Here is a 57,671-nt window from a genome sequence, read left to right on the forward strand (position 1 = left end):
TCCCTTGATACCGCATTTTGTGAGGATAACTCTCGTATTAGAGCGGACGATCGAGCAGAGGCTTTTGCTAGGATCAGGCAGATGAGTTTGAACCTATTAAAGAGTGAGACCACGTTTAAAGGTGGCATTAAACGTAAACGGATGAACTGTGCAATGGAGGAAAACTACCTAAGTAAGGTTCTTGTAAGCCTTACGTAGCGGGGATGTTCATGCGGTTTCCGTGCGCAATGGATGAAAACTACCTAAGTAAGGTTCTCGTAAGCCTTACGTAACGGTGATGTTCATGCGGTTTCCGTGGATCAAGAGGAAGCAGAAGAAAGCAAATCGAAGTAACGCTTATCTTTCTCAAGTCCTTGCAGGGCAAGGGGCTTCGTAATCTTGCCCTGAATCTCATCATCACTGACATTAATTATATACCCTGTTTTTATGCTAGCAGGGTAGTAAAAGTATTATTCACAATTTATAGAAGAACAATTATGTTTATACCCGTCATTATGGCTGGTGGCTCAGGCTCTCGACTATGGCCACTATCACGCTCGGCTTTTCCTAAGCAGTTTTTAGCATTAGGTAATCAAGACTCCCTGACAATGTTGCAGTCAACATTAGACCGAATTAGTGGAATGTCGACATCTGAAGCGATCATTATTTCTAATGAAGATCACCGCTTTGTTGTGGCGGAGCAGCTTCGTACTTTTGGGCAGAAAGCTAGGATTATATTAGAACCTGCTGGGCGAAATACCGCACCTGCTATCGCACTTGCAGCAATGCAGGCCATAGCGCATGGTGATGATCCTGTGATGTTGGTATTAGCAGCAGATCATGTTGTAAAAGATACTCCCGCTTTCCAAGAGTCAATTCGTAAAGCCCAAGTTGTTGCAGATGCTGGTAAGCTAGCGACTTTTGGTATTGTTCCAACAGCACCAGAAACTGGGTACGGCTATATTAAACGGGGCACTCAGGAAGGCGAAGCGGGTTATGTTGTTGATCAGTTTGTTGAAAAGCCTCAACTAGACGTCGCTGAGCAATACGTTGCGAGTGGTGAATATTATTGGAACAGTGGCTGCTTTATGTTTAAAGCCAGTGTCTTCCTAGGAGAGCTTAAAAACTACTCCCCAGAAATTTATGAATGCTGCTTGAAAGCCACCAATGGCACGACAGAGGATATGGATTTTATCCGTGTTGATAAAAGCGAATTCTTAAAGTGTCCGGATGATTCTGTTGATTACGCCGTTATGGAACGCACTGATAAAGCGGTTGTCGTGCCAATGGACGCAGGGTGGAGTGATGTAGGCTCGTGGTCTGCGTTGTGGGAAGTGTCAGAAAAAGACGGTGCGGGCAATGTAATTCATGGAGATGCAATAACAGAAGACACTGAAGGGTGCTATATCTATGCACCGAATAAGCTCGTTGCCTCTGTTGGTGTGAAAGATATTGTGGTTGTAGAAACCAAAGATGCGGTTTTGGTCGCTCATAAAGACAATGTTCAACAGGTTAAGAAAATAGTTGAGCATCTAAAAGCAGAAAACCGAGCAGAGTTCAGAGAGCACAGAGAAGTGTACCGCCCTTGGGGTAAATCAGACGCTATCGATGGCGGTGAGCGTTATAAAGTAAACAGAATCACAGTGCAGCCAGGTAAGAAACAGTCACTTCAAATGCACTATCATCGTGCAGAGCACTGGGTGGTGGTTTCTGGTACCGCAAAAGTGAGCAGCAATGACAAACAGCAGATTATCACAGAAAATCAATCGCTATACATACCAGTAGGCGTAAGCCACATGGTGGAAAACCCAGGCCAAATGCCGTTAGAGCTTATTGAAATACAATCAGGTTCATACCTAAACGAAGATGATGTAGTACGTTTAGAGGAAAGTAAATAATGACTAATTTAACATGTTTTAAAGCTTATGATATCCGTGGCCAGCTAGGTTCAGAGCTAGATAATGATATCGCATACCGAATTGGTCGCGCTTACGGTCAGTTTTTAAAAAGTGAAAGTGCCGAAGAAAAAACCATAGTGGTCGGTGGTGATGTTCGACTAACCAGTGAAGAGCTTAAGCTTTCTTTGGCGAACGGCATCATGGATGCAGGAGTACATGTCTTAGATATTGGTCTGTCGGGCACTGAAGAGATCTACTTTGCCACGTTTCATTTAGGGGTTGATGGTGGCGTAGAAGTAACGGCCAGTCACAACCCGATGGATTACAACGGTATGAAATTGGTTCGTGAAGGCGCTAAGCCAATTAGCGGTGATACTGGCTTGAGAGATATTCAGACTCTTGCAGAAGAGAACGTGTTTGTTAATGTCGTAGAAAAAGGCACGTACAAGAAGATAGATATACTGAATGATTATACTGACCATTTAATGGGATACATTAACCCAGAAAACATCAAACCGATGAAGTTAGTGATCAACTCGGGTAACGGTGCTGCAGGTCATGTCATTGACTCTTTGGGAGAGCGCTTCAAAGCACTTAATATTCCACTGGAAATCGTTAAAGTTCACCATGAAGAAGATGGTAATTTCCCGAATGGTATCCCCAATCCATTATTACCTGAGTGTCGTGAAGATACGGCAAACGCAGTGAAAGAACATAAAGCGGATATGGGTATTGCATTCGATGGTGACTTTGACCGCTGTTTCCTGTTTGATGAAAATGGCGACTTTATTGAAGGCTACTACATTGTAGGTCTACTGGCAGAAGCCTTCTTGCAAAAAGAAAAAGGTGCAAAGATCATTCATGATCCGCGATTGTCTTGGAACACAATTGACGTCGTTACTCAAGCGGGCGGTGTACCGGTTATGTCAAAAACAGGCCACGCCTTCATCAAAGAGCGTATGCGCAAAGAAGATGCGATTTATGGCGGCGAGATGAGTGCCCACCATTACTTCCGTGACTTTGCATATTGTGACTCGGGTATGATTCCTTGGCTACTGGTGACAGAATTGCTGTCTGTTAAAGGCATGAAGTTATCTGCAACTGTCAAAGAACGCATTGCTGCGTATCCTTCATCAGGTGAAATCAACTCAAAGCTAGAGAATCCAAAAGAATCTATTCAGCGCGTTCTCGACGCCTACAAATCAGATGCGCTTGAATTTGATGAAACCGATGGTATTAGCTTAGAATTCGCAGATTGGCGTTTTAACTTGCGCTCATCTAATACTGAGCCAGTGGTTCGTTTGAACGTTGAAAGTAAAGGGAGTGTAGCTCAGATGTCTACAAAAACTCAGGATATTTTGAATATTCTAAGGAGTGCTAAATGAAAATATTGATAACTGGTGGTGCGGGTTTTATCGGCTCGGCAGTTGTTCGTCATATAATCAACGACACCAAAGACTCAGTGGTAAACATTGATTCACTGACTTATGCAGGTAACTTAGAGTCACTTGAAGAGATTGACTCAAATGAGCGTTACGCATTTGAGCAAGTAGACATTTGTGACCGCGCAGCACTAGATCGTGTGTTTGCAGAGCACAAACCCGATGCGGTCATGCATTTGGCGGCAGAGTCTCATGTTGATCGATCGATCGATGGTCCTGCTGCTTTTATTGAAACAAATATTGTCGGTACCTACAATTTACTTGAGGCTGCTCGAGCATATTGGATTAATCTTGATAAAGATAAACAGCGAGCATTCCGTTTCCATCACATTTCTACTGATGAAGTATATGGTGACCTCGAAGGTACCGATGACCTGTTTACCGAAGAAACATCTTATGAGCCTTCTTCTCCTTACTCGGCTTCAAAAGCGTCTAGCGACCACTTGGTTAGGGCATGGCTGAGAACTTATGGCCTTCCTACAATCGTGACCAACTGCTCCAACAACTATGGCCCTTATCACTTCCCTGAAAAGCTCATTCCTTTGATGATTTTGAATGCTTTAGACGGTAAATCCTTGCCGGTTTACGGTGATGGCATGCAGATCCGTGATTGGTTGTTTGTAGAAGATCACGCTAGAGCACTATATAAAGTAGTGACAGAAGGCGTTATAGGAGAAACCTATAATATTGGAGGCCATAATGAGAAAGCGAACATCGAAGTTGTTAAGACTATTTGTGCATTGCTAGAAGAGTTGGTTCCGAATAAACCTGAAGGTGTAAAGTCCTATGAAGAGCTGATCACGTACGTGACAGATCGCCCAGGCCACGATGTACGCTATGCGATTGACGCGTCTAAGATTGAGCGAGAATTGGAGTGGAGACCGGAAGAGACCTTCGAATCAGGTATTCGAAAAACCGTCGAGTGGTATTTGAACAACAAACCTTGGTGGAGTCGTGTGCTTGATGGCTCATACAGTTTAGAGCGTTTGGGGGCAGAAAAGTAATATGAAAGGTATTGTATTGGCTGGTGGGTCTGGTACTCGCTTATATCCGCTGACTCGCGGTACTTCAAAACAGCTACTTCCAATCTATGATAAGCCAATGGTTTATTACCCGATCTCTACGCTGATGCTAGCGGGTATTCGCGATATTTTGATCATTACAACACCTGAAGATCAGGCTGGTTTCAAGCGACTTCTGGGTGATGGTAGTGATTATGGCATTAACCTAGAGTATGCCATTCAACCTAGCCCGGATGGACTTACTCAGGCATTCATCATTGGTGAAGAATTCATTGGAGATGACTCAGTTTGTCTTGTTCTTGGTGACAACATCTTTTATGGCCAGGCGTTCAGTAAACAGCTACAGAGTGCTCGAGAATTAACAGAGCAAGGCTTAGCTACAGTATTTGGTTACAAAGTAAAAGACCCGGAGCGATTTGGTGTGGTCGAGTTTGATGCGGACATGAAAGTACTCTCTATCGAAGAGAAACCAAAAGAGCCAAGATCTGATTATGCGGTCACTGGGCTGTATTTCTATGATAATAAAGTTGTGGAACTGGCCAAACAGGTTAAACCATCAGAACGTGGTGAACTAGAGATCACTACACTAAACGAAATGTATCTAAATAATGGTTCTTTGAATGTAGAGTTACTTGGGCGAGGTTTTGCATGGTTGGATACAGGTACACATGAGAGCCTTCATGAAGCATCTTCGTTCGTTCAAACGATTGAGCACGTACAGGGGCTCAAGGTGGCATGTTTAGAGGAGATAGCCTGGCAAAACCAATGGCTGTCTGATGAAGTTTTGAGTGAAATAGCCGGGCCAATGCTTAAAAACGGCTATGGTCAGTATTTGATGAGGCTAATTGAAGACAAGCGCAAAAGAGTGAATAAATAATGAAAGTATTGATTACAGGCTGTCACGGACAAGTTGGTTACTGCCTGGTAGAACGTTTAAATAAGCGTGACGATGTAAAAGTTGTTGCTTATGATCGTGACGCGCTTGATATCACGAGTAAAGAACAAGTTCAGGCTGTAATTGCTCGGTTAATGCCAAACGTTGTGATTAATGCTGCTGCGCATACGGCCGTTGATAAAGCCGAAAGTGATGTCGAACCTAGTTTCGCTATCAATCGTGATGGCCCAATGAACCTTGCGATTGCCGCAGAGAGTGTAGGCGCGTTATTACTGCATATATCAACAGACTATGTTTTTGATGGGAGTAAATCTGAGCCATATTTAGAGTGTGACACAACAGGGCCAAAAGGTGTGTACGGTAAGAGTAAGTTAGCGGGTGAGTTAGCGGTTCAGGAGCATTGCTCGAAATATGCCATCTTGCGCACTGCATGGGTATTTGGTGAGCATGGAAACAACTTTGTGAAAACGATGCTGAGGTTAGGTGCCGACAGACCAGAGCTGGGGATCATCGCAGATCAGCTCGGCGGTCCGAGTTATGCTGGCGACATCGCTGACGCGCTTATCACAATGATGGATAAATTTGCTGTCGCTGATAATGATCTTTCGGGGGTCTATCACTATTCTGGTGCTCCTCATGTGAGTTGGTATGAGTTCGCTAAAGAAATATTCCTAGCTGCTGACAAATATAGTGTTTTGAAAAGTATACCTTTAGTTAATGAAATTACTGCAGATCAGTACCCACTACCAGCGCCTAGGCCAGCTAACTCAAGATTAAATTGCAGCAAAATCGAATCTGTATTTGGAATTGTTCCAAGTGATTGGAAGTTAGCATTGAACAATATTGCGGAATACAAATAATGAAAGTAATTGATACCAAAATCCCAGACGTAAAAATCATTGAACCACAAGTTTTTGGCGATGAACGTGGTTTCTTCATGGAAACTTGGCAGCAAAAGAAGTTTGAAGAGCTGGTTACTGGTGGCAAGCCGACGACATTTGTTCAAGACAATCACTCTAAATCGAAGAAAGGTATTCTGCGAGGTCTACATTATCAGACGGAAAACACTCAAGGTAAATTAGTTCGAGTTGTATCTGGTGAAGTTTTTGATGTGGCTGTGGACGTTCGTAAGGATTCTCCAACATTTGGTCAGTGGATTGGCGTATATCTTTCTGCAGAAAATAAACGACAACTATGGGTGCCAGAAGGCTTTGCCCATGGTTTTTATGTGACGACTGAAGAAGCGGAGTTTGTGTACAAGTGTACAGATTATTATCGTCCTGATGCGGAACACTCGATCCTTTGGAATGACAAAGAGCTTGACATTCAGTGGCCAATTGAAGAAGGTATTGTACCGACACTGTCCTCAAAAGATCTTGACGCTAATTGTTTACGTGAGGCTGTTTATTTGTGATGAAGCTACAGGACTACTTTCTATCTTCAATTAAAAATAGAGACATGTTATTTGCCTTGTCTTCTAGGGAGGTTCAATCTCGCTATAGAGGCTCTCTGTTAGCGAGCGGATGGTTACTATTAACACCTTTTTTTATGTTATTAGTATATTTGTTTGTATTTGGTACAGTGCTGCAATCGAGGTGGAGTACGGGAGAGGAGAGTCAAAGTGAGTTTGCTTTGATACTCTTTCTGGGATTGATATTATTTAATTTTTTCTCAGAGAGTCTAAATCGCTCGACGTCTTTGATAGTATCGAATGAAAATTATGTCAAAAAAGTAGTTTTCCCATTAGAAATAATTCCTCTCTCTTTGATTGTATGTAACATTATTCAACTGATAATTAGTTTAGTAGTTTGGTATATTGGCTATTATCTTGTTTTTGATACTGTTCAGTCAACTTCGCTATATGTTATTCCGATAGTTCTACCGTTCGTAATTATGGTCTTAGCTATTACTTATATTCTATCAGCGCTAGGTGTGTATGTTCGAGATATTTCCCAAATGATTGCGTTGATCACTACCGGGTTGATGTTCTTGTCACCATTATTTTTTCCATTGGAAAAAATACCCGAAGGGTTTAGATTTATTGTAAATTTCAATCCTATTACGATTCCTATAAATAATCTTCGTCAAGCACTTTATTGGGGGGGGGAACCTAATTGGAATCAGTTGGCACTCTACAGTCTGATTGCTTTGCTACTTTTGGTTCTTTCAATTTGGTTCTTTGATAAACTTAGGGATGGTTTTGCAGATGTCTTGTGATTATTCAGTAGAAATCAATGATATAAGTAAAGTTTATGATGTTTATGAAAAACCAATAGATAGACTAAAACAAATGTTCTTAGGTCGCTTTGGTACTTTCAAAACAGAGTTTACAGCCGTTGATAACATCTCATTTAATATAAAAAAAGGCGATGTCGTTGGTATACTCGGTAGAAATGGTTCAGGTAAATCTACTCTACTACAAATGATTTGCTCTACGCTCAGTCCATCAGCAGGTAAATGTAAAGTGCATGGTAGAGTTGCAGCTTTGTTAGAGCTCGGTTCAGGTTTCAATCCGGACTTCACGGGTAAAGAAAATGTATACTTAAACGCAACGTTACTAGGGTTGAGTAGAAAGGAAGTTGATGATAAGTATGAGAGTATCATTGAGTTTTCTGGTGTGCCCCCAGAATTTATTTCTCAACCAATCAGAAACTATTCTAGTGGTATGGTTGTAAGACTAGCATTTTCTGTAATTGCGCATGTTGATGCGGACATTTTGGTTGTTGATGAAGCTCTAAGTGTTGGAGATGCATATTTTGTCCAAAAATGCATGAGGTTTCTTCGAAGCTTTATGGAGAATGGCACTATTATTTTTGTTAGCCATGATACGAGTGCTATATTAAGTTTGTGCAATCGAGCTATTTTGTTAGATTCAGGATCTCTAGTTTTAGATGATAGTCCCAAAAAAGTAGTTGAAACATACTTAGCTCAACTTTATGGCAATGTTAACGAAGATACTGTGAAAAAACACAAAGTCAATGATGACACAGATTACATTGATCAGAGAATGAAATTCATAAATAACAGTAATCTTCGTAATGACATAGATATTTCGATATTTAACGAAGAGAGTTCGGGTTTTGGTGTTGGTGGAGTTGAAGTAACCAAAGTCAAAATACTGGACGATAATAACCAACCTCTTTCGTGGTTGGTCGGTGGAGAATTTGTGTCTATTTGCGTCGAGTGTGAAACGTCGATCGCTTTAGATAGTCCCATTATTGGATTCCAGCTTAAAGACAAGTTGGGGCAAACAATTCTCGCGGATAATAGTTATATTGAGTTTATGAATAAATCGTTGTGCTTTTCTCCTGGCGATAGGTTTGAAACTAAATTTGCATTTCGTTTCCCAACTCTACCTGTTGGTGAGTATTCTCTAGGCATTGCTGTTGCTAATGGAAGTCAGGAAAACCATATTCAACATCAGTGGATACATGATGCATTGATTTTGACCATTAGCTCATCATCTACAGTTCATGGCCTGATAGGTATACCCATGAAAAATATTACTATTGAGAGGTTAACTAGTTAATGTTATATCCAGAGCAATGCCCTGTGTGTGGTGCGCTTGAATTCGAATATATTCCGGTTCTGTGGGCTGAACTTGTGGATGAATGGGAGTTGAATGAAAACCAAAAAAACTATATGAACAAGCAACAAGGCTTAGGTTGCAAAGGTTGTGGAAATAACCTTAGGGTTATGGCAATAGCACATTCATTAATAAGAGAGTACTCTCCAGAAAGCAGATATCTAGATGTTATGATAGACTCAGGTGTGTTTAATGATTTGAGAGTATTAGAAGTCAATTCTGTAGGTAATTTGTCCAGTCATTTACAGAGAATAAAAAATCACAAACATATCGCATATCCAGAGTATGACTTTCAAGCTTTGAGTCTTGAAGACGATACATATGACATAGTGTTGCACTCCGATACCTTAGAACATATCCCAAACTTCAAACTAGCACTGTCGGAAACTCATAGAATATTGAATGTTGGTGGTGTGTGTATATTTACTATACCTTTGATAGTTGAGCGTCTCACTCGTTCAAGGAAAGGTCTACCAGCATCTTTTCATGGAATAGAAGGCAATCGAACCCCCGATTATTTTGTCCATACTGAGTTCGGTGCGGACTTTTGGACATTTGCTCTAGAAGTAGGTTTTTCCGAGCTAACTATTTGTAATTTCGAGTACCCATCAGGGTTAGCAATAAAAATGAGAAAATAAATGGAATACACAGGCGAGAGATATGTTCCTAATGTAGTTAAATCGATGGTGATTACATTGGAGCACTGGCACCGATATATAATGGCGTCTAATTTTATTAAAGGTAAAAAGGTTCTTGATGTAGCGTGTGGAACCGGGTATGGCAGTAATATGTTAAGTCGAACAGCAGACAGTGTTGTTGGTGGAGATATAAGTCGAGACAATATTAATTATTGTAATGAAATATATGATGCTGAAAATCTAACCTTCCAGGTGGAAGATATCGAAAACTTATCATTTTTAGATAACTCATTTGATGTTGTTACCTGCTTTGAAACAATTGAGCATGTAGATGAAGAGACGCAAAAGCGAGCGTTAAGTGAAATAAAAAGAGTTTTGAAGCCTAAAGGAGTATTGTTAATAACAACTCCAAATGTTGACTCTAAACACTATGCAGGCGTAGATAATGAGTTTCATATAAAAGAACTCGATAAATTAGAGTTCTCAGACATATTATCAAAGAACTTTAAAAATGTTAGATTTTCTTCTCAGTTTCAAAGTAGCTGCAGTTTCATTCTTCCTTTGAACGCTAGCGAAAAAAAGCATACTCGATTTCTTAAAAAGAATAAGGCTCCTACCTTTGCGAAAATTAATCTGGAGTGTGAGGTTAATAGTGTTACGGTATATGAAGGTAAATTCTTTATTGCCGGTTGTAGTGATGGGGAGGTGAGTTTACTGGAAAGCAGTACATTATTAGATGATGATAATAGTCTTTATAAAGAATATGATAGCCATATCGCTTCTTTGCAAGAAACGCTAGGCATGAAAGACGAGATAATAGCCGAAAGTAATCTATATATACACTCGTTGAAACAAGCGATTGAAGAGAAAGATGAAATCATTCGAAAACTGATTAAAGAGTTAAAAGATAGTGACTGAAAATCAAGTAAATAGTCAGGTTGACGAGCACTACGTGTTCTTGGATTACCTGAGAGCCGCTGCATCTTTGATAGTAGTATATGCTCATCTGATTGCTGGAAGGGCGGGTGCTGATTATTCACAATCTGTAGTTTCTGAATCAGTATCTCGCTTTCTAATACATCCTTTTGGTATTGTGCAAAATTTCGGTTTTTTTTGCGTTGCTATATTTTTTCTAATTAGTGGCTTTGTTGTCGCACATGTCTCTTTAAAAGAAAGTCCCTCGGAATTTTTATTAAAGAGGTTTTTTCGAATCTTTCCTCCATTAGCGATAGCCATAGCTATTTCTTTTACTATTAGTTTGGTGTTATATTTTTTTACACTTTTGTTGAGAAGCCCTTTATGCGTCTTCCAAAGAAAATCGAGGTCTATAGATGAGTAACAATTGTATATTTACAATAGTATCTAATAACTATATGCATTATGCGCATACATTATTTAATAGTATTGCAGAGCACTCCCCTGATACAACGCTGGTCCTTGGATTGTGTGACAAGAAATTGGATAGCGTTGATTATCCTCAAGGAGCGGAAGTTATTGAATTAGAGCAACTGCAGATTGAAAAATTATCTGGTTTTATTTATCAGTACTCGATTCTAGAGCTAAATACCGCGATTAAACCTTTTATCATGGACATGCTTTTAGATAGAGGGTTTGAAAATGTTGCCTATTTTGACCCCGATATTAGACTTTTCGATAGTTTGGACAGGCTATGGTATGAACTAAATGATCACAATGTTGTTTTAACGCCACATCTAACAGATTTACTTGATGACGATAAGTTACCAGGAGAGTTGGGAATCCTTCAAGCAGGTTCTTATAATTTGGGCTTTATCGGCCTATCAAATGGAAAGGAAGCCAAAAAACTTCTTAAATGGTGGAAAAGCAAATTATATAAGGAGTGTGTTGTAGATTTGGAAAGAGGTTTATTTGTAGATCAAAAATGGATGGATCTTGTACCAAGTCTGTTTGATAAAGTGAAAATAATCAAAGATGACAGTTGGAATGTGGCATATTGGAACCTAAACCATCGCGACATCACTAAGTCTAGTGACACTTATTTTGTAAATGGTAATAAACTTTTCTTTTTCCATTATTCGGGCTACTCGATAAAGGCTAAAACACTAAGTAAACATCAAAATAGATTTATGAAGACCTCTAAAGGTCGAGAGTTGGTTGAGTTGTGTGAGATATACAACAAGGACCTTACAATTAATGGTATAGACAGATACGCTACAATACCTTATTACTATAACGACTTCTGTGATGGCGTTAAAGTTCCGGATTGTGTTAGAAGGGTTATCAAGGATAACAACACTCTTTTTGATCTGGATTATTTTTCCATTATTGATGTCAGAAAACTGCACGGTTACCTTAACAAGAATATAAGAGAAGGTGGTAATGGTGTTCCTCTGAACCGATTGTCAATTGCATACTGGGAATCTAGGAAGGATCTACAGGCAGCTTTTCCAGATTTATATAACACCGACACTGTTCGATATTTAGATTGGCTAGTAAATAGCCCTGAGCCAAGCTTTGGTGAAGAATATTTAGCCCCAATCGTAAATAACCTCAGCTCCCTTAATGTTGGAGAAGTTAAAAATGAAACCCAGCGACGTTTTAATAAAAAAAACGTATTAGAACCTGCTACTAAGTTTTTGGCTAGAAGAATATGGCAATATAAGGATAAAATCCCCTATTCAATCAAAAAACGAATAAAGCCAGGATACGGAAAGCTGGTCTTTTCCCATGGCTACGGGGGGCGTCATCCTTACTCAGAGACAGCAAAAGTGACAACAAATGAAGCCACAAATGATTCTAATGTTGCAAAGGATAAAGCTGGTATAACGATAGCTGGATACTTACATGCTGAAAGTGGGATAGGAGAGGCTACTCGCTGTAACATAAATGCTCTGAATGTTTCGATGCTGCCATATTCGGTTGTCGATTATCGTGTTGGAAATATTTCAAGAATGCAAGGATTGCTTCCTGCCAACGCAGACTTTGGTGCGCGATACGCTACCAATCTTATACATGTTAATGCCGACCAAATGGATGTTTTTGCAGAAAGTGATGAGGGAAAAGCGTGTCTATCAGATGCATACAACATAGGTTTTTGGTATTGGGAGTTGCCTGATTTTCCAGATAAGTTTAATAAGGCAATCGACTTAGTAGATGAAATTTGGGTATCGTCAGATTTTAATAAAAAGAGTATAAGTAAAAAAACTGATAAACCAGTTGTTATTGTACATCCATCTATAGATTTGAAACTCTTACCTCGCCTGGATCGTGAGCATTTTGGTCTCAAAGCTGATGCAACGGTTTTCTTTACAATGGCAGACGCATTGAGTCATTCTGATAGGAAAAACCCTCAAGCCACTGTCGAAGCCTTTTTAGAGGCCTTTGGTAGTACCCCTGAAGCTAATGTACAGTTGCTTCTAAAGTTATCAAATCTAGAACATAATCCCGATTTCAGAAGCTATCTTCGAGATATTATTAAAAAAGATGACAGAATCAAATTACTGGAAGGCTATCTTGATAGAGATGAATTGAGCACCTTAACAAGTTTGGTTGACTGCTACGTTAGCTTGCACCGTGCTGAGGGATTTGGGTTGCCATTAGCAGAAGCTATGTTCTTTGGTAAACCAGTTATCGCTACGGGGTGGTCCGGAAACACCGAGTTTATGAATTCGGATAACTCATATTTGGTGCGTTATAATCTTATTCAAATTGCACAGACTAGTGATCACTCTCCCTATGGGGTTAACTCTCAATGGGCAGAGCCTGATGTACGACATGCTGCACAATGCATGAAGAACATAATCGATCAACCAACTCAAGCCAAGCAAGTGGGATTACTTGGAATGAAAACCATTAGAGATAACTTCTCACCAGAATGTACTTCAACACAAATAAAGAAAAGATTTGAGGCTATTAATGTCGATTGAAACTGCAAATAAAACAGCTGTGATTACAGGTATCACAGGTCAAGATGCCGCGTATCTGGCAGAGCTACTATTGGACAAAGGTTACAAAGTTTACGGTACTTACCGTCGCACCAGCTCTGTAAACTTTTGGCGTATCGAAGAGCTTGGTATTGAAAAACATCCAAATCTAGAGCTCGTTGAGTATGACTTGACGGATCTATCTAGCAGCATTCGACTTCTTCAAGAAAGCGGCGCGGATGAAGTTTACAACCTAGCAGCTCAAAGCTTTGTCGGTGTATCATTCGATCAGCCGCTAACAACCGCTGAGATCACAGGTATCGGCCCTGTAAACCTTCTTGAAGCGATTCGTATCGTTAATCCTAAGATGCGCTTTTACCAAGCATCGACTTCTGAGATGTTTGGTAAGGTTCAAGAGATTCCTCAACGTGAATCTACACCATTCTACCCACGTAGCCCATACGGTGTTGCGAAGCTGTATGCTCACTGGATGGTGATCAACTATCGTGAATCGTACGACATCTTCGCTACAAGCGGTATTTTGTTTAACCACGAATCACCTCTACGTGGTCAAGAGTTTGTTACGCGTAAGATCACTGACTCTGTAGCGAAAATCAAACTTGGTAAGCTTGATGTGCTTGAGTTGGGTAACATGGATGCGAAGCGCGACTGGGGCTTTGCGAAAGACTATGTAGAAGGCATGTGGCGTATGCTGCAAGCAGATAAGCCTGATACGTACGTTTTAGCAACTAACCGTACAGAAACGGTCCGTGACTTCGTTACTATGGCGTTTAAAGCTGCTGACATAGAACTTGAGTGGAACGGTTCAGAAGAGAACGAAACAGCAACAGACAAAGCAACAGGTAAAGTGGTGATGAGAATTAACCCTAAATTCTACCGTCCAGCCGAAGTAGAACTGTTGATCGGTAACCCAGAAAAAGCGCAGAAAGAGCTTGGTTGGGAGCCAAAAACAACACTAGAAGAATTGTGTGCGATGATGGTTGAAGCTGACCTTCGTCGTAACAAGCAAGGATTCTCGTTCTAATCTTTGACGTTATTTTGTAAGATGGCAGCAGTTTTTCTGTTGCCATTTTTTTTGAGATCAAATTATGAAACAAGTATTGTTGACCGGTATTGACGGCTTTACTGGTAAGTATGTCGAAAGTGAGTTGACCTCAAGAGGTTACTCTGTGGTTGGGCTTGTATACCGTGAAGCTAAACCCGGACAGGTCGCTTGCGATCTGACAGATCGTAATGCGGTGGTAGAGTGCCTCAAAGAAGTAAAACCAGACTATATTATCCATCTTGCCGCACTGTCTTTTGTAGGGCACACCGACCAAAAAGCGTTTTATGACGTTAATGTATTTGGTGCGCTGAATCTGTTAGAAGCAGCAAAAGAACTTGAACTAGAACTAAAGAAAGTCGTTTTCGCGAGCAGTGCTAATATTTATGGCAACCCTGAGAATGTGCAGCGTATCTCAGAAAGCGTTTCACCTTCGCCAGTCAATCATTACGCAATGAGCAAATTGGCGATGGAGCATATGGCAAAACTCTGGTTTAGCCAGTACCCAATGATTATTACCAGACCATTTAACTACACCGGTCCTGGTCAAGCTGAGCATTTTTTGATTCCTAAAATTGTGTCTCACTTTCAGAAAAAGGCTTCAGAAATTGAACTGGGCAATACGGATGTGTCCAGAGATTTTAGTGACGTTCGCGATATAGCATTGGCTTATGTTAACCTTATGGAATCCGATGCAGAATCTGAAATTGTGAACTTGTGTTCTGGTCAGGTAACATCATTGCAATCGATTATTTCAATGATGGAAGAGATCGCCGGCTATAAAATTCAGGTTCGAGTTAATCCTGATTTTGTTCGTGATAACGAGATTAAAGTACTGGGTGGCGATAATACTAAGCTCGCATCACTAACTGGTAAAGCTCCCTCAATCAAGATAGAGCAAACTCTGGCCGATATGTATCATGCAAAATAAATTGTTGATCAACGTATCGCCAATTAGAATGCCATTAACGGGTATAGGTTACTATACCCTTAATATTCTTAGTGAATTACTCTCTCGCAATGTGGATGTTGTAGGTATAAGAAATGGTAAATTATTGACTCGAGAATCGCTTTTTGAACTTGTGTCTAACTTTCAATCTACAAGTGCAGATAAACAAAGTTCTGCAAATAGCAAAAAGCGATTATTTGTAGAGTTGTTAAGGTCTATTCCGGGCACTTATCAGTTAAAAAACTATCTACTTTCTCTTCGGGTACAACAAAAGCTAAAAATGGCTGCAAATGAAGGATACGTGTATTTTGAACCCAGTTTTGTTCCGTTTGATTATCCAGGAGTAACAATCACTACGGTACATGACTTGTCTTTTCTATCACACCCAGAGTTTCACCCAGCCACACGAGTTTCCTATTTAACTAACAAAATGCAGGGCTCAATCGCGAAATCTGATCATGTCGTTGTGGACTCTGATTTTATTTTAAATGAGCTTCATACCTATTTTCCTCAGAGTAAAGCCAAGAGTTCGACGTTGTATTTAGGGGTATCTGATGATTTTCAACCGTATGCGAAAGAAGAGTGTGATGAGTTACTTCATTCACTAAACATAAAGCATAATCACTTTATTCTTAGCGTGGCGACATTAGAGCCAAGAAAGAACCTTAGTAAACTTATTGATGCCTATAAACTTTTACCTGACGCAATACGCAACCAATATCCTTTGGTACTGGTTGGTGACCAAGGCTGGAAAAACTCCGAGCTTATGGAAAACGCGAGCGACCTGGTTGAACGTGGGCAAATCATTTTTACTGGTTACGTGGCAGACAATGAGTTAAAGCACTTGTATACATCGGCCGCTACGTTTGTTTATCCGTCTCTCTATGAGGGATTTGGGTTACCGGTTATCGAAGCTATGGCATCTGGGGCACCAGTAATCACCTCTAATGTTGGGGCAACAGCAGAGGTTGCGGCAACGGGTGCTCTTCTTGTGGACCCTTGCAACGAGGTCGCCATCTCTGATGCAATTTTAAAGCTTATTCAATATCCAGAAGACAAAGCGAAATTGGCAGAGAACGGCATACAAAGGGCTTCAGAATTTAAATGGTCTAATACGGTCGAACAACTACTGGAGATAGTGTCGGGTACCGCAAGGAGAGCTTAGGTTCTATTGTTATAATAGAACCTTGTCGTCAGTTTAAGATGATGTGGTAAGTTGGTGGTAGAGCGCTATATAGTTGTCTGCATAGCGTTTTGCAGTAAACTCTTTGTTAAAGCGTTCACGTGCCCGCTGACCTAACCTTTGGCAAAGCTCGTCATCATTGGCTAACTGTTGCATCGCTTGCGCAAATAAGGCGCCATCTGCAGGTGGAACGGTTATGCCCGTTTCTCCATTTTTATTGACGTATGAAGAGCCCGTTCCAATATCGGCACTAACAATGGGCTTACCGAACATCTGCGCCTCTACCAATGAAATCCCAAAGGCTTCAGAGCGTAGGTGTGAAGGGAATACAAAGGCTTTAGAAAGTGTATGAAGCGCGACTTTGTCTTCTTCAGAAATAAAACCGACCATTTTTACGTTAGTTAGTTCATGTTGCTTAATATAGTCTTGTAGAGCTTCTCTTTCTGGACCATCCCCCGCGATAACAACAGGTAAGCCACTAATTTTGGCTGCTTCTACCAGGTACTGTAGCCCTTTATAGTAGCGCAATACGCCAACAAACAAGAAAAAGCCTCGACCAACCCTTTCCTTCCAAGTCGTGACAACACCATCGTCAATCTCTGGATACGTGCTTTCATCAATAGCTAGAGGAATTACGTCAACTTTATTGCGGTGTTTGATCAAGTTTTCACTGGTTTGTGCATACTGGGGAGAACTTGCCACAATTCGGTCAACTCGGGACAGAAAGTATTGCTCAAGAGGTTGGTAGATTTTCTTGAGTAACTTTTGCTTTACGATGTCAGATTGATAGCTAACAAGAGACGGCTTTTTGTAAGCGAATAGACTGAGTAAGTCGCCAGTTGGCCAGGGATATTGGTAGTGGATAATGTCATGCTCTTTACTTAACTGCCGAAAACGTTGTATTAGCTTGAAAGAGAAGCCATTAGAAGAGATTTCTAAATTCTTCTTAATAACGATTATTCGACTACCTTCAAAGTCATACTCTTTATTTTCTGAACCTAAGGTAAGAATAGTATTGCTTATACCTTGTTCACCACTTCCTTTACAAATATAGCGAATAGCCTGCTCTAAGCCACCTTTTGTCTCCGGGTAGCAGGTTCGGTAAACATGTAGTACTTTCATTTTGTTCTCAATTGTTCGGTTGATTCAGCGTTGGGTGTAAACCCTGTTGGAGCATCTAGTAAAATGCGTTTAATACACTCTTCATCAAAATTATGACAACATAAATCCAATTCGTTAATCAGTAATTCCATTTCATTCCAACTTAACATTTCTTCCTTGGCCGTCATGATCTTTTGATGGCCGCTTCCTTCCACATTGTCACCTATCAGTAGCTCCTCATAAAGCTTTTCACCTGGGCGTAAGCCAGTAAATTTAACTGCAATATCGCCCTCTTGTCCACATTCATCAATATGCTCTCGCATGCCCATAAGATGAATCATACGTTTGGCTAAATCCAATATCTTAACGGGTTCTCCCATATCCAGCACAAACACCTGGCCATTGTGCCCCATTGCACTCGCCTGAATCACGAGCTGTGCTGCTTCTGGTATCAACATGAAGTAGCGAATGATATCTGGGTGTGTCACGGTGACGGGGCCACCTTTGCGTATTTGTTCTTTAAATAATGGAACCACGGAGCCAGAGGAGCCTAGCACATTGCCAAAACGCACCATTGTGAATGTTGTTGTGTTTTGCTTGTCCGCAAGTGCTTGCAGTACCAGTTCTGCCATGCGCTTGGTTGCACCCATCACATTGGTGGGTCTTACCGCTTTATCGGTTGAAATTAGCGTAAAGTTTTTTACATTGCAGTTAATCGCTGCTTGGGCGCAATACAACGTGCCGAACACATTATTACGAACCCCTTCTACAATATTGCTCTCAACGAGGGGGACATGTTTGTAAGCGGCGGCATGAAAAATGGTGTCGACGTTATTCGCGAGCATCGTTTTTTCAAGGCGGTTTTGTCGTTGTACAGAGCCTAGCACCGGTACAATTCTCACATTAAGGTTTAGCCGCTGCTTAATAGAAGCAAGCTCTTGGTCTATCTTGTACAAGTTGTATTCATTGAGTTCGAATATAACCAGCGACTGCGGTTTTAGCCTAAGGATCTGGCGACAAAGCTCAGAGCCTATTGAGCCTCCTGCCCCTGTCACCATCACACTCGCACCTGAAATGTTTTGACTCATCAAGGCCATGTCCGGCTCTACGGCTTCACGACCTAAAAGGTCCTCAATATCCAGCTCTTTGACTTCGGTGGATTCTGCTTTACCAAGCGCAATGTCTTCGACAGAAGGAACAGAGAGTATCTCTACTGGCCAGTGCGAGAGCTTTTCTAGCAGTCGTAGTCTTTCACCTTTAGAAATGTTGTTAACCGCAAGCAGCATTTTCTTGGGGCTATATAGGCTATTTAAATCTGAAAATTCAGAGCTTGGGTAAACACGAATACCAAAAAATATTTGGCCAATCTTTTTTGGTTCATCGTCAAGAATCGCCACTGGGTGGTATTCTTCACCTTGAATCAAACTGTAGGTCAGGTCACGTCCAGCTGCGCCAGCACCGTATATAAAGACATTAGATTTCCTGCGCTTGTACATTTGGTAGTATACCGAGCGAATTAAGACTCGAGGCCCTCCTAAGGTGAGTATAGCTAAACCGGCGTAAATAAATGGCACACTGCGTGGAATAAAAGTATGAAAGAAAAAGCCAGACAGCGCCAAAGTGATTGCAGAGAGAAAAACAGCGAGAAAAATATGGCTAAGTGCTGGGAGCATCATATAACGTAGTACGGCACGATACATGCCTAACTTGATAAAGCATCCAATGGTCACGGCAATAGTGCAGAGTAGGGTCAGAGCCTCATCTAAGTTTAGCTCAAAGGTGTACACATTAAGGCGTAATGCTATGGCAAGATATAAAGAAAAAGCAATCGCCACAACATCGTAGGTGATGGTGATGGCTCGTTTTAGCTTTCTATCTGCTGAGAGTAAAAAGTTAAAGGGGATATGAGATAGCATGGTAAACCTAGGCGCAACTGTGATTATGGATACTGAGTTGATAGATATTCAGTTTAGAGGTACTGAGTCTATGCATGTTGTTTTTTGTTTGATTCTACCCTGTGTCGGTGAAACTAGCTAGCTTACCACTACCTTTTAGAACTCGACCTATATTTGGTTCATAGAGGTGATCACATTAAATGAGTCCGGCAGTGGTAGTACTGGCAGCTTTTCGACTCATTTTTTTGCATAATAGCGATAACAACGAGAATGACAATAGAGATAAATGTGAAAAGAATAGCGGTAACAGGGACGACAGGCTTTCTTGGTGGGGCGTTACTTCACGCCTTAAAGGCTGAATTTCACGTCGATGTCGTTTCTATGAAAAGGCGTGCTCTAAGTGATTCTGAGATTGAGTTGGATCTTTCGACCCATTTTCAAGTGGAACAAGCGTTACATGATAAAAAAATAGATGTCTTAGTGCATTGCGCTGCTCGCGCACATATATTGGATGACAAAGCGTCTAACCCACTCGATGAATATCGGAAAATTAATACGCTTGCCACAATACAGTTGGCTGAACAAGCTGCGGCGGCGGGGGTAACGCGATTTGTGTTTATCAGTACCGCCAAGGTTAATGGTGAGTTAAGTCAGCCTAATCATACTTTGACGGAAGTCGTGACTGATACACCGCAAGACCCTTACGCGATGAGTAAATATGAAGCAGAAGTGGCATTGCAACAAATAGCGAAAAAAACTGGAATGGACGTGGTGGTTGTGCGGCCTCCATTAGTTTATGGCGTAGGGGTGAAAGCGAACTTTGCCGCCCTGATGAAGCTTAGCCAAACCTCAATGCCATTGCCTTTTGGCGGCATTAACAATCGTCGAAGCTTAGTCTTTCTTGATAACCTAGTAGACGCAATCATCTGTTGTACTTCGCATCCTCTGGCAGCAAACCAAACTTTTTTAGTGACCGACGATGATGACGTCTCGACCACACAGTTACTGCGCATTTTGGCTCAAGCTTACAATAAGCACATTACGTTGTTATCCATTCCTACAACCTGGTTAACTAGGTTACTTCGAATGTTGGGCAAAAAGAACATGGCCGAGCGGTTATTCGGTTCCCTCCAGTTCGATATTAGCCATATTAAACAGACACTGAAATGGACACCACCATACTCGTTCGAGCAGGGAATACAAAAAACAATAAAGGACAGTAAAACACAATGAACTCACCATTAATCCGCCTTCTAGATGTTGTTTTCGCCATCATGGGTTTATGTCTTTTGTGGCCAGTTATGCTTATCGTGTATTTTATTGGCCGCTTAGACAGCGATTCACCAATATTCAGTCAAACACGAGTAGGTAAGCAGGGTAAGGCGTTTACCTTATACAAATTCCGAACCATGGCTGTGTCAACGGAGTCAGTAGCGACTCATATGGTGGATGCTCAATCCGTGACTAAATTGGGGGGCTTTTTAAGAAAAACTAAACTCGATGAATTACCACAGCTTGTCAATGTTGTGAAAGGGGAAATGAGTTTTGTTGGGCCAAGACCTTGCCTATTTAACCAAACGGAGTTGATTGAAGAAAGACAAAAACACAACGTGGATAGGGTATTACCAGGAATAACAGGGCTTGCTCAGGTGAATGGCATTGATATGTCCGACCCACAAAAGTTAGCCGTAATAGACGCCCAAATGATTAAAGTATTTTCACTCGGCTTATATTTTCGTCTAATTATCGCCACCGCCATAGGTAAAGGGGCTGGGGACCGTATTCAATGAACAACTTTAAGTTATTGCGGCACCACGTATAAAGCGAGAGAAATACAACACAGCCTTCCACACCCTGGAACCCCGCCCATAGAAAAATGGAGAATATAGCGTGATACTGGTCACGTTATAGATGGATGTAATGTAATACGCTCATTTGGGTTATTTTTACATCGGCGCTGACAGAGGTGAGAAAGTTAGCATAAAAAATGGAATTAATTTCCAATAGCTTATCTGTTAATAAGATATTGAATCAAAAGCTTTTTCTCGTCAGGGGGATAGAAGAGCTCACCCGATGTGATATAAGCAACAAATAGGGAGAGCTCTTTCTTACTGCTTGTATCGCGCTTAACGTAAAATGCTAGCGTGAATAAGTCAAAATATTAGAAGACTTTTTGCATGGTTGAAACGCGGGCTGTTGTACCATCTGGGCGCATTTTTCTGCGCGTCAGAACGCCTTCATCCCAATCAGAGCCTGCAGGCATGTAAGACCACTTTACAAAATACTCTTTGCCAGCCGAGCATTCGTTGCCCATTACATAATTATCTTCGTCACAAAAACGCACTGTAGAGTTTAATTCGGTAAGCGTTGCCTTAGCTTCACGGCCGTTTTGGTTAAACCACCAGTAGTCGATATTTGCGATCTCTGCGTAGCTTAATGTTTCTGACATATCCTCTGGCGCAGAGCTACCACAATCTTGTCCTGACACCACTACCTGATTAGCTTGGAAGTCAAAGTTCATCTTCGCGATTTCACCGTTGTCACAGGTCATTTGGTCTACCCATTTGCCAGTAAAGTCGACGTAGCGATCGCCCATTTCTGAGTCTACCTGATAAATAAAGCGGATCTTTTCGCTTACCCCACCAGCATTGCGAACGGAAGGGGCTGTTTTAGCGGTACCTGCGCCTAGGTTAAACTTCTTCTCAAGGACCGTAAGCACACCTGTCACTTCATCAAATGACTGTGAGTAGATGTTGTATTGCATATCACTGCCATCTTTTGGGTCGGAATCATCGTAGATGTCAGTTTCCACCACTTTATTTAAATCCGAGATAGTATTTGCAAAGAAGTGAGGAAGGTAGCTTTTAGTGTCTGTGCCGTCATAGTTTAGAGCTTGCTCTGGTGTTAACTCTTCAGGGTTATTGAGTTTATACAAGTATGGTGAAGTCAAATTGAAACGGCTATTTGTTGCACCAGTACAATCATTAGTCGCAATACAGGTTAGATAACTCGCTGCCGCGTTACTACCTAGTGAGGCGTCCGAAGAAGAGGCCAGTAGTTTAATCGTATCTGCATTAAGCTGATAAATCATTCGGATCGGTTTTCTTACCTTATCAAAATCCGCTTGCTTAAGCGTTTTATCTGCGTGCACATAGAATTCTTTTTTCTCATTACCATCTATATTATCAAAGAGCGTGTGCAGCTGATATTGGTCAATATAGATATCACGTATGATGTTACCAGAACCGCGCTTGAACATCGCAGGCGCAGCATCTGAACCACGATTTAGTGTTGAAAGCGCTGTTTTCATGTGCGCTGTTGCATCGGCTTCAGATACAATATCGCTGTCAGAGATGCCCATGATATTTTTTAAGAAATAGATAATCGTCTCAACATCATCAAGGCTGATGTTTGCTAGTGCTTCAAGTTCTGTTTGACTGATATTACCTGTTAGAGTGGCTGGGAGCGTAAGGTTTTCTGAACTTTCTTTGGTATCGAGAGATTGCAATAAAATTGCAAGGTTGATTGCTCGCTCGTAAGTACCAGCGGCTTCAAATGGGCTGATAACGTCTCGGTTTGAGGCTGCCCCTACTTTTAAGCCACTTTCACCACCGATGAAGAATGTCACGGTATCGGTAGTAGCTGCTTCATACTGACCACCGTTAACGGTAAAACCAGAACCATTTGCTGCCTGGTAATACAAGCCATCGACAGCGGCATCAACAAACGTATTGACTTGTTTTTTGGCAGACGGCGCTGCGCCGCTATCACTGTCACCACCTCCACATCCAGCTAGCCCAAAAGCGACAGCCATTGTCAAACAACTGGTTTTGAATGCCGAAGATCCTTTTTTACTCACAATATAATCCTTCTGATATTTATTTATATTAATAAAGCATATTCCTACCCGTGTAAGTATGCGTGGTGATGATGGCATTTGATTTTATAGAATTCAAATGGTAATTAACCTATCTAATTGATTTTTAATTAATTAATGGCGGCTGGCTTATATTGTGCGTATGATGCATTTGTGGGTGCTATCTGATTTAACTTCCTGTATAACCTTTGTTAACGTTGTGTTTTTGCCTATCGGGCTTTGGGTCTCGTCGAATCGATGATAAAACCGGCCGTTTTACGCCTTACTTAAAAAGAGCGCGCTCTCATCGCGGCTGTTCCAGTGCAATAACCTTGTTATGGATGTCGCCTCACTCGCAAATGCTGAGTTGTCTCGCGCTAAAGCCTTATTCTTTCCTATGCTCTGCAGAGGTTTAGACTTGTAGGATCCGTATGCTATTTATCACCAACCGAATTCCCATCCAATCAGCGCGCTCTAGAAAGCACCGTCCCATTTCGTTTAATGCGCAAAATACCGATATCTCTAAATGGCTTTATTTCTGTGAGCGGCGTGGGAAGGGGGAGTATGTGGAGATATTATCCAGCGCGTTATTCGCTAGGCTGAAAGCGCTCCCTGCCCACACTCAGATCCTATTTTACTTGCATGGCTTTAATAACAACATGGAGCCAGAAGTCTTTGAGCGCAGCGCCAAGTTGCAAGCATTATTAGACGCGCAGCAACCAGGTTTGGCATTCGTCGTGCCGATCATTTGGCCCTGCGATGATGACCATGTTGTCGCGATTGCAGACGATTATTGGGACGACCAAAAAGCCGCCGAGCACTCTGGCGTGGCGTTTGCGCGGTTATTGTATAAGTTTGATAGGTGGCGTCGGGAAACCAGCCAGCAGCAATTTCCGTGTTTAAGGCGAATGAATGTACTGGCGCATTCCATGGGAAACCGGGTGTTGAAAAGTGCCATGACATCGTGGGTGAATGATCAGCGGCTTGGTGGCATGCCCCAGCTGTTTAGAAATGTCTTTATGGTGGCAGCCGATGTGGAGAATCACTGTTTAGAAGCGGGGCAAGATGGTCGTCATATTATTGATTCGGCGAAAAACGTGCTGGTGTTTTATGCCAGTGATGATTTGGCGATGTCGGCGTCTAAAGTGGCGAACTTAAGGCACATGACGGCCTCTCGCCGGTTAGGAATGACAGGCCCTGAGCGGTTAAGTGCGCTGCCAAAAAACGTGTACGAGTTTGACTGTGACGGTTTTAATCAACGCTTTGATTACCCGGCGGGGCATAGCTACTTCTTAACGGACAGCAAGGGCAATGTCAGCCCTATTATTTCAAGTATGGTCAGTGCGATGAAAAACGGGTATGTGGAAGGGGAACGAAGCCTGCGGCTAGATGTGACAGAGCCAGAGCTAGATCCAGTAACCGCGGGTCAGTCATCATAAGGTTATAGACAATATCATAAAGAAGGAGAAGGAATGAGACAGGCGAGCAAATTCGTCACGCTGACGGATCAAGTATGCGTGACGCATCATGGTGGTAAAGCGTCAGTCACGGGATCGTGTCATGAGTTGAAGATAAACGGGCACTCACTGCTGATTGATTGTGGCTTATTTCAAGGTCGCGATGCGGCGAATCGCTCGCTCGATATTGAGTTTAATACCGGCCATATTCAGGCGTTAGTGCTTACTCACGCCCACATTGATCACATAGGCCGGCTACCTTGGTTAGTGGCGGCGGGCTTTCAAGGTCCGATTTATTGCACGCACGCGACGGCGCACTTAGTACCGTTGATGCTAGATGATGGCTTAAAGCTGCAATTAGGCTTAACACGCCAGCAACGAGTGCGCGTTCTAGAGCGAATTAAACGCCAGCTACGGCCAGTGGATTATGCGACCTGGGTGCCGGTAAAAGCTCGGCGACAAGGCACTTTACCTACCTGCGTTTTAGCCCAGCAGGGCACATTTTGGGGAGTGCGTACGCGGAAATAAAGCTGCCTAACCATGAAATAGCGGTATTTTCCGGCGATCTTGGCCCGAAGAACACGCCATTATTGCCCGATCCTCAGCCGCCAAAACGCGCCGATTACCTGTTTATTGAAAGTACCTATGGCCACAAACAGCATGAAAGTGTGCAAGCGCGAAGTGAGCGACTACTTACGGTTATCACCAGGAGTCTACAAAACGGTGGAACCATTATTATTCCGGCATTTAGCGTAGGACGAACCCAAGAATTGTTGTATGACATTGAGTCATTACTGCATCAACGGCAGTTATCTCAGTCACTGCCAATCATCATTGATTCCCCAATGGCAGCCAAAATTACCACGGCGTATCGACAGTATCGAAAATTGTGGACGAGCGAGGCGAAGAATAAGCGCAATGTTGGTCGTTATCCGCTTAATTTTAGTCAGTGCGTCGTGATAGATAACCATAAAGCGCACCGAGCCTTAGTGAATCGCCTTGCGTCTACGGGTGAGCCCGCGATAGTGATTGCTGCGTCGGGCATGTGCATGGGCGGGCGCGTGATGGATTATCTGCAAGCACTGCTGCCCGATGCTCGAACGGATGTGATTTTTACTGGCTACCAAGCCAAAGGAACAGTCGGCCGATCATTACAAGAAGACGTGAATTCGGTGTGGATAGATAACGTGAAAGTGGCCGTGCAAGCCAGTATTCACACGATGTCTGGGTATTCGGCGCACGCTGATCAGCGTGATTTGCTGGACTTTATTATCGGCGGTAAAAGCCACTTAAAGCAGCTGCACCTCATTCATGGTGAAACGCAGGGTAAAGCCGCGCTGGTGGCACATATTACGCCGCATTTAGCGCCTTCAACACGCGTCTTTTGCTAACGTCTGATGGATGACTTTTTGAAGACGTTGCATGGAACTTGGCTATCAGCGATCAGACGATTGAAATGACGCTCGGGACTCTTTGTTGAAATTTAATTAGTACTCAAACCATTATTGCGCCTTTAATGTCAGCGCTGTGTCATGGCGTGGTGGCTTGTTCCCTGATTGCGGTATTGTTTAAAAGGATAATAATGAAAGGCTAAGGATGGTTATTGGATTAAACTCCTTTTAATCAATGCCTTAATATAATGTTAATGCAAAATAATATCTTGTGTGGATAAGGTTTATGCAGTGGAAGTGAATGATGCACCTTGATTATTTAAGGTAAATTACTTAGAGTACTAACCGTTTATTATGATGGCGACACCTTAAAAGGACAAACAATATGGATCCCATACTGGAAGTTAAGGGACTGTACAAAGTGTTTGGAGAAGACACTGACCGCGCATTTTCAATGATCAACGAAGGTGCCGACAAAGACGAAGTATTCGAAAAAACGGGCTTAACCATTGGGGTTAACGACGTTTCTCTCAGCATTAATGAAGGCGAGATTTTTGTTATCATGGGGCTGTCTGGCTCTGGAAAATCGACGCTCGTGCGCCTGCTTAACCGACTCATCGAACCCACTCGTGGCAACGTGCTACTCAAGGGCAAAGACATTGCCCACATCTCTGAAGATGAACTTCGCCAAGTGCGCCGCAACAATATCTCTATGGTGTTTCAAAACTTCGCCCTCATGCCTCACATGACGGTGATTGAAAACGCGGCCTTCGGTTTAGAGCTGGCGGGCATTGAATTAGAAAAACGTCATGAAAGTGCACTGAGTGCGTTAGAACGCGTTGGCTTAGGCGCTTACCCAGAATCGTATCCAGATGAGTTGTCGGGTGGCATGAAACAGCGTGTCGGTCTGGCCAGAGCGCTGGCGTGTGATCCTGATATCTTACTCATGGATGAAGCCTTTTCCGCGTTAGATCCGTTGATTCGTACCGAAATGCAAGATGAGCTGATTCGTCTGCAAAATGACGACAAGCGCACCATTGTGTTTATTTCTCATGACTTGGATGAAGCCATGCGTATTGGTGATCGTATTGCCATTATGCAGCATGGTGAGGTGGTGCAAGTGGGCACACCGGATGAGATTCTAAATAACCCAGCCAATGATTATGTGGAAGCCTTTTTCCGAGGTGTCAATGTGGCTAGCGTACTCACTGCCAAAGACATTGCTCGTAAAAAGCCTGCCGCAGTATTTAAAAAATCTGAACACGACGGTCCGGCTTCGGCTTTGCAAATCCTTATGGATAACGATAGGGATTACGGCATCGTTGTAGAAAAGACCAGCCACTATTCTGGCATTGTGTCTGTTGACTCGTTGCGCCTAGCGCACAAAGAAAACCGTACGTTAGTGAGCGCTCAGCTCGAAACAGGGTTAACCCTTAAGCCGAATCAACCCATTAACGATATTTTGGGTGCAGTCGCGAGCGTGCCGTATTCCGTCCCTGTGGTGGATGAAAACGGCCACTACTTTGGGGTTGTGACCAAATCACGACTGCTTCAGACGTTAGATAAGGGATAAATCATGTCATCAGAAACAAGCAACGATCCGTGGTCACAGCCTGCCAGTCAGCCCGCTGCGGATCCTTGGGGTCAAACGGCGGAGTCTCCGGCAGCGAATGACTGGTTAAGCAGTGAAACGGTGGAAGAAACCGCCTTTGATATCTTGAACCCTTTTGAAGAGGCGGTGCTTCCCGTCGATAACTGGGTTGAATCTGGTTTAAATTGGCTAGTGGAACATGGCCGTCCGGTATTTCAGGCCATTCGCGTGCCGATCGACTTTATTCTTAGTTCATTTGAAACGGCATTAGTGTCTACACCTGCGCCGTTCATGCTGGTGTTATTGTTTTTATTAGCGTGGCAATTTTCTAACTTAAGGTTAGGCCTGGCGACGGCGGTGTCGTTTACCTTTATTGGCTTAATTGGTGCCTGGTCTCAGGCGATGGTGACACTCTCGCTGGTCATGACGTCGGTATTTTTCTGCCTGCTTATTGGCTTGCCCTTAGGGATTTGGTTAGCGCGGAGTGATACCGCGGCTAAGTTTGTACGCCCTATCTTGGACGCGATGCAAACGACCCCAGCCTTTGTTTATCTGGTGCCTATCGTCATGCTGTTTGGCATTGGTAACGTACCGGGTGTGGTCGTGACCATTATTTTTGCGCTGCCACCTGTGGTTCGTTTGACGATTTTAGGTATTCAACAAGTGCCGGAAGAGCTCATCGAAGCGGGTCACTCGTTTGGTGCCAGCAAGAAACAGATGCTTTATCGAATTCAGCTGCCACTCGCGTTGCCAACAATAATGGCAGGCGTGAACCAAACCTTAATGCTGTCGCTGTCTATGGTGGTGATTGCCTCCATGATTGCGGTGGGTGGTTTAGGTCAAATGGTATTACGCGGCATTGGCCGTTTAGATATGGGCTTAGCCGCGGTGGGTGGCCTTGGCATTGTTATTTTAGCGATTTTACTCGACCGCATCACTCAAGTGCTGGGGGTGAATGCAGGCAATACCAAGTTGCGTTGGTATCACACCGGGCCGGCATCGATTGTGTTGAACTTGTTTGCTCAGAAACGTACTCAAAAAACTGAAATTTTGGAGAAATAAAGAAATGAAGACTTCATGGAAGAAAACCTTAGCGGTTGGCGTTGTGTCTGCCTTAGCAGTATCAAGCAACGTTTGGGCTGAAAAGCTACCGGGCGAGGGCGTAACGGTGCAACCGGTACAATCGACAGTAGCCGAGGAGACGTTTCAAACCCTAATTGTTAACCGTGCGCTTGAAGCGCTGGGTTACGAGGTAAAAGACACCAAAGAAGTCGACTACAACGTGGGTTACACCTCGATTGCTAAAGGCGATGCGACGTTTCTAGCGGTGGGTTGGTTCCCGCTTCATGGCGATAAGTACACCAAAGCGGGGGGCGATGAAAAGTTCTACCGTAAAGGCCAGTACATCAGTGGTGCGGCGCAAGGCTACCTCATTGATAAAAAGACGGCTGAGCAATACGGCATTACCAATATTGGTCAGCTAAACGATCCTAAAATTGCTAAGTTATTTGATGCAGACGGTGACGGCAAAGCAGACCTAACGGGTTGTAACCCAGGTTGGGGCTGTGAAATGGTGATTGAAGAGCAGCTAACGGCGTTTAAATTGCGCGATACCGTGAGCCACAATCAAGGTAACTATGCGGCGATCATTGCCGATACAATCTCACGTTATAAGAATGGCGAGCCCGTGCTTTACTTTACGTGGACACCGTATTGGGTAAGTGGTGTATTAGTACCAAATAAAGATGTGGTGTGGCTAGAAGTCCCATTCTCGGCATTACCGGGTGAGCGTAAGGGCGTAGATACCACCTTACCAAATGGCAAAAACTACGGCTTTGAAATGAACGCGATGAACATTATCGCGAATAAAGCGTTTGCTGAGCAAAACCCAGCAGCGGCTAAGCTTTTTGAAATCATTAAACTCAACATCAATGACGTGAGCGCGCAGAATATGATGATGAGTAACGGTAAAAACAGTACTGCGGATATTGAATCGCACGTGAATGGCTGGATTAAAGCCAACCAAGCTCAATTTGATGCATGGGTAGCGGAAGCGAAAAAAGCGGCGCTGTAGTGTCCGATTATATGCGGTAAGAGCTATCAGCGACCGCATATAAAAACGACCACTTAGTAAAAAACCAGTGACGTAAAGTCGCTGGTTTTTTTGTGGACGATTTATAGAACTGGTCTTATTAACCCGTTGTTTATCGTAAGTCGTTTTTTACTCGTGGTGTGTTTGCATTCTATCCTAGCACCTAGGAACCAGCGACCTAAAATCTAGTCCGCCATGGTTCGACGCATGTCGTCAGATTTTTTGAAAAACCAAAAGGATCCTATGCAAAAGAGAAGTGCACAAAGTGAAACTAGGATAATTTGGATATTTTCAGTTGCCAGTAATGAAGCAATCGCGACCATAGCGACGGTCACAACAGCAAGTTCAATGAATCGCCCAACGCTTTTATTTTTGTGACGAAATGATGCATAACGTAGTGTAAGTGCAAACCCCATTGATGATGAACTCCCGATTGTTAGTAACTGCTCACATCCTTGAAGTGGTTTGCTATTAATGATTAATGCTGTAATCAGCGACACTAATAGGATACGGCAGCTAGAATCGATCCATTAATTGGGTTCATCAAAAGTGGAATAAACCTCTAATTTATAGAATTGTCAGTTAGAGGTTGTGCGCAATAACTACTCTCACCAGGTGTTGTGTTTACTATGCTTATGCCTTTGGTTTATTACCAGTGTAGATCAAGATCTTGCCCAGTAGGCACTTCTACTTCTATCGTTTGCCAGCGTTCAATGAGCATTGATACGTCTTGAGCGTTTAAGCGCTTTTGTTTGATTTGGCCTTGCTTTGTCTTGAGCTCAAATACGAACTGGCTGGTAGTTAGCGTTGAGTCATTGTCGATGCTTTTCCAGCATAAGCTAGATGCTTTAATATCCTCTATTGGCCCCCAAACGAGAGCAAATCGGGTGCTGGGGAGTTCTACCCATAACGTTAGAGAGCTGCATTCCATAAATCTTCCTTGATAACAGTCAGTGATGAGACGATGGCTATCGCCTTTGTAGTCGTGCCGGCACGGTATTAGTTGTTCGGTGTGTGATATTTGTTATAGTTGTTGCGTAATTGTTAGTGTGGCATTTTTGACTTTTGTTGTCTAGCGGTGATGAGTAGCCTTGATAAGTTTTAACAAACTCAAAGATGAATGTTGTCATGGAATTATGCTATGTCATTACTCATTGATACTTAATGATGCATATTTACATGGTATTTTGTTATTACGGCGTATGGAAATAGCGTCAGTGAGCGAAAATTGTTTCTGTTGAATAATCACTTAAGGCTCGGTCAGCGTACAGGTATCGCACTTAGCGCAGAAGTTAGGTACAATTTTGAGTCAGAAACATAGTCGCTTTTTCGACTTGAAGTACCTACCTCATTTCTTCAACAAGGTAGGCACTGAATTAATCACAACCAATGTGTAAGATGAAACTATGAAAATTGCTGTTGCAGGAACTGGCTACGTAGGCCTATCAAATGCGATGCTCCTATCTCAAAATCATGAGGTAGTGGCGGTCGATATTAATGAAGAAAAAGTGGCGCTGTTATGTAACGGTCAGTCTCCAATCGTTGATACTGAAATTGAGGCGTTTCTGAAACGTGATGATCTGAATTTTACCGCGACGTTGGATAAAACATTGGCTTACTCGAATGCCGATTATGTCATTGTCGCGACGCCTACGGATTACGACCCACAAACTAACTACTTTAATACCGGTTCCGTAGAAGCGGTGATTAAAGATGTGCTTGCGGTGAACCCAAGCGCGGTTATCGTGATTAAGTCGACGGTGCCTGTTGGGTACACAGTGCGGGTACGCGAAGAACTAGGCACAGAAAACGTCATTTTCTCGCCAGAGTTTTTACGCGAAGGCAGTGCGCTGTTTGATAACTTGAATCCGTCTCGCATCATCATTGGTGAGCGCAGCGAACGCGCGAAAGTCTTTGCTGATCTGCTGGTTGAAGGCGCGCAGAAAGAAAACATCGATGTGCTGTTTACTGACTCCACCGAAGCAGAAGCGGTTAAGCTGTTCTCTAACACTTATCTTGCGATGCGTGTGGCGTATTTTAACGAGCTGGATTCTTACGCAGAAGCGGCAGGCTTAGATACTCGCCAAATCATTGAAGGGGTGGCGTTAGACCCTCGTATTGGCGGGCATTACTGCAATCCTTCGTTTGGTTATGGCGGTTATTGTCTGCCAAAAGACACCAAGCAGCTGCTGGCAAACTACCAAGAAGTGCCAAATAACATTATCGGTGCCATCGTAGACGCTAACCGTACCCGCAAGGATTTTGTCGCGGAATCGATTATGAAGCGTAATCCAAAAGTGGTGGGCGTGTATCGTTTGATCATGAAGTCGGGTTCGGACAATTTCCGCGCGTCGAGCATTCAAGGCATCATGAAGCGTTTAAAAGCCAAAGGCATTGAAGTGATTGTTTACGAGCCGGTGTTAGAAGAAGAGCATTTCTTCCATTCACGTGTGATTCGTGATGTGGCGGCGTTTAAGCAAGAGGCCGATGTCATCATCTCTAACCGCATGCTGCCAGAGCTTGAGGACGTGGCTGATAAGGTTTACACCCGAGATTTGTTTGGTAACGATTAGTTATTGCTACAGAGAATTAGCGACTAGTGTCGTCTGATATAAAAAACGAGAGCAATGTGCTCTCGTTTTTTTTTGCTAATTTTGTCACTTCAGCAAAGGCTGGTAACTTGCTAACGCGTATAGCTAGCTTGGCCGTTTACTCTTCCGTGTCTTTTTCGTCTATCTCTAAATTCACATCAAGCGGCTCTTGAGACAGGATGATGCCCGTGTTATCCGCGTACACATAATCTTCAGGTAGGAAGGTTACTCCGCCAAAGTTGACGGGTACGTCAACCTCGCCAATTTCACTCTGCGCCGCACCTACAGGAATAGACGCCAGGGCTTGTATGCCAAGGTTCATCTCTTCAAGTTCATCGACTTCACGGACGCAGCCATAGACAATGATGCCTTCCCACTCGTTATCTTCCGCCAGCGCCGCAATTTCTGCATCAATGAGCGCTTTACGCAGTGAACCACCGCCATCGATTAATAGGATTCGACCTACGCCATCTTGCTCTAGGATGTCGCGGATCACACCGTTATCCTCAAAACATTTTACCGACGTCACTTGACCAGCAAAGGAGGCACGACCGCCAAAATTGCTGAACATAGGTTCGACCACGTCGACTTGGTCTAGGTAGATATCACATAGTGCTGAAGTACTGTATTCCATGGCGATTCTTCTGTTCAGTTAGCAAAGGGTATGTTTCGAGTATATCGGGTGACTAAGTCAATGCAATGACAAGGCGCAATTAAGTCATCAGAGTTTGAGCTATAACAATTCCAGAAAACAAGATATTAGTGACAAGTGAACATTTTACCACGACCGGCATCATGGGGGCGATCTGAGCAGGCTCAGTGGCACGCCATACGGCACTGGCATGGCGCCCAATAACGATAGCGCTCAGCGCAAAGGGCAGAATCACCCAAAGCGGGGCAGACTGCGAGATTGACTGGGCGATGAGGTACAGGGCAAAGGCGATAATGGCGCTGCTGAGCAGTACGGTATGGTAGCGTTTGGCTCGTTGCGCACCCAAGCGAACAGCAACGGTGCGCTTTCCACATGCGTTATCATTGTCAATATCGCGCATATTATTGACGTTTAACACCGCGACCGCGAGCAACCCACAGCCAATGGCTGGTAGCGCTAGTAATGAGTCGATGTGGCCGGTGTGCAGAAAATAGGTACCAGAAACGCCGAGCAAGCCAAAAAAGATGAAAACAGAGATGTCCCCAAGGCCGACATACCCGTAGGGCTTGTTTCCCACCGTATAAGCAATGGCAGCAATGATGGCCAGTACGCCAAGGGCGATAAAGGCGAGAATGTTTTGCAGTGAATCTAAGGCATGAAAGATGAGCCCAAGACCGGCGAATACCGTAAGCACAATATTAAAGATAATGGCTTTTTTCATTTCTTGCTGCGTCACTTCGCCAGATTGAATGGCACGCATTGGCCCTAAGCGGTTTTCGTTGTCTGTCCCTTTAACGGCGTCGCCATAATCGTTGGCTAAGTTCGATAAGATTTGCAGTAAGGTGGCAGTGATGAGTGCAAGTAAGGCAACACTCCAAGACATGCTGCCTGTTGAAAACGCGAGGGTACTGCCAGTGACGATGGAAACCAAAGCTAAGGGCAGTGTTTTTGGTCGGGCTGCATCGAGCCAGATTTGAACTGATTTATTCATAATTGCTTATTTCTGATACGCGTACAGGGGAGTATACGCAATTTTGGCAGCGCACCAAATTCTCAGTGATAAATAAAAATGAGGTTAACGGTATACCGTTAACCTCACTCCATTTTTTATGCACTTGCAAGAATCTACCTTGGGGGAGATACGTGCGTACGATTGTTGTTGGAGATTAAAGAATGAATCGGCTCAAGTCTTCATCATCAACAAACTCGCCAAGGCGTGAGGTCACGTAAGCGGAATCGATAACGAACTTGGCACCAGATTTCTCCGTCGCATCGAATGAGATCTCATCCATTAGACGTTCCATCACGGTATGCAGTCGACGAGCACCAATGTTCTCGGTCGTTTCATTGACTTTCCACGCCGCATCAGCAATCTGTTGAATGCCGTCTTCGGTAAAGGAGACGTCAACGTCCTCTGTCTTCATTAACGCGGTGTATTGCTCGGTTAACGACGCTTTTGGCTCGGTAAGAATGCGTTTAAAGTCGTTGCTGCTCAGTGCTTCAAGCTCGACACGAATCGGTAAGCGGCCTTGCAGCTCAGGGATTAGGTCTGATGGCTTCGCCACTTGGAAGGCGCCTGAGGTGATAAATAGGATATGGTCCGTTTTTACCATGCCGTGTTTGGTTGACACTGTACTGCCTTCAATCAGTGGAAGCAGGTCTCGTTGCACCCCTTCACGTGACACGTCAGGGCCTGAAGCTTCGCCGCGCTTACAGATTTTGTCGATCTCATCGATAAAGACAATACCATTGTTTTCAACGTTATAGATGGATTGCTCTTTCAGCTCTTCTTGATTAACCAGTTTCGCGGCTTCTTCTTCAGTGAGTGCTTTGAAGGCATCTTTGATCTTCAGCTTGCGCTTTTTCGTAGTATCGCCGCCTAAGTTCTGGAACATGCTTTGCAACTGGTTGGTCATTTCTTCCATACCAGGAGGCGCCATGATTTCTACGCCCATTTGCGAGGCGGCGACATCAATTTCAATTTCTTTGTCGTCTAGCTTACCTTCGCGCAGTTTTTTACGGAACGTTTGGCGAGTATTGGAAGCCGTGTTGTCTTGTTGTTCATTCTGGCCCCAAGCATCGCGTGCTGGTGGCAGTAGGGCGTCAAGAATGCGCTCTTCAGCTTGCTCTTCAGCGCGGAATGTCACCTTTTCCATTGCCTGCTGATGAGTCATCTTAATGGCCACATCGGTCAGATCACGAATGATGGTTTCGACTTCCTTACCCACGTAACCCACCTCAGTGAATTTCGTGGCTTCGACTTTGATAAAAGGCGCGTTGGCTAATTTTGCAAGACGGCGAGCAATTTCGGTTTTACCGACACCGGTAGGACCGATCATCAGAATGTTTTTTGGAGATACTTCAACACGCAGACTTTCTTCAAGCTGCATACGACGCCAGCGGTTACGTAGTGCAATCGCCACTGAGCGCTTTGCGTTATCTTGGCCAATAATATGGCGGTTAAGTTCGTGAACAATTTCACGAGGGGTCATTTCAGACATCATTATTCCTTACAAAGATTGGACACTATTTTTGTTTTTATGGCGTTACTTTTCGCCGCTTTCTAGTTCTTCAATAGTGTGGTTGTGGTTAGTGAATACGCAAATGTCACCGGCGATTTTGAGTGACTTCTCTGCGATTTCGCGAGCATCAAGATCGGTGTTTTCAAGCAGAGCCATCGCTGAGGCTTGCGCAAAGTTACCACCAGAGCCGATGGCAATAAGGTCATTTTCTGGCTGAACCACATCACCATTACCAGTAATGATCAGAGACGCCGTTTCATCGGCAACCGCCAGTAACGCTTCTAATTTACGTAATGCGCGGTCGCTACGCCAATCTTTAGCCAGTTCTACAGCGGCCTTGGTGAGGTGGCCTTGGTGCATTTTCAGCTTGCTTTCAAAGCGCTCAAATAGTGTGAAGGCATCCGCAGTGCTGCCAGCAAAGCCTGCAAGGACTTTATCGTTGTAGAGGCGGCGAACTTTACGGGCATTGCCTTTCATTACAGTATTGCCAAGGGACACTTGCCCATCACCAGCAATTACAACTTTGTTATTTCGACGTACAGATACAATAGTAGTCACGGTGTATGCCTCATAAATTTTAGATTTTATTTCCAGTATGAAATGGATATGCGGACGAGCGAAAAGAATTTCAAGGGAAGAGGTGGGGTTATTGGAAAAGCGGTTCTATGGTTCTATGGACCTGTGGCCCTTCTATAGGTGTGATTTATGGTGTGTAACGGCTGGCTTTTTCATTAAGAGCGATAGCTCTGTTTTATGACATCCCTCCAGCAGAGGAGGGATGCTCTGATTAGGTTTTTTAGCTCATCATGGTTTACAGTTCAAACCGTAGTGTGATTGGTTAGAACCATAGAACCATAGAACCATAGAACCATAGAACTATTGCGTTTCTTTCCAAATCGCACACGGCTCTATCTTAGCGCGTTGTAATTTGTGCTTATCTCGCTCGGCATCGCGTTTGAGCTTGTATGGTCCAAGAACCACGCGGTACCAGCTGCTGTTTTCTTTCTTTCTAATTTTACTTGAGAGGCCTTGGAAGGCGATGTCCAGTTTACGAGCGTCAGCTTGTGCCATGGTTTTATACGCGCCGCACTGCATGATGTAAGGGATAGCAGAGACAACTTGCTCTTTTGCTTTTACTTCCACTTCACGTTTTGGCAGGGTCTCAACATAGTCCCACTTCTCTTCTGGAGGCGGCGGGATAGGCTTAGCCTGCTTTGCTTTAGGCTTGCTGACTGTTTTCGCTGGTGGTGTCGGCTTTGCTGGCTCTGGGTCTTGATTGAGCAGATATAAGCCGTAGCCAAATCCGCACGTCAAAATGATGGCAAGCAGTCCGCTACGCCATGGCTTTTTACCTGTTGGTTTCTTTTTTGCAGGACGACGGCCAGTATTCGCACCTTTGCCTCGTCTAACGTAATCTCGGTTTGCCACTGATGACACTTCTAATGTTGAAGTAAATAACTGACCTCATGGTAAATACCACGAGGTCAACTTGCAAGTCAGCAAAGGGTTGGTTAGATGATTCTTGGAGGAGCCGCACTGTCGCGTATCACAAGTTCGGTATCCAGTAGGCGAGACCCAGCTCTAACGTCTACACCTTGCAGTACTTCTAGCATGGTATACATGGCTTGACGGCCAATTTCATACCTAGGCTGTGAAATGGTCGTCAGTGGTGGATCGCAGTATTGAGCGAATTGAATATCATCAAAGCCGACAAAGGACAAATCTTGCGGAACGCGCAAGCCAAGTTTTTTGGCCTCTTGCATCGCGCCAATGGCCATAATGTCGTTGTGGCAGAAAATAGCGGTGGGTGGCTCGGGTAGCGCTAATAACGTCCGAACAGACTTAGCCCCCGCTTCAAAGGTAAAGTCACCTTTGGCAGTGTAAGAAGGGTTCATCGGGATACCTGCACGACGCAGCGCCTGCTGGTAACCTTGCTGTCGGAAGCGACACAAAAATGCGGTGTCGGGTCCGGATATTTGTGCGATACGCTTGTGACCCAATTGCGATAAGTAGTTCACTGCCTCAAAAGCAGACGTCAGGTTATCGATATGAACGGTAGGCAACTCCAGTTCAGGCGCAAATTCGCACGCCATCACAATGGGAGGGAGGTTTTTTTGCTCTGGCTTACTAATGTCAAACGGAAGATCCGTTCCGAGCAATAGCATGCCATCAGCTTGCTTGGTGAACACCAAATTAACAAAGGAGTTTTCGCGTTTTTGCGATTGTCCACTGTCGCCCAATAGCACTAAATAGCCATGCTCGATTGCTGCATCTTCAATACCACGGATGATCTCTGAAAAATACGGATCGCAGATGTCAGGTACAATAGTGACGATGGTTTTCGATTCGTTACGACGCAGGTTTCGAGCTAGGGAGTTTGGTGAATATCCAGCTTCTAATACCGCCTCTTCCACTCGTTTTCTCGTGCTGGATGAGACCTTTTCAGGGTTCATTAATGCACGTGAAACGGTGGCGGTAGAAACCCCTGCAAGCTGGGCAACATCCTTCATTGTCGCCATACAATACTTTCCTCATGTTTTGCTAATTTAATGAAATACCTATTTCACTGATTGCTTTTCAGTGCACTTTTTGGCGGTTTTCGCCACACTTTGCTATTTAAGTTATCTTTCTTGTTATGCCATTTTACTGAGTTTTTAATCAACGAATCGTCGTCAATTAATCAGGATGGCTAGGATAAACAAAGCGAATAAACAGGTCTTGATTATCATGACGCATTAATGGAAATTATTCATTTCCAAACAAAAAGTTACGGTCCATTTAACAGAAATTGCATCATAGTTGTGAAGTATATCACATCTGAAGCGGATGATATTTCTATAAGTAAACGTTTGCGATGGTCTAGCTAAGGTCTTGTGGCTCGATATCCATCGACCAGCGCACTTTTTTCGCCAATGGTAATTGAGTGATCACCGGCTTCGCACTGGAAATGATTTTTTGCATCACGCTACGTGACGGTACCTGCAAAATCAGTTGCCACCGTGACTTACCTGCTCGTTTGGCGATAGGGGCTGGGGTTGGACCCAGTACCAGGCAGCTATTATCAAACAGTGGATGCGCTTCCAAGGAGTAGCGAACCTGACGTAGAAACGTCTCCACATCTGCGGGGTTATTGGCTTCACAACGGATTAACGTGAGGAAGCTAAATGGAGGCAGCTGTGCCAGTTTTCTTTCTTGCAGAACGGTATCGGCAAAGTGTCGATAGTCCTTGTTGAGTAATGACTGCAGTAAAGGGTGATCGGGGTGGTGGGTCTGCAGTAAGACTTCCCCCGGTTTACTCGCTCGTCCGGCTCGGCCTGCGACTTGAATAAATAACTGAGCTAAGCGCTCTGACGCGCGAAAGTCGCTGCTATAAAGAGACCCATCCACATCAAGTAAAGCAACGAGTGTGACATTGGGGAAGTGGTGTCCTTTCGCCAGCATTTGCGTACCAATTAGTATTTGGTATTCGTTTTTCTTTATCGCATCTAGCGCTGCTTCAAGGCTGCCTTTTCGGCGCGTACTGTCTCTATCAATTCGAATGGTTTTGTATTCAGGAAACAACTCGCCGAGTTGAGATTCCAATTGTTCAGTGCCTACACCTACAGTGACCAGTTGATGTGAGCCGCAGCCTTGGCATTGGTGGATAACGGGGTGTTGGGAGCCGCAATGATGACAACGAATTTCATTACTGGCCTGATGATAGGTGTAATAGGCATCACAGCGCTTACATTCGGCGATCCAGCCACACTCGTGACACATTAACGCTGGGCTGAAGCCTCGTCTATTGAGAAACAGCATCACTTGATTGCCTGCGTTTAAATGGCGACGCAATTGCGCAATTAACGGGGCTGAAAGCCCACTCTCTAAATACTGACCTTTTACATCAATGACTTTATTGGTGGTGGGGACCGCAAGTCCTGCTCGCTGACTCAATATTAAGTGGTGGTATTTACCACTTAACGCGTTTTGCAGCGTTTCCAATGACGGAGTCGCAGAGCCAAGAATAATCGGAATCTGTGCTTTGTTAGCACGCATAACCGCCACATCGCGGGCGTGGTAGCGTAGGCTGTCCTGCTGCTTATAAGAGGTGTCATGTTCTTCATCAACAATAATGATACCCAGATCAGCAAAGGGCGTGAGTAATGCCGAGCGTGTGCCGATGACAATACCCGCGACTTTATCTCTTGCGCTGAGCCAAGCGTTTAAGCGTTCAGTATCATTAAGCCCTGAATGGATGACTTCTACGGGCACATTAAAACGTTTACGAAAGCGATTAATTGTTTGTGGCGTTAAGCCAATTTCTGGCACCAGTACGAGAGCTTGTTGTCCTCGCTCAAGTACGGGCTTGATCATATTTAGATAGACTTCGGTTTTACCAGAGCCTGTCACGCCTTCTAGTAAGTAGCAGCCAAAGTCGGTTTGGCTATTCACTGAAGCAATCGCGATGGCTTGCTCTTCATTGAGTCGAAGATCGGGCGGAGTATTGGTTAAGTCGCTCGGCCATTGCAGCGTGGGTGCCTGTTTTTCATGAGCGCGGACCCAGCCTTTCTCATCAAGGGTTTTTAACACCGTGCTACCGATGTCATTATCTAATAGCGCTTGATGCGAACAGGGCCCATTTTCTAGAAAATGCATCGCTTTGGCTTGTTTCACCGCTCGACCAAAGCCATGCATTAATTGATTTTTGCCCGCTTCCGTTAATTGCCACTCAACGGTGGTGGCAAATTCCGCGGGTTTGCCTTTTCTCAGTGCCGCTGGTAGAGCGTTGTGTAACGTATCGCCTAATGGGTGCTGATAATAAAGGCTGCACCAAGTGATGAGTTCATATAAAGGCTGTGACCAAATAGGACGGCTATCAAGGGCGGCTTTTATCGGCTTGAGTTGATCAATGGGAAAGTCCGATTGATGACTGAACTGAGTCACGATACCGACGAGTGTTTGACGTCCAAACGGCACAGATACGCGTCCTCCCACCACTGGAAAGAGGTGAGTAGGAACAATGTAGTCGAACTGTTTATCTAGTGGCACGGGCAGTGCAACACGAGCAACGTTTGGGCGCATAGTAAAATCGGTATTGATAAAATAGAGGACTATTCTACCTAGCTATGTTGGGTTCGATAAACAGTTAATTGAATAAACTGAATGACGCCACCTAAAGGTGGTGAAAAAAGTGGCAATTTTAGTTGATTCAATCTCGACTATTCATTACTATACTGCGCCTTGATGGTATGGCTTATTTGCACCTTTGAGTGTAAAAAGCGGTAACACAGGTATTTTTTTCACTACGTGTGGTGTCCGGCAAAGATTCGGATAGCGACACGGCCTAAATTTGAGGTTTCCCATGAAAGTTGGTATCCACCCAGAATACAAAGCTGTAACAGCAACTTGTTCTTGCGGCAATACATTTGAGTTCAACTCTACGCTAGCGAAAGATTCAATTCACCTAGACGTATGTGACAAATGTCACCCATTCTACACTGGTAAGCAACGTATCGTTGATACTGGTGGTCGTGTTGATCGCTTCAACAAGCGTTTCGGCGCACTATCTAGCAAGTAATGATATTACTTACGTAGATATAAAAAGGGCGCTTCGGCGTCCTTTTTTGTTTCTATCATTTATCTTTGCTGCTTCTTTTCTCCCTTAGCCTGTCCCATACCCTCTTTATTCCCCCCTTTAATGCATAGCGTGTTGCTATAGCTTGACTGACCACTAGTATAAATACCTATGTATCCGTTCAAAACTGCTGATAACTAGCGTAGTATGATTGGTCAAAGTTGCGACGCACTGAACATAACATACGCGCGCTTGTCCCCCTTTTAGGCGAGCGAAATACGCTTATTAAGCGGGTTATACTAAAACAATAAACCATCACACTCAGTCTTTCATACTCGAAAAAGCAGGATCACATACCATGTCCGATGACCACCAAATCGATGAATTCCGTCAACAAGCTCTGGATTATCATGCCTACCCAACCCCTGGGAAAATTGAAATCGCTCTGACTACCCCCGCAGATTCTGCTAAGGACCTTGCTCTTGCCTACAGCCCTGGTGTGGCGGAGCCGGTGCGAGAGATCGCTCAAAACGCGGAAAATGTGTATAAATACACAGCGAAGGGCAATATGGTCGCCGTGATTTCAAATGGTACTGCGATTTTAGGGTTAGGTAACTTGGGCCCTCTTGCTTCGAAACCGGTGATGGAAGGTAAGGCGTTATTGTTTAAACGTTTTGCAGGGTTAGATTCTATTGATATTGAAGTGAAGCATCGCACAATAGATGAGTTTGTTGATACGGTAGCGAATATTTCAGACACCTTTGGTGGTATCAACTTAGAAGACATTAAAGCGCCAGATTGTTTTGAAATTGAACGTCGCTTGATTGAGCGTTGTGACGTGCCTGTTTTCCATGACGATCAACATGGAACGGCGATTGTAACTGCGGCTGGTATGTTGAATGCGATTGAGCTGCAAGGCAAAGAGCTAAGTGAAGCGACGATCGTATGTCTGGGTGCAGGCGCCGCCGCGACGGCGTGTATGGAGCTGTTGATCAAATGTGGTGCGATGCGTGAAAAGATCTACATGCTGGATCGTAAAGGTGTGATTCACACGCGACGTGAAGGTCTAAACGAATATAAACAGATGTTCGCGAATAACACGGATAAGCGTACTCTTGAAGATGTTATTGAAGGTGCTGATCTTTTCCTTGGTGTATCGGGGCCTGATTTGCTTCCTGCAGAAGCATTGAAACTCATGGCAGAAAAGCCAGTTGTCTTCGCATGTTCAAACCCAGATCCTGAAATTAAACCAGAACTTGCCCATGAAGTTCGTGATGATCTCATTATGGGTACCGGGCGCTCGGACTACCCGAACCAAGTGAATAATGTGTTGTGTTTCCCGTTCATTTTCCGCGGCGCACTCGATGTACGAGCCAGCGAAATTAATGATGCGATGAAACTTGCAGCTGTTGAGGCGATTCGTCAAATCGCTAAAGAGCCGGTACCTCAAGACGTATTGGATGCCGCTGGCGTCTCGGCGTTGTCATTTAGTAAAGATTACATCATTCCAAAACCAATGGATCCACGTTTGTTACCGCGAGTAGCAAGAGCGGTCGCGGTCGCGGCAGTAGAGTCCGGCGTGGCAAGAATTGAAATGCCTGAAAATTATATGACTGAGTAGGTCGTTTAGGTTTTGGAGATCGTAAGGTTTTGGAGATCGTAAGGTTTTGGGGATATTAGGGCTTTGGGAAAAAAAGTACCTAGTTCCTGGAATTTGCTTCAAAAAAAACGTTGCTCGAGAGGGCAACGTTTTTTTATTTTTCCCAGGACCCAGGACCCAGGACCCAGGACCCAGGACCTAGATTTTATTCTTCATCAAACGCTTCAAACTCAATGCCCATCGCCGTCATCATCGCTTTTACTTCCGTAGGGATATCATCTGGGCGGTCTTTTCTCAGGTCTTCATCGGTCGGTAGTGGCTGACCGGTATAGGCATGCAGAAACGCTTCACACAATAATTCACTATTGGTAGCATGGCGTAGGTTGTTGATTTGGCGGCGAGTTCTTTCATCCGTCAATATCTTTAGCACTTTTAACGGAATGGATACCGTGATCTTCTTAACCTGCTCACTTTTCTTGCCGTGCTCCGCGTAAGGGCTAATGTATTCGCCATTCCAATCTGCCATTGCACACCTTCGTTTATTGATCGTAAATTTGTTTAATAAGAAAGGTGCAATTTTAGCGGCATTTACTGCCATAAGCAAAGACATATAGACGTCTAGAAGTGTTGACGTCTCACAAAATGGACAGTAAAGTGGGGCTTAGTTTAACGGACTGTTAATTTTTTCAAAGATTGATGCTTTTCCCTGTCGGTTCAAGCATGATGAAAACCCTATTTAGTCTTCACTTTGCGCGCGTTAATAAAGGATGTTTCTATGAGCAATCGGAAGCCAGCGACCATCGCGGTACGAACGGGTATCGAGTCAGATACCCAACACCACGCTGTCGTACCCCCTATCTACCTTTCTACCAATTATGGCTTTCCTGCTTTCGGCGACGTGCCTAAGTACGATTATACCCGTTCTGGTAATCCCAATCGTGGTTTGCTAGAGCAAGCACTATTTGAATTGGAATCAGGCAAAGGGGCAGTGGTGACGAACTGTGGGACATCCGCACTGAATTTATGGGCATCGGCATTTCTTGGACCTGACGATCTTATTATCGCGCCACATGACTGTTATGGCGGGTCTTATCGTTTATTTAATACTCGCGCTCAAAAAGGCGATTTCCAGGTTCAATTTGTCGATCAAGGTGATGAGGCGGCATTAGATGCCGCTATCGCTAAAAAGCCCAAGCTTATTTTACTTGAAACCCCCTCTAACCCGCTAGTACGCGTGGTGGATATTGCTCGAGTATGTGAAAAAGCTAAACAAGTTGGCGCGCTGGTGGCCGTTGATAACACCTTTTTGACACCGGTATACCAAAAGCCTTTAGAGTTGGGGGCTGACTTTGTTATTCATTCAACCACCAAGTATATCAATGGTCACTCAGATGTGATTGGCGGCGTGGTGATTACCAAGACCGAAGCGCATGCTGAAGAGTTGGCATGGTGGGGCAACTGCATTGGTGCAACGGGTACACCCTTTGATAGCTATATGACGCTACGTGGCATTCGTACTTTAGGTGCGCGCATGCGTGTCCATGAAGAGAGTTCGCAAGTGATCCTTGATTACTTGAGAAATGAAGCCTTGGTCAAGGTTATCTATCACCCAAGCTTACCAGAGCATCCTGGTCATGAGATTGCCAAAAAACAACAGTCGGGTTTTGGTTCCATGCTGAGCTTTGAGTTTGCCGGTAGCTTTGAGCAACTCAAATATTTTGTTGGTCAACTTGAGCTATTTTCTCTTGCCGAGTCACTGGGCGGCGTGGAAAGTTTGATTTGTCACCCTGCTTCTATGACGCATCGCGCAATGGGTGAAGAAGCGCTTGCAGAGGCGGGCGTGTCACAACAACTCTTGCGTTTGTCTGTTGGCTTAGAAGATGCGCAAGATCTAATTGAAGACTTACAACACGCTTTTGATAAAGCAAGAACGTTTGAAGGGTAAAGACGGCGATGAGCAATACTAACGTACCGACAACGAAGCAATTACATAAATTTGGCGGCAGCAGTCTGGCTGATCCAGAGTGCTATCGTCGTGTGGTATCGATTCTAAAAAATTACTCTCATTCAGACGACCTTATCGTCGTGTCAGCGGCAGGGAAAACCACAAACCGTTTAATTAACTTTTTAGATGCGTTAAACAAAGACGGTCGTGTCGCGCATGAACACTTACAAGCCTTACGAAAGTTTCAATTGGATCTAGTTGAAGCGTTGATTGAAGGTGATGACGCCGAAGCTCTGCGCGTACAGCTAGCGGATGAATTCAGTACGCTAGGCGAACAAGTCGCGCCACTAACGGAAGCTCAGAAAGCCGCTGTGTTAGGTCATGGTGAGGTGTGGTCTTCTCGATTGCTGGCTGCATTGTTGCGACAACACGATTTACCTGCTGTGGCGCAAGATGCCCGCGCATTCTTGCGGGCCGAGTTTGGCGCTCAGCCTGAGGTAGATCGTGCTCAATCTTACTCATTGATAAAAAGTACCTTAGCTCAGCATGCGCATCACCGTGTGGTGATTACTGGTTTTATGGCGCAAAACAGCGAGGGCGAAACAGTCTTGCTGGGTCGCAATGGCTCAGATTATTCGGCGACTGTGATTGGTGCGTTAGCGGAAGTGGCGAGCGTAACCATTTGGAGTGACGTGGCAGGGGTCTACAGTGCCGACCCTCGAGTCGTGTCCGATGCGTGCTTGTTGCCGTTACTTCGATTAGATGAAGCGAGCGAATTGGCGCGTCTGGCGGCGCCAGTATTGCATAGTCGTACCCTTCAGCCTGTGGCGCAAAGCACCATGGATCTGAACTTACGTTGCAGTTATTTACCCGAATCTGGATCCACGCGAATTGAGCGTGTTTTGGCATCAGGTCGCGGTGCCAAAATTATTACTTCATTAGAAGAAGTGCTACTCATAGAGTTGTCATTTGGTAACGGTCATGATTTCGAACGTGCCAAAGCGGAAGTATTAAATGGCTTAAAGCGAGCGCAACTCGAACCGTTGGCGTTTGAAGCGCAGGCCGATCAATCACGTTTGCGTCTAGCATACACCCCTGAGATTGCCTCAGGAACGCTCAATGAATTGCAAGATATGGCGATTGAAGCGGAAATTAAGCTAAAAGAAGGTTATGCCATGCTTGCGGCGGTTGGCGCTGGTGTGACGAAAAATGCCAATCATTGCTTTGGCTTTTACCAACAGTTGAAACACGCTCCGGTGGAATTTTTCTGTGAAGCGGATTCAGGCCTGAGTTTAGCGGCTGTACTGCGTCGATCCGATGTGATGCCGATGGTGAAATCGGTTCATACTCAACTCTTTCAAGCTCAGAAGCGTGTTGCCGTTGCCTTATGTGGTAAAGGTAATATTGGTTCTTCATGGTTAGAGCTTTTCAAGCAGCAAAAACCTGAACTCGAAAAACGTCGTGGCATGAGCTTTGATCTTGTGGCCGTGGTCGACAGTCAAAGCTATTGGTTTGATGAAAACGGCCTGGATGAGCTTACCGTGCTCGAGCGTTATAAAGATGAAGCGGTTGCCCATGAAGGCGATCGTTGGCTCAAGCAAATCGCAGCATTACATGGCTACGATGAAGCGGTCGTATTGGATGTGACGGCGAGTTCAGTACTGGCACAAAAATACGTATCCATTGCAGAACATGGCGTTCACCTGATTTCTGCAAACAAAGTGGCGGGCTCAGCACCAAGTGCTGATTATCATCGCGTGCAAGATGCTTTCGCGAAAACCAGTCGTCATTGGCTGTATAACGCGACCGTGGGTGCGGGTTTACCTATTAACCATACCGTGCGTGATTTGCGCGAAAGTGGTGATGATATTGTGGCGCTGTCGGGGATCTTCTCAGGCACGTTATCTTGGTTGTTCCAGCAATTTGATGGCAGTGTTCCGTTTGCTGAGTTAGTCGACTTAGCGTGGCAGCAAGGGTTGACTGAACCCGATCCTCGCTCGGATCTAGATGGCTCTGATGTGATGCGAAAGCTAGTTATTTTGGCTCGTGAATCGGGCTTGGATATTGAACCCGATAGTGTTGTGGTTGAGTCTTTAGTTCCAGAGGCACTACAAGAACTGACACTTGATGGTTTCTTTGAGCAGTCTGGGTTGCTGAGCGAATTGCTTCAAGAGCGTCTAGACAAAGCACAGCGAGAAGATAAGGTGCTACGTTATGTGGCGCGCTTAGATCGCTTTGGTAAGGCTCGTGTGGGCATTGAGGCGCTATCGAAAGAGCATGCGCTTGCTAACTTGCTACCGTGTGACAACATCTTTGCGATTGAAAGCAAGTGGTATAAAGACAACCCATTGGTGATTCGAGGTCCTGGTGCAGGACGAGAAGTGACGGCGGGAGCGATTCAGTCGGACTTAAACTTAATATCGAGTTTCTTCTAAATCGGGTGTTGCTTCGTCTCAATCAATGGTTGCTTCGTCTGAATTGATTGTTGTTTCTGCTGAGTTAATGGTTGCTTCTGCTGAGTGAATGGTTACCTCTGTTCAATCCCCCCTTTTCTTATCATAGAGAGGGGGGATTTTGTTTCTAACGTCATACATCTTCAATTTCCCTAACATTCAACATGAAAAAAATTCATTGTGATGCTATTGACTTTAAATGCCATTCATTTCATCCTACAGACATATAGACGTCTAAACGTCAAAAAGAATGACAAATTTAGATTCATCACTTTTAATGACAGACAGGTTTTAGTCTAAGGTTGGCTGGGATAACCAACTTTGGCAATTTAGGGAGAGAACCATGGGATACACGCATGCTGGGCATATTGATGCCTTAAACCAAAATATTGCTGAGCTTTCGGACAATATTAATGTTTCTTTTGAATTCTTTCCGCCAAGCACACCGAATATGGAAGAGACGCTTTGGAAGTCTGTTCATCGCTTGAAAGCGCTTAAGCCTAAGTTTGTTTCTGTTACTTATGGCGCTAACTCAGGTGAGCGAGATCGTACGCACTCCATCATTAAAGAAATTAAGAATGAAACGGGTTTAATCGCCGCGCCTCACTTAACGTGTATTGATGCTTCTCGTAGCGAGCTGATTGATATTGCCGATGATTACTGGGCGAATGGCATTCAGAGTATTGTTGCTTTGCGCGGTGACATCCCAGAAGGTGGTGGTCAACCGGACATGTATGCTTCAGACTTAGTTGAGTTACTGAAATCACGCCATGATTTTGATATTTCGGTGGCAGCATTTCCAGAAGTGCACCCAGAAGCAAAAAGTGCCCAGTCTGATCTGCTGAACCTAAAGCGTAAAATTGATGCAGGCGCGAACCGTGCTATCACTCAATTTTTCTTTGATGTTGAGAGCTACCTTCGATTCCGTGACCGCTGTGTGGCGGCGGGTATTGATGCTGAAATCGTCCCAGGTATTTTGCCCGTTTCTAACTTTAAGCAAGCGTCTCGCTTTGCTGCGATGAATAAAGTAAAAGTGCCAGGTTGGATGCAAAAGCAGTTTGAAGGTCTAGACGATGACCCAACAACGCGCCAGTTAGTGGGAGCAAGCCAAGCGATCGATATGGTGAGAACACTAAGTCGTGAAGGCGTAAAAGATTTCCACTTCTACACGCTTAACCGCTCAGAGATGACGTATGCACTTTGCCATACATTAGGTGTGCGTCCACAAGGGGCATAGTACACGTAAGCATTGCCAATGAATTGTCGAGTCATTGGCAAAAGTAGCTAGAAAGGCAATAAAAAAGCGCTGGATGCAAATCCAGCGCTTTTTTTATTTTTGATAGCTTGGCCTTGAAGGTGTTGACCGAATAACACTGCCGTTCAAGGCGCTTGCCGCAAGGTATCGCTTGCCGCAAGGTATCGCTTGCCGCAAAGTATTGCGTTAAGCGATAGCTTCCAGCTCTGCCAATGTCTCTTCAGCCCAGTCTAGCCAAGCCTGACGTGAGAATAGGTTACGACGCAGTGTTAGGCGCTCCAAACGAGCGTGCGTATCTAGCGTGCTTGGTGTTGCGTAGTACGCGGCTTCGATTTCGCGATAGTGTGCAACCAGCTTTTTAGAGTCTTCAATCAGCTCTTCTAGTTGTAGACGAAATGCGGCTGAAGGTTGAACTGCACAGGCTGCGAGTTTCGCTGAGAACTCGTCACGGACTGTCGGGTGAACGGTTGGTTGTTCAAACCAATCACTGAGTGTCCCACGTCCAGATTCGGTAATGGAGTACACCTTGCGATCAGGCTTGCCGTCTTGTGGCTCTAATTTGCAAGTCACAAGACCTTTGTCTGCCATTTTGTTTAATTCACGGTACACCTGCTGGTGGCTCGCTTTCCAAAAATATCCGATGCTTGCAGAAAATTCCTTAGTGATGTCGTAGCCAGTCGCGTCGCGAGTGCTTAATACAGTAAGGATAACGTGTGGTAGTGACATGATAAAAATCCAGATCAATAACTTAATAGTAATTATGGCGCTTGTTACCGTCATCTAAGTTGTGACGCGGCCAAAGCTAACGTTCATCAGTTGAAAAGTTAGAATGGTCTTGTGTAAGAAGCATGGTCTGTGTGGTTAACACAGTCGCCTTATATAAGCCTTTGTCACCTAGGAGGTTGTATGAACACACAACCCATGTTGTCGATAGATACTTTTATTATTTTTATCGGACAACAGGATTTAATTATATAGAACTTTATAAGCATTAAGTGGAATAGAGGCTAGTGTCACTAGAAAAGAACTAACAAAAGACTCAATAAGACACTTCAGCAAAATTAAAGGTCGCAAAATGCGACCTTTTGTCTTTATTTTGAAATATTACACTGGCTATCCGGTGTTTCGCATGCCTGCTGCGATGCCGGCAATCGTCACCATGAGCGCTTCTTCTAGCTCAGTTTCTGTCTCTTCGCTCTGACGTGTGCGATAGAGAAGTTCGGCTTGCAGCATGTTAAGAGGTTCAACATAGGTGTTACGTAGACGAATAGACTCTTGTCCCCATGGGTCGCTTTGCATGAGGTGATCGTTATTTTCTACGTTCAATACCGCTTTAATATCTTGTTGCAGTTGTGCGCGCAGTTTATCACCTAATGGTAGCAACTCCGGATCCGCCAAACGCTGGTCATAGTAGCGTGATATTTCCATGTTGCACTTGGTGTACACCATCTCCAGCATGCCTAAGCGAGTAGAGAAGAATGGCCACTCGCGACACATTTCTTCTAACAGAGCTTGATGGCCTTTATCGATAGAGTACTGAATCGCTTCACCTGCGCCCAACCAAGCAGGAAGCACAAGACGGTTTTGGCTCCAAGAGAAAATCCATGGGATAGCGCGTAAGCTCTCTACGCCACCGTTAGGGTTACGTTTCGCAGGACGAGAGCCTAGCGGAAGCTTGCCTAACTCTAGCTCTGGAGTCGCTTGACGGAAGTAAGGAACAAAGTCCGGCTCATCACGAACAACACGACGATAGGCATCACAAGATACTTGTGATAGCACTTCCATGAGGTCACGCCAATCTTGCTTTGGCTTCGGTGGCGGTAACAGGTTGGCTTCTAGGATCGCACTGGCATACAGGTTGAAACTGTTAATGGCAATTTCCGGGAGTCCGAGCTTAAAGCGGATCATTTCGCCTTGCTCAGTGACTCGTAGGCCGCGTTTTAGACTCTTTGGTGGCTGGGACAATAGCGCGGCATGTGCAGGTGCACCACCACGACCAATAGAACCACCACGGCCATGGAACAGGGTGATTTCAATGCCTGCTTGTTCGCTGACTTCGACCAGAGATTCCATTGCACTGTATTGCGCCCAGCCTGCAGCCATTACGCCAGCGTCTTTCGCTGAGTCGGAGTAGCCAATCATCACCATTTGGTGATTTTGGATATAACCACGGTACCAATCAATCTCAAACAGCTGCTTCATCACGGCTTCTGAGTTGTTTAAATCTTCAAGCGTTTCGAACAGTGGGCACACATCCATACGGAATTTACAGCCACACTCTTGCAAAATTAGGTGAACCGCCAGAACGTCTGACGCCGTGCGCGCCATTGAGATGACGTAGGCACCAAAAGCATCACGTGATTGAGAGGCAATAACACGACAAGTATCTAACACTTCTTGCACTGACTCTGACGGCTCCCAGTCACGAGGCAGTAGTGGACGTTTGGAACTAAGTTCATTGATAAGGAAAGAAACTTTATCTTGTTCGCTCCACTGGTCGTAGTCACCAAGACCCAAATGACGAGTCAATTCAGAGATCACGTCAGAGTGGCGTGTGCTTTCTTGACGAATGTCCAAGCGAACAAGGTGAACACCAAAGGCTTTCACGCGGCGGATGGTATCAAGAAGTGACCCATCTGCAATAATGGCCATGCCGCTTTCGCGCAGTGATTGGTAACACGCTAATAGGGGTTCCCACAGCTGTGCACTGTCTTCAAGAATTGGTTTGTTTGGCACATCTTGGTGGTTGATCTGCGCTTCTAGCACTTCCAGTGTATTGACCAGCAGCTTACGCACTGGTTTTAGGATCGCTCGGTAAGGTTCATGTTGTTCACCGGCGAGATCTCTCACGTGGTCGTTACATTTCACCATAGACAGCTCAGTGATGAGCTCTTGGAAGTCTTGCAGATAAAGTTCCGCCGCTTTCCAGCGAGAGAGCAGCATCACTTCACGAGTAATTTTGTGTGTTACGAATGGGTTTCCGTCGCGGTCGCCACCCATCCATGAAGAGATGTGAACTGGGCGAGCATCAATGGGTAGCCCTTCACCTAAATAGTTTTTCAGGCGATCATCCATTTCACGTAGGAATTCAGGAATGGCTTCCCACAGCGAGTTTTCGACAACGGCAAAGCCCCACTTAGCTTCATCAAGCGGGGTTGGGCGTTGCTGGCGAATAACATCAGAGTGCCAGCTTTGCGCGATAAGTTGCTCTAAGCGACGCTCTATTTTGCTGCGTTCTTTCTCTGATATTTCACTGAGTTCAAGCTTAGAGAGACACTCGTTAATTTTCACCAGTTTATTGATCATGGTGCGACGAGTGATTTCTGTTGGGTGCGCGGTTAGTACCAATTCAATATTCAGATCGCGAACCGCTTGTGCAGTATCGAGCTTGCTGATGTTCTCTTGGCTTAATTTCGAAAACAACGTATAGATAGGGTCGGGTTCACAGACGTCAGCCTCACAGCTTCGTGAGATCGTGTGGTATTGATCGGCGATGTTGGTGAGGTTGAGGAATTGGTTAAATGCGCGAGCGACTGGCGTTAATTGCTCATTAGGCAGGCTTTTAATCTCATCGATTAAAATCTCACGATCGGCCTCATTGCCTGCACGTACAACGGATTTGGAAAGTTGACGAATTTTTTCAACTTTCTCTAAAATCGCCTCTCCGTGTGCTTCCTTGATGGTATTCCCCAACAAGTGCCCAAGCATCCTAACATTGCTTTTCAATGGGGCGTATTTTTCGTTCATAGTCGTCCTGCCTTGTAATTTAACTACATCCATTATTCCGTTTCAGCTTAACAATCTAGCGAAAAATGCTAGGCGTAGTCAAATAAAGTAATCCATGTTTGCAATAATCGCATTGGAATGAAAAGCGCACGCAAACCTTTAACTGCTTAATGTAGCATGCCTTTTTTCATAGAATTCGTTATTGATTTAGGGTAATGATTTTGTTGATTGTTGCGATGCTGAAGTGTTGCTGATTTATTGTACAGTAACACCCAGCCAATCGGCAATGTTGAAAATTTATTACATTGTGTGAGTGAATTGAGTCAAATTTCGTTACTCAAAGCAATACTTATTGATGGCTTTAGCAAGAATATTGATGGTTGGGTCGACAAAGTCTAGGCTAAGAAACTCATCGGGCTGGTGCGCCTGATCAATCGAACCAGGACCTAACACCAGAGTTGGGCACAACGCCTGTAAAAATGGCGCTTCAGTACAGTAGTTGACGGTGTCTGATGGCGTGTCACATAAGCGCTCCATACCACCAACAAAAGGATGTTGATGATCGCACTCATAGCCTGGAATAGGTTCATGCAGTGCGGTGATGGTTAAGCGCCCTGGCCACTTTGCTTCCACCTCTTTCAGCGCACTTCTTAGCATGTTGTCTAGGCCATCCAAGCTGATTCCTGGCAGTGGGCGGACATCGTAATGTAATTCGCAGCAGCCACAAATTCTATTCGCGCTATCACCACCGTGGATGTGGCCGAGATTCAGTGTGGGACTAGGGATAGCGAATCCAGGGTGGTGATACTCTTTCACCAATTTATCACGCAGTGTCATCATCGCGTACATCACTTCGTGCATGATTTCGATGGCGTTGACACCGAGTGCAGGATCAGACGAGTGACCTGACTTACCTGTGACTCTGATGGCGTTTGCGACGTGCCCTTTATGTCCACGGATAGGCACAAGGTTAGTGGGTTCACCAATAATGCAATAATCTGGTTTGAAGGGCGCGGTGTCGGTAAAGTGACGCGCACCCAGCATGGTGGTTTCTTCGTCACAAGTGGCGAGAACATAGAGGGGCTTGGTTTGTTTGCTCCAGTCGATTTTTTTCACGGCTTCATAAATAAAGGCAAAGAAGCCTTTCATATCCGCCGTGCCTAGGCCGTAAAAGCGATTGTCTTTTTCTGTGAGGTCATGAGGGTTGAAGCTCCAGCGTCCTTCATCAAAAGGCACGGTATCACTGTGACCAGCTAGAAGCAGTCCCCCTTCACCTTGGCCTTTTTTGGCGATCATATTGAATTTGTTCGGTTCCACTTCTTCAACTTCGACCTCAAAGCCAAGATCTTTCATCCAGGTGGCCAGTTTCTCTATCACTTTTTCGTTGCCGTGATCCCAGCTTGGGTCAGTCGAACTGATAGAAGGGGTGCTGATTAGGCCCTTGTAGACCTCTAAGAACGTTGGCAATTGCATATTATCTTCACTTCTACTGTTGACAGATTAACTATAAGACGGTAAAACACATATTAAATCAAAATTAATGAATAAAAAATCATTTATTGACTGTTTTTTTAGATTTATAGTCAATGGCTGATATGTTCAAGTCTAACGGAAATGGATGTAGATAGATGCTAAAAACCACCATTATTGGCGCCACCGGTTACACAGGAGCAGAACTGGCTCTGATGGTCACGAAACACCCGGAGCTTACGCTATCAGGTTTATACGTGTCCGCCAATAGTGTCGATGCAGGTAAGTTGGTTTCACAGGTTCATGGAAAATTGGCGGGCATTGTGGATGACCGTATCCAACCGCTTGTTGATGTAGAAAAAGTCGCCAATGAATGTGATGTGGTGTTTTTAGCAACCGCCCATGAAGTGAGCCATGACTTAGCGCCCGTTTTTCTTGCGCAAGGTTGTCAGGTGTTCGATTTATCTGGTGCGTACCGTGTGAAAGGTGATGACTTCTACACCACGTATTATGGCTTTGAACATCAGCATGCACAGTGGCTTGATAAAGCAGCTTACGGCCTTGCCGAATGGAATGCTGCGGACATTCAAGCGGCGCAGCTGGTGGCAGTGCCGGGTTGTTATCCAACGGCTTCGCAGTTGGCGATTAAACCGCTGGTTGAGTCGACACTGATTGATACGCAAGTTTGGCCTGTCATCAATGCCACAAGTGGTGTGACGGGGGCTGGCCGTAAAGCGACAACGAGTAATAGTTTTTGTGAAGTGAGCTTGCAGCCTTATGGATTGTTTACTCATAGACATCAGCCTGAGATGGCGACGCATTTGGGCTGTGAAGTGATATTTAATCCTCATTTAGGCAACTTTAAGCGTGGCATTTTGGCCACGATTACCATGAAGCTAGCGGATGGCGTAAAGGCCGAGCAAGTTCAACAAGCCTTTGAGGTGGCATATGCCGAGCAACCTTGTGTGCGCATTAAAGGTGACACGATTCCAAGAATTCAAGACGTAGAAAACACGCCGTTTTGTGATATCGGTTGGAAGGTACAAGGTCAACATATTATTGTCGTATCGGCGATCGATAATCTGCTAAAAGGTGCTTCAAGCCAAGCGATGCAGTGCCTAAACATTAAAAACCAATTTTCCCAGCTGACATCGTTGGTATAGGGCGAGGAGAGAAGCATGACGCAGAACAACGCATCAACACCACTAGTATCGACAGAGCTAGCATCCACGCCATTACCACTGGTGATTAAATTGGGCGGTGCCGCGCTTTCGTGTACAAATACGTTGAATCAACTGTTTGTGGCGATTTCAAACTATAAAAAACAAGCTCAACGCGACATCGTGATTGTGCACGGTGGAGGCTATCTTGTGGATGATCTGATGCAGAAACTTAATCTGCCAACAGAGAAGAAGCAAGGATTGCGCGTGACCCCTTATGATCAAATCCCGCTAATTGCTGGCGCCCTTGCGGGGACGGCGAACAAATTACTGCAAGGTGATGCGATTAAGGCGGGTTTAAATGCAGTGGGCTTAAGTCTTGCAGATGGCGGCCTTTGTGAAGTGACCGAACTGGATCCTGAACTTGGTGCAGTTGGTAATGCCAAGCCTGGAAACCCAGCGGTATTGCAAGCCATCTTGAAAACAGGCGCGCTACCTATTATTAGTTCGATCGGCTTAGACAATCATGGTCAATTGATGAATGTGAATGCCGACCAAGCAGCTGTGGCGGTTGCGGGCGCTCTGGATGCAGAACTCGTGTTACTTTCTGATGTGAGCGGTGTATTGGATGGGAAAGGACATTTATTACCAAGCCTGACTCAAGAGCAAGCCGATGCCTTAATTACCGGGCATGTGATTACTGACGGCATGATTGTGAAAGTTCAGGCGGCGTTGCAGGCCGCCAGTGAATTAGGTCGACCTATCGAAGTCGCCACATGGCGTTACCCAGAAAAATTAAATGATTTGTTTGCAGGTAAAAGCATCGGCACGCAATTCGTCCCAAATTAAAGCTGAGTGGCTGTTTGCCACGCAGCAACATGAATAGAATAAATACCAAATTTAACACCCGAGATACTGACCGCCAATTCAGGCTCGGACACAAGGAGAAAGAACCATGAGCAAGAAAAGCGTAAAGAAAGTTGTTGTAGCCTATTCTGGCGGTCTTGATACGTCTGTGATCATTCCGTGGCTAAAAGAGAATTACGACTGTGAAGTTGTCGCGTTTGTCGCGGACGTGGGCCAAGGCGAAGAAGAGCTGAATGGCATCGAAGAAAAAGCCAAGGCATCAGGCGCGTCTGAATGTTACATCGCTGACCTAAAAGAAGAGATGGTTGCTGAGTACATTTACCCAACCCTAAAAACAGGGGCGTACTATGAAGGCAAATACCTGCTAGGTACGTCAATGGCTCGTCCGATTATTGCTAAAGCACAGGTGGAAGTGGCGCGTAAAGTTGGCGCGGATGCGTTGTGCCATGGCTGTACGGGTAAAGGTAACGACCAAGTACGTTTTGAAGGTGCGTTTGCCGCGCTTGCCCCTGATCTGCATGTTATTGCGCCATGGCGTGAGTGGGATCTGGTTAGCCGTGAAGAGTGTCTAGATTACCTAGCTGAGCGTAACATCCCTTGTAGTGCTTCACTGACTAAGATCTATTCTCGCGATGCTAACGCATGGCATATTTCAACAGAAGGCGGCGTTTTAGAAGATACTTGGAACGCGCCAAATGACGATTGCTGGGCGTGGACCGTTGACCCTGAACAAGCACCGAACGAATCTGAAACGGTGACGCTACAAGTGGCTAAGGGTGAAGTGGTTGCGGTTGATGGTGAAACGATGACGCCATACAACGCATTGGTTTACCTCAATGAAAAGGGCGCTAAACATGGCGTGGGTCGTATTGATATCGTTGAGAACCGTTTAGTAGGTATGAAGTCTCGTGGCTGTTACGAAACTCCGGGTGGCACTATCATGATGGAAGCGTTGCGTGCGGTTGAGCAATTGGTTCTGGATAAAGCGGCGTTTGAATTCCGTGAAGAGCTAGGCGTGAAAGCGTCTCACCTTGTTTACGATGGTCGTTGGTTTACACCGCTTTGCAAATCGATTCTTGCTGCAACGGAAGAGTTAGCGCAGGACGTGAATGGCGAAGTGGTGATCAAACTTTATAAAGGTCAAGCGACGGTGACTCAGAAGCGTTCAGACAACAGCTTATACTGTGAAGAGTTTGCGACCTTTGGCGAAGATGAAGTGTATGACCAAAGCCATGCCGAAGGCTTCATCCGTCTTTACTCACTTTCAAGCCGTATCCGTGCATTGAATGAAGTTAAGAAAAACAAATAACAAAGTGAAGACAAACAAATAATGCCAACCTAGGCTATTTGGATTAAGGTAAACCCACTTGCAGTGCAAGTGGGTTTCTTGTTTTATAAGGATAAAGAAAACAAGAATACGAAATGGCGTGAATAATTATGTGAAATAAGTGAATTTTTACTTTATTTTCTTTTTGATTTGCCGTAAGTTGAACCTATCAAAAAAACAAACTGACTTTGATTAGATTCCATCGTTAGACAAGCAGTGAATACCGAGCAGTTAGGAGAGTGACAATGGCATTATGGGGCGGAAGATTTACCCAAGCAGCAGATACGAGATTCAAAGACTTTAATGACTCATTACGCTTTGATTATCGATTAGCTGAGCAAGACATTGTCGGCTCGATTGCTTGGTCTAAAGCACTGGTTTCAGTGGACGTGTTAACCGTTGATGAGCAGCAAAAGCTGGAATTGGCGTTGAACGAACTGAAACTTGAAGTGATGGAAGATCCTGAGCAGATTTTACGTTCTGATGCGGAAGACATTCATAGTTGGGTTGAACAGCAACTGATCAGCAAAGTCGGCGATTTAGGCAAAAAGCTGCACACAGGTCGTTCACGTAACGATCAAGTCGCGACGGACCTTAAATTGTGGTGTC

Annotated in this window: 48 protein-coding genes and 1 pseudogene (1 of these 49 running past the window's edge); 33 read left to right on the forward strand and 16 right to left on the reverse strand. The window is 44.5% G+C overall.

Annotation, left to right across the window (positions count from 1 at the left end; translation table 11 throughout):
* The 16 genes from MD535_RS19250 to MD535_RS19325 all read left to right on the forward strand — a co-directional run.
* Window positions 1–198: transposase (locus MD535_RS19250; RefSeq protein WP_390902962.1), on the forward strand; the 198-nt coding region annotated here is incomplete at its 5' end.
* Window positions 199–476: 278 nt separating this feature from the next.
* Window positions 477–1,877 (forward strand): mannose-1-phosphate guanylyltransferase/mannose-6-phosphate isomerase, encoded by a 1,401-nt coding sequence (locus MD535_RS19255; protein WP_265676694.1) that lies wholly within the window; start codon window positions 477–479, stop codon window positions 1,875–1,877.
* On the forward strand, window positions 1,877–3,262 hold the full coding sequence (gene cpsG / locus MD535_RS19260; RefSeq protein ID WP_265676695.1) for a phosphomannomutase CpsG: 1,386 nt from the start codon (window positions 1,877–1,879) through the stop codon (window positions 3,260–3,262). The genes MD535_RS19255 and cpsG overlap by 1 nt, the downstream gene beginning before the upstream one ends.
* Window positions 3,259–4,323, forward strand: coding sequence for a dTDP-glucose 4,6-dehydratase (gene rfbB, locus MD535_RS19265; protein WP_265676696.1), 1,065 nt, complete (start codon window positions 3,259–3,261; stop codon window positions 4,321–4,323). The genes cpsG and rfbB overlap by 4 nt, the downstream gene beginning before the upstream one ends.
* A 1-nt stretch (window position 4,324) precedes the next feature.
* Window positions 4,325–5,218, forward strand: coding sequence for a glucose-1-phosphate thymidylyltransferase RfbA (gene rfbA, locus MD535_RS19270; RefSeq protein WP_265676697.1), 894 nt, complete (start codon window positions 4,325–4,327; stop codon window positions 5,216–5,218).
* The gene (gene rfbD, locus MD535_RS19275) at window positions 5,218–6,096 is read left to right on the forward strand and encodes a dTDP-4-dehydrorhamnose reductase (protein WP_265676698.1); all 879 of its coding nucleotides are present in this window, start codon (window positions 5,218–5,220) and stop codon (window positions 6,094–6,096) included. Before rfbA ends, rfbD begins: the two co-directional genes overlap by 1 nt.
* Window positions 6,096–6,650 carry a dTDP-4-dehydrorhamnose 3,5-epimerase gene (gene rfbC, locus MD535_RS19280; RefSeq protein WP_265676699.1) on the forward strand — a complete coding sequence of 185 codons (555 nt, stop codon included), beginning with the start codon at window positions 6,096–6,098 and terminating at the stop codon, window positions 6,648–6,650. The genes rfbD and rfbC overlap by 1 nt, the downstream gene beginning before the upstream one ends.
* The gene (locus tag MD535_RS19285; protein ID WP_265676742.1) at window positions 6,650–7,453 is read left to right on the forward strand and encodes an ABC transporter permease; all 804 of its coding nucleotides are present in this window, start codon (window positions 6,650–6,652) and stop codon (window positions 7,451–7,453) included. Before rfbC ends, MD535_RS19285 begins: the two co-directional genes overlap by 1 nt.
* Window positions 7,443–8,765 (forward strand): ABC transporter ATP-binding protein, encoded by a 1,323-nt coding sequence (locus tag MD535_RS19290; RefSeq protein ID WP_265676700.1) that lies wholly within the window; start codon window positions 7,443–7,445, stop codon window positions 8,763–8,765. Before MD535_RS19285 ends, MD535_RS19290 begins: the two co-directional genes overlap by 11 nt.
* The gene (locus tag MD535_RS19295) at window positions 8,765–9,460 is read left to right on the forward strand and encodes a class I SAM-dependent methyltransferase (protein WP_265676701.1); all 696 of its coding nucleotides are present in this window, start codon (window positions 8,765–8,767) and stop codon (window positions 9,458–9,460) included. The genes MD535_RS19290 and MD535_RS19295 overlap by 1 nt, the downstream gene beginning before the upstream one ends.
* A complete protein-coding gene (locus MD535_RS19300; protein WP_265676702.1) occupies window positions 9,461–10,378 on the forward strand; it encodes a class I SAM-dependent methyltransferase in 918 nt (305 codons plus the stop codon). It abuts the gene before it with no gap.
* Between the two features lie 34 nt (window positions 10,379–10,412).
* Entirely contained in the window at window positions 10,413–10,799 is a 387-nt protein-coding gene (locus MD535_RS26325; protein ID WP_390902963.1) for an acyltransferase family protein, read from the forward strand.
* Window positions 10,792–13,365, forward strand: coding sequence for a glycosyltransferase family 4 protein (locus MD535_RS19310; protein WP_265676704.1), 2,574 nt, complete (start codon window positions 10,792–10,794; stop codon window positions 13,363–13,365). The genes MD535_RS26325 and MD535_RS19310 overlap by 8 nt, the downstream gene beginning before the upstream one ends.
* Window positions 13,355–14,407, forward strand: coding sequence for a GDP-mannose 4,6-dehydratase (gene gmd / locus MD535_RS19315; protein ID WP_265676705.1), 1,053 nt, complete (start codon window positions 13,355–13,357; stop codon window positions 14,405–14,407). The genes MD535_RS19310 and gmd overlap by 11 nt, the downstream gene beginning before the upstream one ends.
* A gap of 64 nt (window positions 14,408–14,471) precedes the next feature.
* Window positions 14,472–15,356, forward strand: a complete 885-nt coding sequence (locus MD535_RS19320) for a GDP-mannose 4,6-dehydratase (protein WP_265676706.1) — start codon at window positions 14,472–14,474, stop codon at window positions 15,354–15,356.
* On the forward strand, window positions 15,346–16,539 hold the full coding sequence (locus MD535_RS19325) for a glycosyltransferase family 4 protein (RefSeq protein ID WP_265676707.1): 1,194 nt from the start codon (window positions 15,346–15,348) through the stop codon (window positions 16,537–16,539). Before MD535_RS19320 ends, MD535_RS19325 begins: the two co-directional genes overlap by 11 nt.
* A 33-nt stretch (window positions 16,540–16,572) precedes the next feature.
* On the opposite strand, the gene MD535_RS19330 is transcribed toward MD535_RS19325, so the two are convergent.
* Window positions 16,573–17,679, reverse strand: a complete 1,107-nt coding sequence (locus MD535_RS19330) for a glycosyltransferase family 4 protein (RefSeq protein ID WP_265676708.1) — start codon at window positions 17,677–17,679, stop codon at window positions 16,573–16,575.
* Complete coding sequence (locus MD535_RS19335) at window positions 17,676–19,574, reverse strand: polysaccharide biosynthesis protein (RefSeq protein WP_265676709.1); 1,899 nt, start codon at window positions 19,572–19,574, stop codon at window positions 17,676–17,678. Before MD535_RS19335 ends, MD535_RS19330 begins: the two co-directional genes overlap by 4 nt.
* 267 nt (window positions 19,575–19,841) lie before the next feature.
* Between MD535_RS19335 and MD535_RS19340 the strand changes: the two genes are divergently transcribed.
* Both MD535_RS19340 and MD535_RS19345 read left to right on the forward strand, forming a co-directional pair.
* Complete coding sequence (locus MD535_RS19340; RefSeq protein ID WP_265676710.1) at window positions 19,842–20,786, forward strand: NAD-dependent epimerase/dehydratase family protein; 945 nt, start codon at window positions 19,842–19,844, stop codon at window positions 20,784–20,786.
* Window positions 20,783–21,343 carry a sugar transferase gene (locus MD535_RS19345; RefSeq protein ID WP_265676711.1) on the forward strand — a complete coding sequence of 187 codons (561 nt, stop codon included), beginning with the start codon at window positions 20,783–20,785 and terminating at the stop codon, window positions 21,341–21,343. Before MD535_RS19340 ends, MD535_RS19345 begins: the two co-directional genes overlap by 4 nt.
* Before the next feature lie 371 nt (window positions 21,344–21,714).
* Here the strand turns inward: MD535_RS19345 and MD535_RS19350 are convergent, their stop codons facing one another.
* Window positions 21,715–23,412, reverse strand: coding sequence for a hypothetical protein (locus MD535_RS19350; RefSeq protein ID WP_265676712.1), 1,698 nt, complete (start codon window positions 23,410–23,412; stop codon window positions 21,715–21,717).
* Window positions 23,413–23,840: 428 nt separating this feature from the next.
* Here MD535_RS19350 and MD535_RS19355 point away from each other — a divergent pair, with 428 nt between their 5' ends.
* The 5 genes and pseudogenes from MD535_RS19355 to proX all read left to right on the forward strand — a co-directional run bounded on the left by MD535_RS19355 (window position 23,841) and on the right by proX (window position 29,922).
* The gene (locus MD535_RS19355; protein ID WP_265676713.1) at window positions 23,841–24,848 is read left to right on the forward strand and encodes an alpha/beta hydrolase; all 1,008 of its coding nucleotides are present in this window, start codon (window positions 23,841–23,843) and stop codon (window positions 24,846–24,848) included.
* 33 nt (window positions 24,849–24,881) lie between these two features.
* Window positions 24,882–26,257, forward strand: a pseudogene (locus MD535_RS19360) (MBL fold metallo-hydrolase).
* 385 nt (window positions 26,258–26,642) lie between these two features.
* Entirely contained in the window at window positions 26,643–27,830 is a 1,188-nt protein-coding gene (gene proV, locus MD535_RS19365; protein WP_265676714.1) for a glycine betaine/L-proline ABC transporter ATP-binding protein ProV, read from the forward strand.
* Between the two features lie 3 nt (window positions 27,831–27,833).
* Window positions 27,834–28,910 carry a glycine betaine/L-proline ABC transporter permease ProW gene (gene proW, locus MD535_RS19370; RefSeq protein ID WP_265676715.1) on the forward strand — a complete coding sequence of 359 codons (1,077 nt, stop codon included), beginning with the start codon at window positions 27,834–27,836 and terminating at the stop codon, window positions 28,908–28,910.
* A gap of 4 nt (window positions 28,911–28,914) precedes the next feature.
* On the forward strand, window positions 28,915–29,922 hold the full coding sequence (gene proX, locus MD535_RS19375; RefSeq protein WP_265676716.1) for a glycine betaine/L-proline ABC transporter substrate-binding protein ProX: 1,008 nt from the start codon (window positions 28,915–28,917) through the stop codon (window positions 29,920–29,922).
* A 203-nt stretch (window positions 29,923–30,125) separates the two neighbouring features.
* Here the strand turns inward: proX and MD535_RS19380 are convergent, their stop codons facing one another.
* On the reverse strand, window positions 30,126–30,356 hold the full coding sequence (locus MD535_RS19380) for a hypothetical protein (RefSeq protein WP_265676717.1): 231 nt from the start codon (window positions 30,354–30,356) through the stop codon (window positions 30,126–30,128).
* A gap of 233 nt (window positions 30,357–30,589) precedes the next feature.
* Complete coding sequence (locus MD535_RS19385) at window positions 30,590–30,871, reverse strand: hypothetical protein (RefSeq protein WP_265676718.1); 282 nt, start codon at window positions 30,869–30,871, stop codon at window positions 30,590–30,592.
* 475 nt (window positions 30,872–31,346) lie between these two features.
* On the opposite strand from MD535_RS19385, the gene MD535_RS19390 reads away from it, so the two are divergent.
* Window positions 31,347–32,513 (forward strand): nucleotide sugar dehydrogenase, encoded by a 1,167-nt coding sequence (locus tag MD535_RS19390; RefSeq protein WP_265676719.1) that lies wholly within the window; start codon window positions 31,347–31,349, stop codon window positions 32,511–32,513.
* A gap of 136 nt (window positions 32,514–32,649) precedes the next feature.
* Here the strand turns inward: MD535_RS19390 and rraA are convergent, their stop codons facing one another.
* From rraA to priA, 7 genes are all read right to left on the reverse strand, one after another.
* Window positions 32,650–33,165, reverse strand: a complete 516-nt coding sequence (gene rraA, locus MD535_RS19395) for a ribonuclease E activity regulator RraA (RefSeq protein ID WP_265676720.1) — start codon at window positions 33,163–33,165, stop codon at window positions 32,650–32,652.
* A gap of 79 nt (window positions 33,166–33,244) precedes the next feature.
* Complete coding sequence (locus tag MD535_RS19400; protein ID WP_265676721.1) at window positions 33,245–34,174, reverse strand: 1,4-dihydroxy-2-naphthoate polyprenyltransferase; 930 nt, start codon at window positions 34,172–34,174, stop codon at window positions 33,245–33,247.
* 175 nt (window positions 34,175–34,349) lie between these two features.
* Window positions 34,350–35,684, reverse strand: a complete 1,335-nt coding sequence (gene hslU / locus MD535_RS19405) for an HslU--HslV peptidase ATPase subunit (RefSeq protein WP_265676722.1) — start codon at window positions 35,682–35,684, stop codon at window positions 34,350–34,352.
* 45 nt (window positions 35,685–35,729) lie between these two features.
* The gene (gene hslV / locus MD535_RS19410) at window positions 35,730–36,263 is read right to left on the reverse strand and encodes an ATP-dependent protease subunit HslV (protein ID WP_265676723.1); all 534 of its coding nucleotides are present in this window, start codon (window positions 36,261–36,263) and stop codon (window positions 35,730–35,732) included.
* Window positions 36,264–36,581: 318 nt separating this feature from the next.
* Entirely contained in the window at window positions 36,582–37,133 is a 552-nt protein-coding gene (locus MD535_RS19415; RefSeq protein WP_265676724.1) for an SPOR domain-containing protein, read from the reverse strand.
* 83 nt (window positions 37,134–37,216) lie between these two features.
* Window positions 37,217–38,224: a DNA-binding transcriptional regulator CytR gene (cytR, locus tag MD535_RS19420; RefSeq protein ID WP_265676725.1), complete on the reverse strand. Its 1,008-nt coding sequence runs from the start codon at window positions 38,222–38,224 to the stop codon at window positions 37,217–37,219.
* Window positions 38,225–38,564: 340 nt separating this feature from the next.
* The gene (gene priA / locus MD535_RS19425; protein WP_265676726.1) at window positions 38,565–40,766 is read right to left on the reverse strand and encodes a primosomal protein N'; all 2,202 of its coding nucleotides are present in this window, start codon (window positions 40,764–40,766) and stop codon (window positions 38,565–38,567) included.
* Between the two features lie 280 nt (window positions 40,767–41,046).
* Here priA and rpmE point away from each other — a divergent pair, with 280 nt between their 5' ends.
* Both rpmE and MD535_RS19435 read left to right on the forward strand, forming a co-directional pair.
* Entirely contained in the window at window positions 41,047–41,262 is a 216-nt protein-coding gene (gene rpmE, locus MD535_RS19430; protein WP_265676727.1) for a 50S ribosomal protein L31, read from the forward strand.
* A gap of 355 nt (window positions 41,263–41,617) precedes the next feature.
* Entirely contained in the window at window positions 41,618–42,880 is a 1,263-nt protein-coding gene (locus MD535_RS19435; protein ID WP_265676728.1) for a malic enzyme-like NAD(P)-binding protein, read from the forward strand.
* Window positions 42,881–43,064: 184 nt separating this feature from the next.
* On the opposite strand, the gene metJ is transcribed toward MD535_RS19435, so the two are convergent.
* Window positions 43,065–43,385, reverse strand: coding sequence for a met regulon transcriptional regulator MetJ (gene metJ, locus MD535_RS19440; protein ID WP_250617880.1), 321 nt, complete (start codon window positions 43,383–43,385; stop codon window positions 43,065–43,067).
* Window positions 43,386–43,634: 249 nt separating this feature from the next.
* Here metJ and MD535_RS19445 point away from each other — a divergent pair, with 249 nt between their 5' ends.
* The 3 genes from MD535_RS19445 (at window position 43,635) to metF (ending at window position 48,494) form a co-directional block, all read left to right on the forward strand.
* Window positions 43,635–44,804, forward strand: a complete 1,170-nt coding sequence (locus MD535_RS19445; RefSeq protein WP_265676729.1) for an O-succinylhomoserine (thiol)-lyase — start codon at window positions 43,635–43,637, stop codon at window positions 44,802–44,804.
* A gap of 8 nt (window positions 44,805–44,812) precedes the next feature.
* Window positions 44,813–47,239, forward strand: a complete 2,427-nt coding sequence (locus MD535_RS19450; protein WP_265676730.1) for a bifunctional aspartate kinase/homoserine dehydrogenase II — start codon at window positions 44,813–44,815, stop codon at window positions 47,237–47,239.
* A 361-nt stretch (window positions 47,240–47,600) separates the two neighbouring features.
* On the forward strand, window positions 47,601–48,494 hold the full coding sequence (metF, locus tag MD535_RS19455; protein ID WP_265676731.1) for a methylenetetrahydrofolate reductase: 894 nt from the start codon (window positions 47,601–47,603) through the stop codon (window positions 48,492–48,494).
* Window positions 48,495–48,698: 204 nt separating this feature from the next.
* Here metF and MD535_RS19460 read toward each other — a convergent pair whose 3' ends face one another.
* From MD535_RS19460 to argE, 3 genes are all read right to left on the reverse strand, one after another.
* On the reverse strand, window positions 48,699–49,238 hold the full coding sequence (locus tag MD535_RS19460; protein WP_265676732.1) for a PadR family transcriptional regulator: 540 nt from the start codon (window positions 49,236–49,238) through the stop codon (window positions 48,699–48,701).
* 387 nt (window positions 49,239–49,625) lie between these two features.
* Window positions 49,626–52,259 (reverse strand): phosphoenolpyruvate carboxylase, encoded by a 2,634-nt coding sequence (gene ppc, locus MD535_RS19465; protein ID WP_265676733.1) that lies wholly within the window; start codon window positions 52,257–52,259, stop codon window positions 49,626–49,628.
* Window positions 52,260–52,571: 312 nt separating this feature from the next.
* Window positions 52,572–53,711, reverse strand: a complete 1,140-nt coding sequence (argE, locus tag MD535_RS19470; protein WP_265676734.1) for an acetylornithine deacetylase — start codon at window positions 53,709–53,711, stop codon at window positions 52,572–52,574.
* A 155-nt stretch (window positions 53,712–53,866) separates the two neighbouring features.
* Between argE and argC the strand changes: the two genes are divergently transcribed.
* From argC to argH, 4 genes are all read left to right on the forward strand, one after another.
* Window positions 53,867–54,871 (forward strand): N-acetyl-gamma-glutamyl-phosphate reductase, encoded by a 1,005-nt coding sequence (gene argC / locus MD535_RS19475; RefSeq protein ID WP_265676735.1) that lies wholly within the window; start codon window positions 53,867–53,869, stop codon window positions 54,869–54,871.
* A gap of 15 nt (window positions 54,872–54,886) precedes the next feature.
* On the forward strand, window positions 54,887–55,717 hold the full coding sequence (gene argB / locus MD535_RS19480) for an acetylglutamate kinase (protein ID WP_265676736.1): 831 nt from the start codon (window positions 54,887–54,889) through the stop codon (window positions 55,715–55,717).
* A 106-nt stretch (window positions 55,718–55,823) separates the two neighbouring features.
* Window positions 55,824–57,044, forward strand: coding sequence for an argininosuccinate synthase (locus tag MD535_RS19485; protein WP_265676737.1), 1,221 nt, complete (start codon window positions 55,824–55,826; stop codon window positions 57,042–57,044).
* Window positions 57,045–57,307: 263 nt separating this feature from the next.
* A protein-coding gene (argH, locus tag MD535_RS19490) for an argininosuccinate lyase (protein ID WP_265676738.1) crosses the window boundary here: on the forward strand, window positions 57,308–57,671 show its 5' end (the start). It continues 1,511 nt past the right edge of the window; 364 of the gene's 1,875 nt are visible here — the first part of the coding sequence; it begins with the start codon at window positions 57,308–57,310; its stop codon lies beyond the right edge, outside the window.

Source organism: Vibrio qingdaonensis (genome assembly GCF_026191675.1).
Classification (GTDB): Bacteria; Pseudomonadota; Gammaproteobacteria; order Enterobacterales; family Vibrionaceae; genus Vibrio; species Vibrio qingdaonensis.

What these genes read in the sequence shown, in the direction of transcription:
- metF (WP_265676731.1), top strand. Translation starts at nt 47,601, where the DNA reads ATGGGATACACGCATGCTGGGCATATTGATGCCTTAAACCAAAATATT.
- hslU (WP_265676722.1), bottom strand. Translation starts at nt 35,684, where the DNA reads ATGTCTGAAATGACCCCTCGTGAAATTGTTCACGAACTTAACCGCCAT.
- MD535_RS19435 (WP_265676728.1), top strand. Translation starts at nt 41,618, where the DNA reads ATGTCCGATGACCACCAAATCGATGAATTCCGTCAACAAGCTCTGGAT.
- MD535_RS19290 (WP_265676700.1), top strand. Translation starts at nt 7,443, where the DNA reads ATGTCTTGTGATTATTCAGTAGAAATCAATGATATAAGTAAAGTTTAT.
- rfbD (WP_265676698.1), top strand. Translation starts at nt 5,218, where the DNA reads ATGAAAGTATTGATTACAGGCTGTCACGGACAAGTTGGTTACTGCCTG.
- MD535_RS19325 (WP_265676707.1), top strand. Translation starts at nt 15,346, where the DNA reads ATGCAAAATAAATTGTTGATCAACGTATCGCCAATTAGAATGCCATTA.
- cpsG (WP_265676695.1), top strand. Translation starts at nt 1,877, where the DNA reads ATGACTAATTTAACATGTTTTAAAGCTTATGATATCCGTGGCCAGCTA.
- proV (WP_265676714.1), top strand. Translation starts at nt 26,643, where the DNA reads ATGGATCCCATACTGGAAGTTAAGGGACTGTACAAAGTGTTTGGAGAA.
- MD535_RS19485 (WP_265676737.1), top strand. Translation starts at nt 55,824, where the DNA reads ATGAGCAAGAAAAGCGTAAAGAAAGTTGTTGTAGCCTATTCTGGCGGT.
- argB (WP_265676736.1), top strand. Translation starts at nt 54,887, where the DNA reads ATGACGCAGAACAACGCATCAACACCACTAGTATCGACAGAGCTAGCA.
- cytR (WP_265676725.1), bottom strand. Translation starts at nt 38,224, where the DNA reads ATGGCGACAATGAAGGATGTTGCCCAGCTTGCAGGGGTTTCTACCGCC.
- MD535_RS19380 (WP_265676717.1), bottom strand. Translation starts at nt 30,356, where the DNA reads ATGGGGTTTGCACTTACACTACGTTATGCATCATTTCGTCACAAAAAT.
- rpmE (WP_265676727.1), top strand. Translation starts at nt 41,047, where the DNA reads ATGAAAGTTGGTATCCACCCAGAATACAAAGCTGTAACAGCAACTTGT.
- MD535_RS19295 (WP_265676701.1), top strand. Translation starts at nt 8,765, where the DNA reads ATGTTATATCCAGAGCAATGCCCTGTGTGTGGTGCGCTTGAATTCGAA.
- MD535_RS19400 (WP_265676721.1), bottom strand. Translation starts at nt 34,174, where the DNA reads ATGAATAAATCAGTTCAAATCTGGCTCGATGCAGCCCGACCAAAAACA.
- argE (WP_265676734.1), bottom strand. Translation starts at nt 53,711, where the DNA reads ATGCAATTGCCAACGTTCTTAGAGGTCTACAAGGGCCTAATCAGCACC.
- rfbA (WP_265676697.1), top strand. Translation starts at nt 4,325, where the DNA reads ATGAAAGGTATTGTATTGGCTGGTGGGTCTGGTACTCGCTTATATCCG.
- proW (WP_265676715.1), top strand. Translation starts at nt 27,834, where the DNA reads ATGTCATCAGAAACAAGCAACGATCCGTGGTCACAGCCTGCCAGTCAG.
- ppc (WP_265676733.1), bottom strand. Translation starts at nt 52,259, where the DNA reads ATGAACGAAAAATACGCCCCATTGAAAAGCAATGTTAGGATGCTTGGG.
- MD535_RS19385 (WP_265676718.1), bottom strand. Translation starts at nt 30,871, where the DNA reads ATGGAATGCAGCTCTCTAACGTTATGGGTAGAACTCCCCAGCACCCGA.
- MD535_RS19390 (WP_265676719.1), top strand. Translation starts at nt 31,347, where the DNA reads ATGAAAATTGCTGTTGCAGGAACTGGCTACGTAGGCCTATCAAATGCG.
- MD535_RS19345 (WP_265676711.1), top strand. Translation starts at nt 20,783, where the DNA reads ATGAACTCACCATTAATCCGCCTTCTAGATGTTGTTTTCGCCATCATG.
- argC (WP_265676735.1), top strand. Translation starts at nt 53,867, where the DNA reads ATGCTAAAAACCACCATTATTGGCGCCACCGGTTACACAGGAGCAGAA.
- MD535_RS19255 (WP_265676694.1), top strand. Translation starts at nt 477, where the DNA reads ATGTTTATACCCGTCATTATGGCTGGTGGCTCAGGCTCTCGACTATGG.
- proX (WP_265676716.1), top strand. Translation starts at nt 28,915, where the DNA reads ATGAAGACTTCATGGAAGAAAACCTTAGCGGTTGGCGTTGTGTCTGCC.
- MD535_RS19285 (WP_265676742.1), top strand. Translation starts at nt 6,650, where the DNA reads ATGAAGCTACAGGACTACTTTCTATCTTCAATTAAAAATAGAGACATG.
- rraA (WP_265676720.1), bottom strand. Translation starts at nt 33,165, where the DNA reads ATGGAATACAGTACTTCAGCACTATGTGATATCTACCTAGACCAAGTC.
- MD535_RS19310 (WP_265676704.1), top strand. Translation starts at nt 10,792, where the DNA reads ATGAGTAACAATTGTATATTTACAATAGTATCTAATAACTATATGCAT.
- gmd (WP_265676705.1), top strand. Translation starts at nt 13,355, where the DNA reads ATGTCGATTGAAACTGCAAATAAAACAGCTGTGATTACAGGTATCACA.
- rfbC (WP_265676699.1), top strand. Translation starts at nt 6,096, where the DNA reads ATGAAAGTAATTGATACCAAAATCCCAGACGTAAAAATCATTGAACCA.
- MD535_RS19355 (WP_265676713.1), top strand. Translation starts at nt 23,841, where the DNA reads ATGCTATTTATCACCAACCGAATTCCCATCCAATCAGCGCGCTCTAGA.
- MD535_RS19330 (WP_265676708.1), bottom strand. Translation starts at nt 17,679, where the DNA reads ATGAAAGTACTACATGTTTACCGAACCTGCTACCCGGAGACAAAAGGT.
- rfbB (WP_265676696.1), top strand. Translation starts at nt 3,259, where the DNA reads ATGAAAATATTGATAACTGGTGGTGCGGGTTTTATCGGCTCGGCAGTT.
- MD535_RS19450 (WP_265676730.1), top strand. Translation starts at nt 44,813, where the DNA reads ATGAGCAATACTAACGTACCGACAACGAAGCAATTACATAAATTTGGC.
- MD535_RS19335 (WP_265676709.1), bottom strand. Translation starts at nt 19,574, where the DNA reads ATGCTATCTCATATCCCCTTTAACTTTTTACTCTCAGCAGATAGAAAG.
- MD535_RS19445 (WP_265676729.1), top strand. Translation starts at nt 43,635, where the DNA reads ATGAGCAATCGGAAGCCAGCGACCATCGCGGTACGAACGGGTATCGAG.
- MD535_RS19320 (WP_265676706.1), top strand. Translation starts at nt 14,472, where the DNA reads ATGAAACAAGTATTGTTGACCGGTATTGACGGCTTTACTGGTAAGTAT.
- MD535_RS19460 (WP_265676732.1), bottom strand. Translation starts at nt 49,238, where the DNA reads ATGTCACTACCACACGTTATCCTTACTGTATTAAGCACTCGCGACGCG.
- MD535_RS19300 (WP_265676702.1), top strand. Translation starts at nt 9,461, where the DNA reads ATGGAATACACAGGCGAGAGATATGTTCCTAATGTAGTTAAATCGATG.
- priA (WP_265676726.1), bottom strand. Translation starts at nt 40,766, where the DNA reads ATGCGCCCAAACGTTGCTCGTGTTGCACTGCCCGTGCCACTAGATAAA.
- metJ (WP_250617880.1), bottom strand. Translation starts at nt 43,385, where the DNA reads ATGGCAGATTGGAATGGCGAATACATTAGCCCTTACGCGGAGCACGGC.